Source organism: Radiobacillus sp. PE A8.2, assembly GCF_045635475.1.
Lineage (GTDB): Bacteria > Bacillota > Bacilli > Bacillales > Amphibacillaceae > JBJGXI01.
On the sequence record NZ_JBJGXI010000029.1, the window covers coordinates 1 to 57,671 of the forward strand.

Here is a 57,671-nt window from a genome sequence, read left to right on the forward strand (position 1 = left end):
TTTTGATATGTAGTGCACACGTATCAAATGTTTCTATTGCATTCGTTTTATATAACTCTGCAGTTACATCAGTAATTTTCGCACTCGTATCTATCGTTTTCCCAAGTAAATAAAACAAATTATGTAAATAGTGAGCCGTTGCATTATTCGCGACACTATCTAAGATCATTTCACCCGAGGCACTGTATTTTTTACCTGCCCATGCTGAACGGTTAAAATAATCTTGATTTCGCGGCCACAATGTGATGCTTTTCATACGTAAAGGCTTTCCAAATATCCCGTTTAATATATCTTTTTTTAATGCTTGAATCGAATCTGTAAATGACCAATTGAATCCAATTGCTAAAAACTTTCCTGTTTGATCGCGTGTGCGCATCATTTTGTCTATATCGATCGGATTAGCTGTCATCGGTTTTTCGCAGAAGACGTTACTACCATGATTCAAACATAAACAAGCTTGATCAGCATGAAGGTGAATCGGTGTGCAGATAATAGCTAAGTCTGCTGATGTTTCCTTGTAAAAAGCATCTAAACTTTTAAATATAGGAATTTCACATTGCAGGATTTCTTTATAGTAACGCGAGCGCTCTGGATTGATATCGACTAGTCCGACTAAGTAACCGATTTCATTTTTGGGATTAAGCAATTCCTTTACATAGGTGTTACCGTATCCACTAATACCAATTAATACGATGGAAACTTTTTGCAAGGCTAACTCCTCCTCGTATATACCGTTACTATGGTAATATATGCAATATACCATAGTTCATGAAAAAATAAAGTGAATAACTAGACCATTTTATATATATTTCCGGTTAAAAAGGAAGGAATAGAAATGAGTAGAAGAATACTAGATTTAGATAATCATGGCATCAACTTATATGAAAGCAAACATGTCGATGGGGGAGTCGTTCAAGAGCACCACCATACTGTTCACCAACTGTTATATGCGCTTGAGGGAGAAGGGAAGATTAAGTTAAATGGAACCGATTATCCTTTTTTTCAGGACCATGTGGCCGTTATTACTCCATATACGACGCACTCGATTGTTTCTGATACAAAATTAACAGTATTAGTGTTGGCATTTGATGAATCGATTTTAGAAACTTCGGTACAAAAAGATTTATTACACCAATTTTTTGCCGGTACGAGATTTATACAACTAAACCCTTTTGACAGCAGCCATGTTAGACAACTACTAAGGAAAATGCTATATGAGCAAACACATGGTGATTCGATTAATTTTGTAGCAATGAAAATTTTCTTATCAGAGTTATTGCTCAAATTAGCTAGGTCGCAGAATCATTCGGAAGCATTTGATGCAAATCTGTTACGTGCGGAACGGTTACGAAAATATATTGATACCCATTATTATGAATTGATTAGTGCGGAGTCATTATCTGCTAAGTTAGGTTTGAGTACGCGCCATATGAACAATATCTATAAAGAGAGGTACCAAGTCACCCCAATTCAATATTTAACGGAAGTGCGTATCGGTCTGGCGAAAAAAATGCTGATTGAAACAAATAAAGATATCGTGTCGATTTGCTTTGAAGTTGGATTTGAATCGCTATCAACTTTTTACCGTACGTTCAAAAATTCCACCGATGTTGCACCGAATAAATATCGTAAAGCTTATAAAAGTGAGCAATAACTCGAATTAATTTTAATGCATGTTTCATTGGGGGATTATTTGAGAGTCTTACCGTATAGTGTTTTGCTTTATAAACTACATAGTTGAAAAGAACTCCGTCGTAGTTTGGCGAGTGCTTGACCCGCTCCGGAAATGCCCTTCGCTTTCCGCGGGGGGCTAGTGAGCCTCCTCGCGCCTTCGCGCGAGACCACTGAAAAAGTCTTTGTCTGTTAAAAATGAAGTTTTTTCAAAAACACTATCCCAAAATCTTGCTACTTTTCTATAGAAAAGTGGAGAAACCAGTTCGATTTACTTCTGATTTTTAGGCGGAAAGTGGGGATGGATTTTTTTGGTATTCACTCTTTTCAAAATTTATCGGACTTTTTCAGTGGCCTACCTTCGCGCTGCGGGGTCTCACTTACGCCGCTAGTCCCGCAGGAGTCGAAGGGCATTTCCTCCGCTGTTAACTGGATTGCACCTTACGTCGGGTGATTGGAGCTCCAGGCAGTCGACTCCTGCGGGAAAAGCGCGGGCTGAAGATCCACTCAGAAGCGCTCTTTGCTTCTGAGTTAGCTGAAGCCGTGCCCGCGGAAAGCGACTGCCTGGAGCGGAAATCACGAGCACTACGTTACGACGGAGTTTAGCTGTTTTGCGCAATTACAACCTTAAGAAAATGACCTGTATAAAAAATCATTTCCGATTTTAAGAAATCCGTTCTTAGATTAATAAGACGGATTTTTATTATGGCTTTAAACTATAAGAAAGGACTAGAAAGGGGAAAACAAATGGCACAACATAAATTAGGAATTATTATGAACGGTGTTACAGGTCGTATGGGTACGAATCAACATTTAATTCGTTCGATCGTCGCGATTAGAAAACAAGGAGGTGTCGCACTTCCGAGTGGTGATACAATTATGCCAGATCCTATTTTAGTAGGGCGTAATGAAAACAAATTGAAAGCGCTAGCAGTAAAGCATGATATTGATCGCTGGAGCACAGATTTGGATGAAGCGTTGGCAGATGATCAAAATGTGATCTATTTTGATTCGCAAACAACGGTTAGGCGTGCCGAATCTATTAAAAAAGCAATTAAGGCAGGAAAACATATTTATTGTGAAAAACCAACGGCGACTAGCTTAGCAGAGTCGTTGGAATTAGCAAAACTAGCAAAAAAAGCTGGTGTGAAAAATGGGGTTGTACAAGATAAGTTGTTTTTACCTGGACTGCTTAAACTAAAACGATTGATTGACTCTGGATATTTTGGAAGAATTTTATCAGTAAGAATGGAGTTTGGTTACTGGGTATTTGAGGGTGATTGGCAAGAGGCACAGCGTCCATCATGGAATTACCGTAAAGAAGACGGCGGTGGTATTATCGTTGATATGTTTGCGCATTGGCGTTATGTAATTGATAACTTATTCGGTGAAGTTCGCTCAGTTTCTTGCTTAGGTGCTACACACATTCCGGAAAGAATCGGTGAGAACGGAGAGAAGTATACGTGTACTGCAGATGATGCCGCATATGCAACGTTTCAGTTGAAGAATGATATCATCGTTCAAGCTAACTCGTCATGGGCAGTTCGGGTAAATCGCGATGATTTATTAACGATCCAAGTCGATGGCACAGAGGGAAGTGCAGTAGCTGGATTGCGTGATTGTAAAGCGCAGCACCGGGTTAATACACCAAAGCCCACGTGGAATCCTGATATCGAGAATCCATTTGATTTTGAAGCACAGTGGGAAGATGTACCAGGAAATCAACTGTTTGATAATGGCTTTAAAGTACAGTGGGAGTTATTTTTGAAACATGTGTACCAAGACGATCCGTTTCCTTGGGACTTATTAGAAGGGGCAAAAGGCACACAGTTATCAGAACTTGGACTTCAGTCATGGGAAGAGCGCCGTTGGCTGGATATTCCGGAATTAAAAAGGTAAAGGAGGACAGAAATCATGGTGAATAAGCTTACACTACCTGGTGAAAATCGTACACTTTACACGTATCAGCCTCGACAAATAGCCGCACAGTTTAAACTACCATCGGGGAAACCGTTTAAAAAAAGAATAGCCTATTCAGCAGTGCACGTTGTTTGTGACCCGCTTGCCAATACAGACCCTTTGTCAAATGGGCAAATTGATTGGGACGCAACAATGCAATACCGTCATTATTTATGGTCACTTGGACTATCTGTTGCCGAGGCAATGGATACATCTCAACGTGGCATGGGCTTAAATTGGGACCGAGCCAAAGAACTTATTAGCCGTTCAATAAAAGAAGCAAAATCAGTAGACGGTAACATTGCCAGCGGTGTAGGCACCGATCAACTAGCCCCCGGACCCACCGTTACTTTGGAAGACGTCGAAGCTGCTTATGAAGAGCAATGTGCTTTTGTTGAAGGAGAAGGCGGTAAGATGATTGTTATGGCAAGCCGAGCGTTAGCGGCATGTGCCAAAGGACCGGAAGACTACGAGCGTGTGTATCGAAAAATATTAGGCAATGTTTCACAACCAGTTATCTTACATTGGCTCGGTGACATGTTTGATCCAGCACTAAATGGTTATTGGGGACATGAGGATATTGACGATGCAATGGAAGTTTGTCTTGCCATTATTCGCGAGCATGAAGCGAATGTCGACGGTATTAAAATTTCATTGCTTGATGAAACGAAAGAAATCAAGATGCGTCGTGAATTACCTGATAGCGTGAAAATGTATACCGGAGATGATTTTAATTATCCATTACTTATTAAAGGGGATGAACAAGGATACAGTCATGCCTTATTAGGTATATTTGATGCGATTGCTCCGGCGGCAGCGGCTGCCTTACATGCTATGGATGAAGGTGATTTGACTACATATGACGCGCTATTGGAAAAAACAGTGCCATTATCTCGACACATTTTCCAAAAACCAACGTTCTCTTATAAGACTGGTGTCGTGTTTATGGCTTATTTGAATGGACATCAAGACCATTTTCGGATGATTGGTGGTTCGGAAAGTGCCAGATCGATTACACATTTAGCAGAGTTGTTTGTGATGGCTGATGAAGCGGGGCTTCTAAGAGATCCGGATCTTGCAACAGAAAGAATGAAGCTTGTTCTAATGCAAGCAGGTATCAGATAGGAGGGAAACGCATGGAAGAGCAACCAGCGTTGGAAAGACTCAGTTTAAATCAAATAACGACGGAACAATGGAATTTACGAGAAGCGGTTGTCGGTTGCGTGCGAGCAGAAATTCCTTGGATATCTCTATGGCGACACAAGATTCAAGAAATAGGTCTTGCCGAAAGTAAACGAATCATAAGAGATTCAGGTCTTAAAGTATCAAGCGTTTGCCGTGGCGGTATGTTTCCTGCTGCAACTGTAAAAGAAAGACAAGAGCGTTTAGATGATAACAAACGGGCGGTGGAGGAAGCGGCAGAACTTGGCACAGATACATTAGTGCTCGTATGTGGACCTGCACCAGACCGGGATATTACGACTGCAAGAAAATGGGTGGAAGAAGGAATAGAAAAGCTCGTACCATTTGCCAAATCTCATGGAGTAAAGCTAGGAATTGAACCGTTACACCCGATGTACGCTGCCGATCGATCCGTTATCACGACATTAGGGCAAGCAAATAAGATGGCGGAGAAATATGATCCATCCGAGGTAGGCGTCGTTATTGACGTATTTCATGTATGGTGGGACCCAGAATTATATCAGCAAATTCAACGTGCTCAGGGTAGAATCGTAGGTTTCCACGTATCGGATTGGATTGTTCCTGTTCCTGATATGTTTAAAGGACGAGGGATGATGGGTGATGGCGTCATTGAAATTCGAAGCATCAGGCAAGCGGTAGAAGCAGCGGGCTATACCGGACCAATCGAAGTGGAGATTATTAACCAATCCATCTGGGACCGCCCAGGAGATGATGTGCTACAAGAGATAAAAACTAGTTATGCTAATCATGTGTAATTACTGATTTTTAAGAATTAGACAAATCCCAAGGAGATTTTGGAGGTAAAAAGAATGATAAAGAATAATGTTAGTTCCTTAGAAAAACAAACAGTATTAAATTATATTGATTCTCTGATGGATAATTTATCACAGATCAAGGATAATTCAGGTGAATTTTTATTGAATTTTGATGGCTTAGTGGTAGATGATAAAAGTTGGCATGTCTGGAATTGGCCTCAAGGTGTTGGATTATATGGAATTTATAAGCTTTGGAAAATGACAGGAAATGAAAAAGCGTTAAAAAAGGTCAATGATTGGTTTGAAGCAAGGTTTGAAGAAGGAGTGCCGCCAAAAAACGTAAACACGATGGCACCTTTTCTTACTTTAGCTTATATGTATGAAGATACCAAAGATCAAACATATGTCCCGTACTTAGAAAAATGGGCAGAGTGGGTCATGCATGATATGCCGCGTACGAAAGAAAATGGCCTACAGCATATGACATATGGTCCGGAAAATAAAAACCAGCTATGGGATGACACGTTAATGATGACGGTTTTACCATTAGCAAAAATCGGCCAACTGTTAAATAAACCAGATTATATCGAGGAAGCCAAAAGGCAGTTTTTAATTCATGTGAAATACTTGTGTGATAAAAAGACGGGATTATGGTTCCACGGTTGGACATTTGAAGAAAACCATAATTATGCAGAAGCTTTATGGGCTCGAGGGAATTGTTGGATCACAATCGCAATTCCAGAAATTATTGAGATGTTGGATTTGCAAGAAGGAGATTTCTTTAGAGAATTCTTAATCGAAACGCTTAATAGACAAGTAGAATCACTAGCAAAATACCAGCATGAAAGTGGTTTGTGGCATACATTAATTGATGATTCTAGTTCATATTTAGAAGCATCTGCAACAGCTGGGTTTGCGTATGGCATGCTGAAATCTGTTCACAAGCGATACATTAGTAAGGATTATGAAGAGGTAGCTCATAAAGCAATTCATGGACTAGTAAAAGAGATTAATGAACAAGGAGCAGTCGAGAAAGTTTCCGTTGGGACTGGAATGGGAGACACACTGCAATTCTATAAAGATATTAAAACAACAACGATGCCATATGGACAGTCATTAACCATTCTTTGTCTAACAGAGTATCTACGCACGTATATTTAAATCTTTATTGCAGCGTCTCTATAGATAGGAGGTATTCATTTGACTAAAAATTATTACGGAGCAGCGCTATACCCTGAACTGTGGGATAGCGAGACAGTGGAGACTGACGTAAAGCATATGAAAGATTTGGGGATGAACCTAGCTCGAATTGGTGAGTTTGCTTGGTCGACGTTGGAACCTGAAATGGACAATTTTGATATGTCGATGCTAACAAATGCGATTGAACTTTTCCAGCGACATAGTATCGATGTTATTGTATGTACGCCTACACCAACACCGCCAATTTGGATGACGCATAACCATTCGGAACGGTTACATCATAGTGCTGACCTTATACCACAAAGCCATGGATCGCGGCAACACATTTGTACGAACAATCCATTTTTCCGGGAGCGAGCGGCTAAGATTGCCGAGCAAATTGCTTTGGCAGTAAAGGATTATTCAAATGTTATTGCGATACAATTGGATAATGAATTTAAGTGTCATGTTGGGCCGTGTTATTGTGCAGGGTGTAAACAATTGTGGCACAGATGGCTTGAGGAAAAGTATCAAACGATTGATCAGTTAAATAAAGCATGGGGCACAACGATTTGGAGTCAAACCTATTTAAATTTTGATCAAGTTCCGCAACCAGTACAAACGCCATTTTTGCACAATAGCTCGTTAGTAACCACTTATCAGACATTTTCAATGGAGAAGATTGCTTGTTTTGCTGGTGAGCAAGCCGATATCTTGAGAAAGTACACAGATATTCCGGTCACTCACAATACAGGGATGTTTTTTGATGTAGACAATGAGATTTTAGCAAATCACTTGGATTTTATTAGCTTTGATACGTATACGCCTGCGAGCAATTATGCGGGCTTTATGATGAACAATGATCGCTGGCGCTACATAAAGAACAGTACGTGCCGCTATATGCTTCTGGAAACGAGCACTTCCTATACAGGACATTTAGCGGACTACCCGAAAATACATCATACAGGATATGTACCAGCTGAGGCGTTTGCTACCTATGCTAACGGTGCTAGTGCATTTAGCTATTGGTTATTTCGTGGTCAACGGACTGGGTGTGAGCAGCCACATGGATCAGTGGTTAGCTCGTGGGGGGAACCGACGATAGGTTATTCGAGTGTGGTCGAGACTGGTAATCTTCTAAAACAAATTAATCCAATATTGCAAAGGTCGGAGCCGATTGAACCGAAAGTAGCTATTACTTATTCCGACCGTGCACGTTCTTTTTATGTGACGGAACCTGGAGAGGGTAATGACTACAAGACACTCGTCAATAACTTTTATCAACATTTATTGGACGTAGGTGTTGAACGAAAGTTGATTCCTGAAGGTCATGAACTTGATGGTTGTAATGTATTGTTCAGTCCATTTCTCCGTTATATTTCGGATGAATACCTTCTAAATGCAAAGGAATTCGTTGAGAAGGGTGGTGTCTGGGTCGTCGGTCCTATGGCAGGCGATCGCACAGCAGAGCACACTTGGCACACTACTGGCGGTCTTGGGGAAATAGGAGAATTAGCTGGTGTTAGCCAGATTATGCAATTTCCTGCAACCGACAGTGGTCACATTGGAGCAGCTTATGGTCATCAAGCAGAACTCGGCCTGTTAACAAACGTGTTTTCTCCAAATCAGGGAACGACTGTCAAAGGGCTTGTTACCGAAGGACAAGCGAAAGATCACGCATTTATTACTGAAAAACAACTAGGAAAAGGAAGAATCATTTTGTTAGGCTCTATGCCAGCTGGTGAGGAAGGAAATAAGATGCTACGCGCATTAATAAAAGATGCGACCACAGATGCAGATTTATCTTATAAATTGAATATTGGCCGTGGTATTGTCGTGATTCCTAGAAGGACTAAGGATGGACGAGTTCAGTTATGGATGGTCAACTTTACTAATGAAAATACTAGCTGGCAGGCTGATAAAAAGTATGTTGATCTTCTAACAGAAAAGCAGATTGAAATAGGAGAAAACTATCTCACGCCCTTTTCTTATGCTGTATTGGAAGAGGTAGAACTTAAGAGGAAGATTCCAATAGACCAACCAGCGCTAGTAGATGTCTTACTGTAATCTATTAAAAATTTTGTGATTTAGCGTTAATAAATTTTAGGAACTTTAGATGAATTAAAAGGAGGAACTTAAATGGAAAACAAAATCGTCATCAACACGGACATCAAAAAAGGAACGATTAATAAAAACATTTATGGTCATTTCGCAGAGCACTTAGGTCGGTGTATTTACGAAGGACTTTGGGTTGGAGAAGATTCATCGATTCCTAATACGAACGGCATTCGAAATGATGTGCTCGAAGCGCTTAGGCAAATAAACATTCCAGTCTTGCGTTGGCCAGGTGGATGCTTTGCTGATGAATACCACTGGAAAGATGGTATTGGTCCTCGTGAAGATCGTAAACGTATGATTAACACACACTGGGGAGGCGTTGTTGAGAACAACCACTTTGGTACCCATGAATTTATGATGTTGTGCGACATGCTGGGAGCAGATCCTTATATTTGCGGTAATGTTGGAAGTGGAACTGTTCAAGAAATGTCAGAATGGGTAGAGTACATGACATTCGATGGAGAGTCTCCAATGGCAAATTGGAGACAAGAGAACGGAAGAGAAAAACCGTGGCAACTAAAATATTTTGGTGTCGGTAATGAGAACTGGGGGTGTGGCGGTAGTATGCGAGCGGAATACTATGCAGATTTATATCGCCGTTACCAGACGTACGCGCGTAACTATGGAGATAACAAGCTTTATAAGATTGCCGGTGGGGCAAACTCCTTTGACTATAACTGGACGGAAGTATTAATGCGTGAAGCGGGACGAATGATGGATGGATTAAGCGTCCACTATTACACAATACCTGGTGAAAATTGGTCAGAAAAAGGATCCGCTACAAATTTTTCAGAAGATGAGTGGACAAAAACTATGCAGAAAACCTTACGCACCGAAGAACTAATTCAAAAGCATAGTACGATAATGGACAAATATGATCCAGACAAACGTGTCGGCTTAATTGTTGATGAATGGGGAACATGGTTTGACGTAGAGCCAGGCACAAACCCTGGATTTTTATATCAACAAAACACAATTCGTGATGCACTAGTTGCAGGTGTATCATTAAATATCTTTAATAACCATAGTGATCGGGTACAAATGGCAAATATTGCTCAAACCGTAAATGTACTACAAGCGATGGTACTTACTGAAGGCGAAAAAATGCTTGTAACACCAACATACCACGTATTCGATATGTATAAAGTGCACCAAGATGCTGCTTTACTCTCCATAGAAACAACGTTTCAAAAAGATGATATAAGTAACCTAAAAAATGTTAATGTGTCAGCATCTAAAAATGACAAAGATCAAACGAATGTGACTTTGTGTAATATGAAACACGATTCTGCAACAAATGTGTCTGTTGAATTACGCGGATTAACAAATGGTTCACCTAGCATTAAAGGAACGATTTTGACTAGTGAAAATAAAGGTGATCACAATACGTTTGATCATCCGGATACAGTAAAACCGGTGAATTTTGAAGATGTTAAAGTCGAAAATAATAGATTAACTGTCACACTTCCACCAATGTCTGTAGTGCTTTTAACTGTAGAGTAAAGGAGAGTGCTCATGAGCTGTAAAGGCTGTTCCACTTCAGTAATTGTTTCAACACAAGAAATCGAAAAGCTGGTAGAGGAGCAATTATTGTTAGAAGATGATCTCGTTACAGATGATCTTTTTAAAGAGCGTCTTGAGCATTGTAAACAGTGTCCATCATTGATGTACGATACAACGTGTGGGCACTGTGGATGCTTTGTTCAATTTAGAGCGAAACTGGCTTATAAAAGCTGTCCATATCCTGGTGGCGCAAAATGGTAGTCTCTTAATCAGTAAGTCAAAGTAGTACTTTTAAAAGACAAGGTGGTCTGATTCATGAGTAAACATACAATGATGAAACTTAAAGGTGAAGTAGCAGTTAGTTTGCCAGAACCCCTACCATCATCCGTAAAACATGCTTGGAAGATGTTTGCGAGGGATGCTGAAAAAGTATTGGACAATAGAGCAATTTTGTCCGGTACAGCAGAAGCAGATATTGTTCTAAGGTGGACAACAGTTAGTGATCAGTGCCCAACGTGGGATGAGGCATTTGCATATCGTTATAAAAAAGGCAGTGAGGGAACCAAGTTACATATTGTTGCCAACGATGAGTTAGGGTTGGTGTATGGATTACTGCATTTGAGTGAGCAATATTTAGGCGTTGATCCATTTTGGTTTTGGGCTGATGTGCCTGTAGAGAAGCAGGAGTCAGTCTGGTTGGAGGCTAAGGATTTTAATTCCAATCAACCAAAAAGCAAGTTTCGCGGTTGGTTTGTAAATGACGAAGTTTGCCTGCTGGGCTGGACGGAGCAATACCCGCCACCTAAAGAAGTTTGGTACCCTGTATTTGAAGCATTGTTAAGGTGTGGCGGGAACATGGTGATTCCTGGAACAGATTTGCCTAAAGATGGTATCCATATTCCGCTTGCTCATGAGATGGGATTGTGGGTAACACATCATCATGCCGAGCCACTTGGGGCTGAGATGTTTCTTCGTGCTTATCCTGGTCGACAAGCTAGTTATTTAAAACATCCTGAACTGTTTGAAAAGCTATGGATGGATGCCATTCAAAAGCAGAAAGATCAAAAAGTTTTGTGGGTCTTATCCTTCAGAGGACAAGGAGATGAACCATTTTGGGCGCATGATCCTCAATTTGACACCCCCGAAAAACGCGGTGAAATGATTAGTCACGTGATAAAGAAACAGTACGACATGATCCGTTCGGAAGTAAATAACGCGGTTTTTTGTACCGCTTTATATGGGGAAATAGCTGAATTATTTAAAGCAGGCCATATTATTGTGCCAGAGGATGTTATAAAGATATGGGCTGATAATGGCTATGGAAAAATGGTCTCAAGAAGACAAGGACTGGAAAATTACCGAATTTCTTCATTACCAGATGCAGCAGATGACGGGAAAAATGGGATTTACTATCATGTTACTTTTCATGACTTGCAAGCTTCTAATCATTTGACGATGCTCTCTGTACATCCGCAACTCATCCAAAAGGAATTACAAAAGATTGCAGATGTTGATGCGATGGATTATCTATTAATTAACTCCGGGAATATTCGACCACACTTATATTTTTTAGACATGCTTCGCGTATTTTGGCAAACGGGCACTGTTGACCATAGGACGGTACTAGAGGAATTTGTGAAGCGATTATATGGTACAAGTTCTGAAGATATTATTTCTTTATACTTAAATTATTTTGACCATGCAATAACATACGGACCTCATGAAGATGATAAAGCCGGAGATGAATTTTATCATCACCCAGCCAGACGCATCATCGGACATTGGCTTCAAGGGAAAGGCAATGCCACTGCCAAAAAAATGATATGGGCAACTGGTGACGTACCATTCAGTAAGCAAATTGTTTATTTTTGGAATCAATGTTCATCAGCAATTCGAGGCTGGGAAGGATGGATGGAAAAATATGATCAAGTAGCAACCAAATTATCTGATGCACAGGCATCTCGTCTTCAAGATCAATTACGGTTTCACGCAGAATTACATCTAAGCGGTTGTAAAGGAATGAAGAATTTGTGCGAAGCGTATTTTGAATTCCAACAAGATAAATTTCCACAAGCTTTTGTTAAGGCGTCTCAAAGTATCTGGGATTATCAAAAGGGTCTAGACGCAATGAAAGGGTCAGAGCATGGAAGATGGGAACACTTTTATCGAGCAGATTGGCTAACGAATGTTAAAAATACAATGTACAACTTGGACACTTTACGGCGGTTTATTCGCATGCAAGGAGATAACCCGGAATTTTTCTTGTGGTACAAGGAATATATTATGCCAGAGACGGAGAAATATATTTATTTAGAAAATACACACCGTAATCCATTATCAGACGATGAATTAGCAAGGATGCTGCAGGAAAAATTTAGAAAGTGCTAGTTTGCTTTTCACGAGGAGGGAAAGTGGTGACTGATAAGTACCTGTTTGATTTTGGGAGTGCAGAGGTGTTCCCAGGCTCTAAAAAAGTAACAGATAAAAGTATATATAACGCCAAATCTGGTTTTGGTTTTAAGAACTCAGAACGCATGTATATGTTAGACAGAGGCGTTCCGAAACCGTTATTAAGGGATTTTTGTATTCCATTGGATAATACATTTTTAGTAGATGTGCCTAATGGAGTATATACCATCACAGTGTTGCTGGGTGATGCATTAACAGAAACACATACAACAATAAAATACAATGATAACAAAGTATTGATACAAGGAGTCAAAACTCCTGCATTTCAGTTTGTGAAAGAGAGTTTTACAGTTAATGTAAATGATGGGCAGATTAGATTGACCTTTACAGGTGGCGCTCCCCGAATCAATGCACTGGAGGTTGTTCCGGCGATGGATGCTGTTACTATTTTTCTAGCAGGCGATTCTACTGTTACCGATCAATCAATAGAGGGATATCCATTATCAGGTTGGGGACAAAGTCTTCCGCAATATATTAAGGCGGATGCAGTTGTTAGTAATCATGCTGTTTCCGGAAGAAGTACCAAAAGTTTTATAGATGAAGGTCGGCTCGATGCAATCTTAGATCAAATGAAGAAGGGGGATCTATTGTTCATTCAATTTGGACACAATGATCAAAAGCCTGACAAAGCACGTTTCACGGAGCCTTTCTCATCTTATAAAGAGAACTTAAAAAAATATATAGACGGAGCAAAAGAAAGGCAAGCTATCCCGATACTTATTACACCAGTCCACCGCAGAAATTTTGACGAGAATGGGGAGATTATTGATACCCACGGTGATTATATTTTAGCTATGAAGGAACTTGCAAGCGAAGAAAATGTAATATTCGTTGATCTCGCGGCAAAAAGCAAAGCACTTTTTGAAAAGCTTGGCCCAAAAGATTCAAAAGCGATTTTTATGTGGGGAGTACCAGGAGAGTTTTTAAATTTCTCCAAGGGTATTCAAGATAATACGCATTTTCAAGAGTATGGTGCGAATCTCATTGCTGAATTAGTTGTAGAAGGATTAAGGGAGTTGGGGCTTCATTCTTTGAATTTGTATTTGAAATCTTAGTTTGATGTGGAAATTTCGATGCTTATACAACGCTAAGAAATTGAAAATATTGTAGGCATTGATACAGATAGATACAAGTTTTATGTTTAATACCAATGATGTTATTTAGTGCTAATGGAGGTAACCAGATGTTAATTTCACTATATGATCAAAATAAACAATTAAAATCAGTTGATGAAGATAATCCAACGATAAAACCATATTTGTTAGAAGGAAACGATCCATTTCCAGTAATCATTGTCTGCCCAGGTGGCGGATATACGAGACGTGCCGATCATGAAGGTGAGCCAGTGGCAAAGTGGTTGAATGAGATTGGGATTTCAGCAGTTGTCTTAAATTACCGAGTTGCTCCTTACCAATATCCTGCTTCGTTAAAGGATGCACAACGGGCGATCCGTATGGTTAGAAATTATGCTGATGAGTGGAATATCGATCCTGAGCGTGTAGGGATATTAGGATTTTCTGCAGGAGGACATTTGGCTGCAACCGCATCTGTTCATTCTCCTGTAGAAAACATGGATGATCACGTTGATCAGCATAGCTGTAAACCTGATTTAACTGTGCTGTGTTATCCGGTCGTTACAATGGGTCACTATACGCATGAAGGAAGTAAGCACAATTTGTTAGGACAACAGCCTGAATCATCATTAATTGAACAACTTTCCATTGAAAAACAGGTAACTCCAACTACCCCTCCAACCTTTATCTGGCATACAGCAGATGACGCTGGGGTACCAGTCGAAAATAGCTTACAGTTGGCTATTGCATTAAGTGAAAATAGGGTTCCGCATGCACTACACATCTTTGAGAGTGGCGTACACGGATTAGGCCTTGCGGAAGATAGTCTAGAAGTAAAGCGGTGGACAGCACTTTGTGAAACGTGGTTAAGGAGAAGGGGATTTTAATTAGGGTTAAAAATCGGAATTGTATCTAATATTTAGGGATCCTCTAGTAAAAAATAAAGGAAGTGGGAACTATTTGAAAAATTCTCACTTCCTTTATTCATGTTAGAAAAAAATTTGTGCACAGTTTAGTCGTGCTTGATGATGTATATTTAGTATTAATTAGCCTTGTAGTAATGCAATCAGGTTTTTTAGTTCTATGTATTACATGAGAAAAACTCACTTTATAAAAGAAGTAAAAGAATAACATAATGATGTCAAAAAAATTGCATAAAGAAAGATAGTTCGTATGAAATAATGAAAACGCTAACATACATTATCAGTTATTTCAGATAATATTAAATAATATTGCAAAAAGGGGGTTCGATCTATAGAATGTTCCCGAATTACTTTATTAAACTCTTGAATGGAAAGGAGGATTGATAACGATAAATGATAAGAATAATCTGAGTTTACTTCGTGTTAATTATTAGAGGTTGTTCAAAAAGTCCCAATTAATCACAACGATTACTCAAGTAGCCTATCGACGTCGAATATTGGATTCAACCGAAAAATCGTGTCCACACGTAGGTTCTGTCTACGCTCCGGTCCTCTTTTTCTAGCTTCATCCAATCTTCTCGGTGCTAAAAAACGGAACTTTTTGAACACGCACTATTGGGAGTAAATATTTATTCCTAAACTAAAATCTGCTAAATAAAATTCTTCCAAGAATCTACATTAACAATGTCAAATTTGGTTGTGCATGGAGAGGAATGATTAATAGATATGATAAAAGGAATTAACAATTTCACAAAAACGATTGGGTTTATAGCTATCTTTATAACGGTAATGGGTACATTTGTATTTCTAGCAACATATGAATCTAATGCAGAAGATATCACAAAATCTATTACCATTGATGGTAATGATGTCGATGAATTTAACAGATTTAAAGGTTTTGGAGCGGTATCTGCTAATAACACATCTCGGTTATTGGTGGATTACAAAGAAGAGCACCCGGAAAAATATTGGGAAATTATGAATCAGTTATTTAATAAGAATACAGGGGCAGGTCTAACTCATGTAAAAGTAGAATTAGGAGGAGATGTTAACTCATCTTCAGGAACAGAACCTGCAACAATGCGTTATGCAGATGAAGCTGCTAATGTGCTTAGAGGTGCAGGGTTCGAGTTTGCTGCGGATGCCAAATCTATCAATCCTGATATTACTACTGAAATACTTCGTTGGGGTGAGCCACGCTTTTCATGGAATGGGGTTGCAAACGGTGATTATGAGAACCGTTACCAATGGTATAAACAAACCATTGACGCAGTTTATGATGAATATGGTTTTAAATTAGATTATGTTGGAATCTCTCAAAATGAAAGAGCAATAAATGGTAATCATAAAGTAGAAGTTGATTGGCTTAAATATTTCACAACAGAAATTAAAAATGAGCCAAATTATGCGACTGACTACGAACATATAAAACTTGTAGCAGCCGATGGCTATCGCGATACACAATCTATCAGTCGCGTTTTACTAGATAACCCTGATTTAATTGATGAAATTGATGTAATTAGTGCTCATTATGATTTAAATGGTTCACCAGAGCTTACACAATTACAAAACAAGTTGAAGGATGAAGGAAAACAAACAAAAGAAGTTTGGGTATCAGAGGGTGTTGCACCAATGATCAATGCCAGGTACCGTGAAAATATGCAACCTTATTATAATGGTCTTGGGGGAACAGTTGGGGTTGTTGATGTAATTTCTAGAATTATCTCTGTCTATTCTTGGACCGGAGAGACCCAAAATCCTCTGCATGCAGTATCATTTGATTTCCAACCATCTGTAGCAGCCTTTTATCAAGGTGCACAATATAATCCGAAACACTTAATTAGCGCTTTTGATCCATGGTCTGGCTTTTATGAGAAAGATGCTGGTATACAAGGTGTTCGTCATGTGATGAACTTTGTAGGATATGATGACCACACTACACCTGAAAATGAACGATGGTTGTACGTAAAAGGTGCGACATTTAGTGATGGTTCTGAAGGAGATGGTGGTGTTCAGGCTGACACGAGTACACATAATTATATGACTCTAAAAGATCCTGAAACAAGTGACTATACAACAGTTTTCACAAATAATACTAACGATACACGTAAATATACGATTAACACAGAAAATTTAGATGGAAAAGAAAATGCAAAGGTTTATGTCTGGGAAACACGAGGAGCAGACGAAGGACAGGCTTATGACGCAAATTGGTTTAAGAATGTCAACGTGATTACACCGGAAAATGGAGAGTATGAAGTTCAAGTAGAACCTTATTCAATCGTAACTATTTCCACATTAGACAAACAATCTGAGGTGGAAGGATTTGAGTATGAGTCTGATCCAATAGACTTATCAGAAGATACGATTATGTCATTACCTTATACAGATGATTTTGAATACGATGAATACTCAGTAGATGACAATGGTAGAGACTATGTTGCTCGTCGTGGTGGTACTCCACGTTATACAACAGATCAGATCGGTGCTTTTGAAGTAGTTACTGAAGCAACGAAACAAGTAGAAAATGGGAGTTCAGAACGCACTAAGCTTAACATTCCCGATCAAGCAGCACATGGGAATATGTTACAACAAAAAATGACTCCAGATATCATTGGAGCAGAATGGTCAGTATGGGGCGGAAGTGATGGATCTGCAACTAATGTTAATCCAAACACTATTCTTGGTGATTTCCGTTGGGTCAATTATAAAGTCTCTTATGACTTTTTATTAGATACCCATACATCGGAAGTATCTGGCAGAAGTAATTACGCTTTAATTGGAGTACGTCAAGTGAAAGCTGGATCATCTGATTCTGCTGCACCTTACAATGCACGTGTTTATGTGGATGGAAGCTATGAAATTCTGAAATTTGACAGTGTTGTAGCTCAAGGAACAGTAAATGATTTTGAAAACACAGCTTGGCACAATTTAGCCTTTGAAGCCAAAGAAAATGTATTTACACTTTATCTTGATGGAGAAGTGATCGATACGTACACTGATGATGCATCAGCTGTAATGGCTGGAAGAGTGGCACTAGGCTCTGGTTATTATGAAACACTCATTGACAACCTAAGTATAGAGCCAATCGAAGGATACAGCTATCAATCTGTTAAATATGATAATGCACAAGGAAAGGTCTATGATACAGAAGATGAAGCCCTAAATAACGCTGACATTTGGAATCCGATCGGATATGTTGGAGATTGGGATTTCATCCAAGCAGGATATGGACATTATAACCGTACGCAAATGACAACGAGCTCAGATTATCCTGTTTGGAACGGAATAACCGTCGAGCATACTGACACTACAACAGAACAAGGTACTTTGAACAAAGTATTTTATTCCGGCAGTTGGGGATCGAACAGCGGTAATGCATGGGGAAATGATGGGGATTCCTTTGAAATCACGTTTAAAGGAAATGAAATCAGACTATTTGGAGAGGCGAACTCAGGTAATGGAACAGCAGATGTTTATTTAGATGGTGAACTAGTTGGAGAAGCAAATTATTTAAATAATAGTTCTGTTGTAAAAATGGTATTTTCAGCCGATAATCTTGAAGAAAAAGAGCATACGCTGAAAGTAGTATGAAAAGAGAGTTGGACTAGCTTTGTAAGAGCAGAAATAGAAACAGAAGATGAAATAGATCTTACTGCAGTTACAGAATTAGCGCCTGGTGACATGGTGAAAATTGCTGATGATTCCGGTGTAGGAACTGAAGAGAATATAGTTTATGGGTATAGGGAAAATGGTAATACTTGGGGTTCAAATAGCAATAATGCTTGGGCACATTTTGATGACAACCCATATATCTTAGTGAATTTTACAGGTACAGGTATAGATTACCTTGTTGGGGCTGGAAATGAAACAAAATATCAATTTGAACTTGATGGTGAAGTTGTAGGTAACATTGGGTCAGAAAATGGAAGCGTCAGATATTCGGTCAGAGATCTTGAGGAAAAACCTCATACGTTAAAGGTTTCGTTGGGAGACAATACAGTACAAGAAGATTATATGGATTACCGTGGTGTTAATATTTACAGTACTCCTAATCAAAGTAACAATAGTATTATCTTTGATTTTAAAGGAACAGGCTTCAATTTATTTGGTGCAACACCAGATGCGCTACTTGACGTCTATATTGATGATCAATTAATTGATGATGACTATAGAGTTTATTCTAAAGGAGACAGACAAACAACATACAGTATTAGAGGATTAGAGGATACCGATCATACTGCTAAAGTTGTTGTTAAGGGTGGTACTTTCACTTTCGATGGTATGGATATAATTATTGGTACAAACCCAGATGATGACGAAACGCCAGGAGACGGAGACGAAACGCCAGGAGACGGAGATGAAACGCCGGGGGATGGAGACGAAACCCCAGGAGACGGAGATGAGACACCAGGAGACGGAGATGAGACACCAGGAGATGGGGATGAAACGCCGGGAGATGGAGATGAGACACCAGGAGATGGAGATGAAATGCCGGGAGATGGAGATGAGACACCAGGAGATGGAGATGAAACGCCAGGAGACGGAGATGAAGCTCCGGGAGACGATCATGACCTTAAATTAGGAATAGGACAAGAAGCTAAATTAGTCGAAGCAGGTAAAACCTATTCAATCGATGGGACAAATGCTAAGGTAACAATGCCTTCCGATTTACCAGCTGGAACAAAGCTGATAGTAAATGAAAAAGATGTAAATCAAACGAATCATGATGGCCTAACTCCATCTGGAGATCTACTAACGTTTACGTTTGACCTTGTAGATGGATCAACTGTACCTAGCGAGGGATATACATTAACATTGAGCTATGATGAAGGTGTAGATGCTGAGAAAGTTGCTATCTACTACTACAATGAAGCGGAAGATAAGTGGGAGTATCGTGGCGGTGATGTAGATGAAGCTAATCATATAATCACATTGAAAGTACCACACTTCTCATCTTACGGTGTCTTTGTAGAAGCAGATACAACTTCTGAAGATCCAGCAGAAGATGAAGAGGAGGACGAACTTCCAGATACTTTCTCGAATCTGTATAACTATTTGTTAATTGGTTTCCTATTATTAATTGCTGGTGCGGGAATGGTTATTTGGAATAGAAAAAGAAATTCACGCGCTTAAATAGAGCAATACCTATTAATTAAAACTATTAAGGAATATAGTCCTAGTGCATTTCACTGGGACTATATTTTTTATCTACTGCACCAATTAACAAAAGTTCTAAGAAGCGTTATTATTAGTATATAAACGAATAGGCTTGTCTCTGAATTATACAAAAGAGCCAAGTGTTAACGAAAGGATGAAACTGCTTGTCATCAGATGTCCTTCAACAATTAATCCAAGAAACGGAAGAAGAAAGAGCAATTTTACAGCAAAGTAATAAAGTGAGAAAAGACTTATATACGAATAAAACGGATTTTGTTATTCAAAGTGAGAAATTGTTGGATCCGGAGCAATTGATTATGGTTAGGAAACACACGAGATTTGTAGATTTTCCAAAGCATAAGCATGATTATATTGAAATCAATTATGTGTACAGCGGTAAATTAGAACAAACAGTTGGCGATCAACAGATTGTTTTGCAACAAGGTGAGCTATTGCTTTTAAATCAATTTATCGAACATGAAATAAAAGCATGTGAGCGCGAAGACATCATCATTAATTTTATTATTCGACCACGTTTTTTTGAATACATTTTTACTTATCTGTCTGCGGATAATGTGGAAAACAATATTAATGACTTTTTAATCAACAGTTTGTTTGAGCATACACAAAATGGGCAATTTTTATATTTTGCCGTATCAGAAGTTGATTCTATTCAAGAGCTTATCCATAAAATCATTCTTGAAATTATGGAGCCATCACTTCTGTCACAGTCAACGATCAAGTTTTATATGGGACTGTTACTAGTCGAGCTAATCAAGCATGCAGATAAAATGATCAAGCAAAATGAAGGGTCACTCGAGCAACAAGTGATTGTGAAGGCATTAAAGTATATTGACGAGAATTACCAGAATGCATCCTTAACTGAGTTAGCTGTTCAGCTTAATCAACCACACTATCGTATAAGCAAAAATATAAAAAAAATTACCAATAGAACATTTAAGGATCTATTACAAGATAAACGATTAAGTGAAGCGAAGGAGCTACTTAAAAATAAAGAACTGCCGATCAGTTCTATTATTGAGCAGGTAGGCTATGATAATATTAGTTACTTTTATCGAATTTTCAAAAGCAAATACAACTTAACTCCGAAGCAATATCGGGAACGGTTCAACAATACATTTCATTAATGTACAGTGATTGTTATAATCTGCTGTACATTTTTTGTGGTCGCACATATTAAAGAGATTGCAAATAAGGACAATAAAAAAATGAATCGCGTTATATATTATTGTTTATAAATCCTTTATTATAAATGTATTAAACGCTTTCATTAAAAGGGTGATAATATGTACAAATGTAGCATAGCTGTCGATATTGGCGCGTCAAGCGGTAGACTGATTGCAGGGTATGTAAAGGATAACCAGTTGAAGCTAGATGAGATTTATCGTTTTGATAATAAGATGATTAAAAAAGGTGATCACTTCTGCTGGGATATTGAGGGGTTATTTTCTGAAATCAAACAAGGGATGAAACAATGTGTTGCACATGATTTAGACCCACAGAGTATCGGAATAGACACATGGGCAGTTGATTTTGTGTTGCTCGATGAAAATGACGAGTTGTTAACGGATGCGGTTGCTTACCGAGATCCTAGAACTGACGGTATGATGGAAGAAGTATTTAGGATTATTAGCAAAGAAAGATTGTATTTAGAAACAGGTATACAGTTTCAGAAGTTTAATACAATCTATCAACTATATTATTTAAAAAAGAACTATCCTGACATATTAGAAAAAGCAACGTCTTTTCTTATGATTCCTGATTATTTAAACTTTCTATTAACCGGCGTTAAAGCGAATGAATATACAAATGCTACATCAACGCAGTTGGTAAATGCATTTACGAAAAAGTGGGACGATGATTTATTAGATCAATTAGGGATAAACAAAGAGATGTTCCAGGAAATAAAACCACCAAAAACAAAGCTCGGAAATTTACGTAAGGAACTAGTTGAAGAAATTGGCCTTGATATAGACGTATTGTTACCTGCTACACATGATACGGCTTCCGCGGTTATCGCTGTTCCAGAAGTAAATGATACGATTTATATAAGCTCTGGCACGTGGTCGTTAATCGGTGTCGAGAATCGTTTTCCGATATGTGTTACGAAAGCATTGGACTATAATTTTACGAATGAAGGTGGAATCGATTATCGTTTTCGTTTCTTAAAAAACATTATGGGGCTGTGGATGATCCAAGAAGTGAAACGTCTTTACGATGATCAATACAGCTTTGCGGAGCTAGTGGAATTGGCAAATGCCGCAACAAAATTCCAATCCACGGTTAATGTGGATGATGATCGTTTCCTTAATCCTCAAAACATGATTGAGGAAATTCAGAACTATTGTCTTGAAACACGTCAACCTGCACCTCGTACACCAGGTGAAGTGGCAAAATGTGTGTTTGACAGTTTAGCAATTAGCTATCAAAAGGCAATTAGTCAAATTGAAGAAATCTATGAAAAAGAATTCCCGACAGTAAATGTAATTGGCGGTGGGTGCCAGAACGAGATGTTAAACCAATTAATTGCAAATACAACGCATAAAGAGGTGCTTGCTGGTCCAATCGAAGCAACGGCGATCGGTAATATCGTTTCTCAGTTGATTAGCTTAGGACGGGTTGAAGGAATTAATGAAGCGAGAAACCTTATTAAGGAATCTTTTGAAATGAAAAAGTATAAAGCAATAACAGTCTAACAATATTAGGAGGAATCTGAATGTCTATTAAAGAAAACTATGAAAAAGCTAAAAAAGACTATGAAAAATGGGGTGTTGACGTTGAGGCAGCACTGGAAAAGTTAAAGCAAGTACCGATTTCTATCCACTGTTGGCAAGGTGATGACGTAAGCGGTTTTGAAACGAATCAGCAGGAGTTATCTGGTGGAATCGATGTTACGGGTAACTATCCTGGTAAAGCAACAACACCTGAAGAGTTAAGAAGTGATTTAGAAAAAGCACTTTCCCTTATCCCAGGCAAACACCGCGTTAATTTACACGCAATCTATGGTGAAACACATGGAGAAGTAGTTGAAAGAGATGAGCTAGAGCCAAAACATTTTGAGAATTGGGTAGCTTGGGCGAAAGAAAATCAGTTAGGACTTGATTTTAATCCAACACTTTTCTCTCATCCGAAAGCAGATGATGGCTTAACTTTAGCTCATCCTGACAAAGAAGTTAGAGACTTTTGGATAAGACATTGTATTGCTAGCAGAAAGATTGCAGCGTATTTTGGTAAAGAATTAGGTACTCCTGCCTTAACAAATATTTGGATTCCCGATGGCTACAAAGACATTCCAAGTGACCGCCTGACACCAAGAAAGCGATTAAAGGATTCTTTGGATGAAATTTTTAAAGAAGACATTGATGAAAAATACAATGTTGATGCTGTTGAAAGTAAGCTATTCGGAATTGGTTCAGAAGCTTACGTAGTTGGATCACATGAATTTTATATGGGTTATGCTTGGAAAAACAATAAGCTATGCTTACTTGATACAGGGCATTATCACCCAACTGAAGTTGTCTCAAATAAAATTTCGGCAATGCTGTTATATAGTGATAAATTGGCGTTACACGTATCACGTCCTGTGAGATGGGACAGTGACCATGTTGTTATTCTCGATGACGAATTACGTGAGATCGGCTTGGAGATCGTTCGTAATGATGCTTTGGACAGAGTGATGATTGGACTGGATTTCTTTGATGCAAGTATTAACCGCGTTGCAGCCTGGACAATCGGAACACGCAACATGATCAAATCATTACTTTATGCTTTGCTTACTCCAAATGAACACTTAAAGCAATTGCAAGAGGACGGTAATTTTACCGATCGTCTAGCATTAATGGAAGAATTTAAAACATATCCATTTGGTGCGATTTGGGATTACTATTGCGATCAAATGGGTGTGCCGGTAAAAGAAGCATGGTTAGATGAAGTGAAAAGTTATGAGGAAGCTGTATTATCAAAAAGACAAACAAAAAAAGAAGCCTAAGAGGCTTCTTTTTTTGTTTAAACCAACCTATTCTGTCACGAATCGTACACAAACAAAAATAAACAGTATAATTATTGTTTGTTTGTATTGTTTTATTTTTGTTTTTGATTTAAAATAAGAGTATGAAATAAAACATTAACTGTGAGAGGAAGATTTGTTATGAAAACGATCCAAGAAATCGAAACTGATCTTTTTCTATTAGATGCTCCGTTCGTGAAGGAAATGATGGAAATAACATATAACATGTGGAAATTTAACTGGGATGAAAGAAATGGAGGAAATATTAGTTATTTGCTTCATGAAGAGGAAATAAGACGTTATTTACGCAACGACCATGTATTAAGGACAATTCCACTTGATTTTCCTGTTAAAGAGCTTGCCGGTAAATACTTTATTGTAACAGGATCAGGTAAATATTTTAAAAATGTAAAAGCGAGTCCAGCAGAATGCTTAGGAATTATTAAAGTATCAGAAAGTGGACAGAGTGTTGATTTGTTATGGGGGCTTTCTGGAGATGGAAAACCGACGAGTGAACTATCTGCTCATTTTAGAAGCCATATCACTCGATTAGCGGAAGACCCGAATCATCGTGTTATTATGCACACCCATGCTACCAATATTATTGCTATGACATTTACACACGATTTAAATGAGAAAAGCTTTTCAAAAACATTGTGGAAAATGTGTACCGAATGTATCGTTGTTTTTCCAGAAGGAGTCGGTATCCTACCATGGATGGTACCAGGAACTGATTTAATTGGCGAAGCAACGGCGGACAAAATGAGAGACACACGTCTTGTAATCTGGCCACACCACGGTATCCTTGGTGCTGGCGCATCGATTGATGACGCTTTTGGGCTTATTGAAACGGCCGAAAAAGCTGCACAGGTTTATATGCTCGTTAGTGCTCACCAAAGCGGAGTGAAACAATCAATTACGGATGATGAGCTTGTAGAGCTTGCACAGGCATTCGGAGTGAAGCCTAATTCAAAGTTTATTTAATAGTATGTTAAAGGAGTGGATCATCTGTATCTACTCCTTTTGTGTTTTATAAAAGGCTCTTTTATTTACACGTCATAGATGAAGTGAAATGCGTCGTAACGTAATGCTCGTGATTTCCGCTCCGGGCAGTCGCTTTCCGCGGGCACGGCTTCAGCTAACTCAGAAGCAAATGTTTTCGGTGGGACGAGTAATCGCAGTCCCAAAGTGCGCTTCTGAGTGGATCTTCAGCTCGCGCTATTCCCGCTGGAGTCGACTGCCCGGAGCTCCAATCACCCGACGCAAAGAGCGATCCCGTTAACAGCGGAGGAAATCCACTTTGACTCCTGCGGGAATAGTGGCCTAAGTGAGACCCCGCAGGAGCGAAGCGACGAGGAGGCTCACTAGCCCCCGCGGAAAGCGAAGTGGATTTCCGGAGCGGGTTAAGCACTCTCCAAGTTACGACGCATTCTAGCTATTTTATGAAATAAGAACAACTTCTTAGAAGACAACCTAATAAAGTAAACACAAAAACTCATTAAACAAAAATATATAAAAACAATTCAAAAATAAACGGAAATATGTTATGCTTTATTTATTAAGTTTTGGGGAGGAAATTAATAATGGTACAAAACAAATGGGATAACAATCAGGGGAATATTGAAAGCGGTTTAGACCAGCTTGTATATCGTTCGAATTTATTAGGATCGGATCGTTCTGTTGCAAACTGGGGTGGCGGTAATACGTCAACAAAATCAATGGAAAAAGATTTTCGTGGTAATGATGTTGAAGTAATGTGGGTGAAAGGTAGTGGATCTGACCTTGCTACAATGGGAGCAAAAAACTTCACAGGCTTGAAAATGGAGGACATTCGTCCGTTACTGGAGAAGGATGATATGTCTGATGAAGATATGGTAAATTACTTAGCACATTGCATGATTGATGCTAAGCATCCACGCTCTTCAATTGAAACATTATTACATGCATTTTTACCCTTTAAGCATGTTGATCATACACATCCAGATGCAATCATTAGCATTGCATGTGCAGATAACGGTAAAGAGGTTGCAAAGGAAATTTATGGAGACCGTTTTGTATGGGTTCCTTACATTCGACCTGGCTTCAAGCTTTCTAAAATGATCGCAGAAGGTGTGCAAAATAATCCAAATGCTGAATTAGTTATTATGGAAAAACACGGACTAGTTACGTGGGGAGAAACTTCTGAAGAAAGCTATCATAAAACGATTGCAATCATTCAGGAAGCAGAAGATTATATCACAGCAAAAGCAGAAGCAAAAACACACTTTGGTGGTGCGCAATCTGAAGCATTTACTGAAGAACAGCGTAAAGAGATTTTTGCAAAAGTATTACCAATTGTCCGTGGACAAGTTAGTAAAAATAATAAAATGCTCGTGACTTATGATGACAGTGATGAAATTTTAAACTTTGTAAATAGCACAGATGCAAAAGAGTTATCGCAAATCGGTGCGGCATGCCCGGACCATTTGGTGCACACGAAGCGCGTGCCACTATTTATTGATTGGGATCCAAGTAAAAAAGATATCGATGCTTTACTTGAAAGAGTTAAATTAGGCATTGCTGCATTTGAGGAAGAGTATGTTGCTTACTTTGAGCGCAACAAAGCAGAAGGTGACCAGTTAGTTGAAACTGCTCCACGTGTTGTCTTAATACCAGGTCTTGGCATGATCAATACAGGTAAAAACTGGACAGCGGCAAACGTAAGTGAATCTTTATACCACCGTGCAATCTCGGTTATGAAAGGCTCAACAACATTAGGCAACTTTGTATCGCTTGATGAAAGCGAATCGTATCATGTGGAATATTGGCCATTGGAGCTTTATAAATTGAGCCTTGCTCCAGCAGAAGCAGATTTCTCTCGTCAAATTGCATTTGTAACAGGTGGCGCAGGTGGCATTGGTAGCGCTACGTGTATCCGTCTTGTCCAAAGTGGTGCACATGTTGTTGTTGCTGACATTAATTTAGAAGGTGCACAAGAACTTGCATCAGAGATTAATGAACGATTTGGTGAAAATCGTGCAATTGCGGTGAGAATGGATGTAACAAAAGAAGCAGAGGTAAATGCTGCAATCCAACAATCGATCTTAACATATGGTGGCTTGGACATTATTGTGAACAATGCTGGTTTAGCAAGTTCAGCCCCTTTTGAAGAAACGACAATTGACCAGTGGAATTTAAATATTAACGTATTAGTAACGGGTTATTTCCTTGTTGCTAGAGAAGCATTTAAGCTGATGAAAGATCAAGCTATTGGTGGAAACATGGTGTTTGTCGGTTCGAAAAACTCGATTTACGCTGGTAAAAATGCAGCTGCATACAGTACGGCTAAGGCTGCAGAGGTACACCTTGCTCGTACAATCGCGGCTGATGGTGGAGAGTACGGTATTCGTGTCAATTCTGTCTTACCAGACGCAGTAATAAGAGGTTCAAAGATATGGGATTCGGCTTGGAAAGAAGAACGAGCTTCATCTTACGGAATTGGAACAGATGATTTGGAAGCACACTACCGTAAACGTACGATTCTAAATGTTAATATTCTGCCACAGGATATTGCCGAGATGATTGCATTCTTAGCTTCTGCAAAATCAGCGAAGACTACTGGATGTATGGTAACAGTTGATGGCGGAGTAGCGGCTGCCTTTACAAGATAATGATGGAGCCGGATAGGAAGTTAGTATTTCCTATCCGGCATTTATATATTTTTTCCGTTATAATAGAGTGAAAAAAGTAAGGGTTTGAGAAAGTAGGGATAACATGCTTGTAGCGGAAAGACAGCAAAAGATCGTTGCTCTCGTTAATGAACGCAAAAGTATCCGTGTAACGGAACTGAGTCAAACATTTTCGGTTACAGAAGAAACGATTCGAAGAGATTTAGAAAAACTTGAAAAAGAACAAAAACTAGCACGTAGTCATGGTGGCGCAGTAAGCGTGCAGCAAAATAATGATATCGAGTTACCATATACCCAGCGAGAAATCATGAATGTTTCTGAGAAGAAAGAGATCGCCTTGGCTGCAGTGAAACACGTTGTTAAAGGTGACAAAATTATTCTAGATGCAAGCACAACTGCCTGGTACATGGCAAAAGCCTTACCAAATGAAGCTATTACAGTAGTAACAAATTCAATTAAGGTTGCGATGGAGCTCAGTACAAAGAAAGAGATCACTGTCATCTCAACAGGTGGCACGCTGTTACCAGAATCATTATCCTATGTAGGTCCGCTCGCGGAGTCTGCCTTAGATACGTATCACGTTTATAAAGCATTTATATCTTGTAAAGGATTGCACCTTGAACGGGGTATTAGTGAATCAGATGAGCAGCAAGCACGAATTAAGAAAAAAATGATGGATATTGCTGACGCTGTTTATATCATGATTGACCACAGTAAGTTTGGTGTTCAAGCTTTTTCACGATTAAGCGGGCTGGATGCGATTGATCATATTATTACCGATAGTAAAATCGACTCTAACACGGTTCAACAAATTACCGATCGATCACTTAACTTAATGAAAGTATAAACGCTCCAATTCTCCACACGGTTATACTTCTATTAAAGTATCACATTTAGTCAATTTCATAATACTGATTTTTAGCTATCTTCATCCATATATAGTCGGATTAAATCGTCTCCGAACTATATATGGATGAAGATGGCTGTATAAGGTAATTATGAAATTGACTCACATTATAAAGTCTATTTAAAATTGGGGAGGGTGTCCCATGAAAGTTTCCTTGTTCATTACATGTCTTGGTGATGTGTTTTATGTAAATGCAGGAAAAGCAACCGTAGAGCTACTAGAACGATTTGGTTGTGAGGTAGATTTTCCAGAAACACAAACGTGTTGTGGACAACCAGCATACAACAGTGGATATCGTGAAAATACGAAGGCTGCTGCCAAAAACATGATCAATACTTTTGCACATTCGGAATACGTTGTTTGCCCATCGGGGTCGTGTGCTTATATGTTTCATGAATATCAATCAATGTTTCAGGATGATCCCTCGTGGCGTGAAAAAGCACGACTATTAAAAGAGAAAACCTACGAGCTAACGCAATTTATTATAGATGTATTAAAAATAGAAGATACTGGTTCCGAATTTTATGGAAAAGCAACCTATCATACATCATGCCACATGACACGCTTGCTTGGTGTAAGAGAAGCGCCTCTTAAACTGTTAAGTAAGGTAAAAGGACTAGAAATGATAGATTTACCAGAACGAGAGTCGTGCTGTGGCTTCGGCGGTACGTTTTCTGTGAAAATGCCTTCCATCTCTGAACAAATGGTTGATGAAAAGGTTCACCATATCGAAGGAACAGAAGCAGAATACCTGATTGGTGCAGATGGAGGATGCTTAATGAATATCGGTGGACGAATTAATCGTCAGAAGAAACCGATTAAAGTGATGCATATAGCGGAAATATTAAACAGTCGGGGTGAAAGCTAATGCCAATGCATATTGGAGAAAAGAATTTTCAGAACCGAGTGAATAAAGGACTAGAAGACGGATTTATGCGGGGCGCTGTTCGATCTGCGCAAACAAGGCTACAATCGAACCGTGGAAAAGCTGCTGATGAGCTAGGTGATTGGGAAGAGTGGCGCAGCCTTGGTCAAGAAATTCGTGAGCATACGATGGAAAACTTAGATTATTATTTGCAACAGTTAACAGACAAGGTATCTGAGCTTGGTGGTCACGTGTTTTTTGCCGAAACTGCTGAAGACGCAAACAACTACGTTAGCGAAGTTATTAAAAAGAAAAATGCAAAAAAAATTGCTAAGTCGAAATCGATGGTCACAGAAGAAATCGCATTGAATGATATTTTAGAGCAGCATGGTTGTGAAGTAATAGAAACTGATCTTGGTGAATACATTCTGCAAATTGATGATCATGACCCACCATCACACATCGTTGCACCAGCACTGCACAAAAATAAAGAACAGATTCGTGATGTGTTTAAAGAAAAGTTAGGTTATACCAAAACAGAGAAGCCTGAAGAATTAACTTTATTCGCACGTGAGCAACTTCGAAAAGAGTTCCTTGCTGCTGATGTAGGGATTACAGGATGTAATTTTGCTGTAGCCGAGTCGGGTTCATTTGCCCTCGTCACCAACGAAGGAAACGCAAGAATGGTCACAACCTTACCAAAAACGCAAATTACGGTTATGGGAATGGAACGAATTGTGCCGACTTGGGAAGAGCTGGATGTGTTGGTTAGCTTACTTACAAGAGCTGCGGTCGGACAGAAACTCACAAGTTATGTGACAGCACTAACAGGACCGAAAAAAAACGAAGAAGCGGATGGACCTGAAGAATTTCACTTAGTAATCGTTGATAACGGGCGTTCAAAGATATTAGGAACCGAATTTCAAGAGGCATTACATTGTATCCGTTGTGCAGCCTGTATTAATGTTTGTCCTGTCTATCGCCATGTTGGGGGACATGCTTATGGATCGATTTACCCAGGTCCAATCGGCGCTGTGTTAACACCGTTGCTAGGTGGATACGATGATTATAAGGAATTACCATATGCATCATCGTTATGCGGCGCGTGTACCGAAGTATGTCCAGTCAAGATACCATTACATGAGCATTTGATTCAGCATCGACAGAAAATCGTTGAGATAGAGAAAAAATCAGATTTAGCTGAAAGACTTGCTATGCGCGGGTTTAGTCAAGTAGCTGGGTCAGCCACACTTTTTAAAATTGCTACGAAAATGGCACCGTTTTTAGCGACCCCATTTGTAAAAAATGGGACAATATCGAATGGACCAGGACCGTTAAAAGCTTGGACGAATATGAGAGATTTACCATCCCCAGAAAAAGAGAGATTTAGAGATTGGTTTAAAAATCGAGATGGGGGTGGAAGTAAGCATGGGTAACGGCGAAATTAAAAATAGAGATGCCTTTCTACAGAACATTGCCAGTCAACTAGGTAGAGAGCGGAAAACTACTGGAGTAACCAGACCAACATGGAAGCATCAAGTACAGTGGAGTGTGCTTGCGAATCATACACAAGATCAACTTGTCGATGTGTTAGAAGAGCAATGCAAATCGATTCACACTTCATTCATTCGCACAAACGCTTCTGAACTAAGTGATTCCCTGTTAGCTGTTATTAAAGAATATGGTGGAAAATCTGTAATGATATCAGATGATTCACGATTTCAATCAGCTTCACTGCATGAATCGTTTGTGTCATGGGAAAACCAGGACATAGCTGTTCATAGGTGGGATCATCAAAAAAGTGAAGATAGTATCCGGATTGCTGAACAAGCAGATGTAGGAATCACCTATAGTGATATAACGTTATCAGAATCCGGAACCGTTGTACTTTTTAGTGATCAAGGGAAAGGGCGTTCCGTAAGCTTACTTCCTGCCACTTATATTGCGATTATTGCTAAGAGTACGATTGTACCACGGATGTCACAGGCAACAAGAGAGATTCACCAACGTGTTAAAGACGGAGAAAGTATTTCATCTTGTGTCAATTTTATTACTGGTCCGAGTAACAGTGCAGATATTGAAATGAACTTAGTCGTAGGTGTGCACGGACCGATTAAAGCTACCTATATCTTGGTTGAGGATCAATAAACTGTTATCTAAAACAGTTGGTCAAAACAAATCATCCTTAGCAGACACCGAAAAGGCTGCTAAGGATGATTGTCTTTTTATGGCAATGGCACCATCATAAAGATGTACTAAACTATAGGTCATTATGATCAAGTTGACTCTATTGTTTGCTTAATTCTTCAGCTCTATCAAATTCCTCAGAAATTTCTTCTGTAGGCTCTTTATCCAAAACACTAACGAGTAAAATACCAAGCCAGCCTAATACAAAGCCTGGAACGATTTCGTATAAATCAAAGATCCCAAAGATGCCACCTTCAAGCTGTTTCCATATAATAACGGTGAGTGCACCGAGAATAATCCCAACTAATGCACCATTTCTGGTCATTCGTTTCCAGAATAGGCTTAGAATGATGACTGGTCCAAATGCTGCACCGAAGCCACCCCATGCATAACTAACTAAATCCAGAATAGATGTAGCATTTTCATTATCTGGGTTGGATGGAAGTGCAAGTAAAACAGCAATTACAGCAATGAGAAGCACACCAAATCGACCGATCCAGACTAGTTCTTTATCGCTAGCGTCTTTTCTGAGAATAGCCTTATAAAAATCTTCAGCCAGTGCACTAGAAGACACGAGTAACTGGGAATCAATTGTACTCATAATAGCTGAAAGTATCGCTGCTAGTAAAAAGCCAGAAACCCATGGGTTAAACAAAACATCGGTAAAAAGCATGAATACCTTCTCACTGTTATCAACATCCCCAACAATTAGAGGATCATTAGCAAAGTATGCGATTCCGGCAAATCCGACGAAGATGGCACCAAATAAACCAACTACCATCCATGTCATCCCTATCAATCGTGCTACAGGGACATCTTTAACTGATCGGATTGCCATAAAACGAGTAATAATGTGTGGTTGACCGAAATAACCAAGCCCCCAAGCTAAAAGGGAAACAATAGCTATAAAACCCATTCCTTCGTACACATTTACATATGCAGAATCCATTTCGGCAACTGTTGAGACGGTTTCACTCCAGCCACCAAGTTTTTGAATTGCAACAATTGGAACGATAACCAATGCTAGAAACATCAGTATACCTTGAATAAAGTCAGTCCAACTTACAGCTAAAAACCCACCTAGAAAAGTGTATGAGATGATTACAAGTGCACCAATGATTAGTGCAGCATTATATGTCATGCCAAATGATTCTTGAAACAGAAGCGCACCACCGACAAGGCCTGAAGAGGTATAAAAAGTGAAAAAGATGAGAATTACAAGTGCAGAAATCGAGCGTAATGCCTTTGATTTATCACGGAAGCGATTTTCTAAGAAGTCTGGGACAGTGATGGAATCTTGTGCCACCTCAGTATAAGATCGTAAACGTCTTGCAACAAACTGCCAGTTTAAATATGCACCTATGGTTAATCCAATACATATCCAAATTGAATTCATTCCGGTCGCATAGGCGGCGCCAGGCATCCCTAACAATAACCAGCTACTCATGTCAGACGCACCTGCACTAAGTGCCGCCACTCCAGGCCCTAAACTTCTTCCACCGAGCACATAGTCTGATAGATTATTTGTTAAGCGGTAGGCAATAATACCAAGGGTAAGCATTCCTACTAAATAAGCAATAAAGGTAACTAATGTAGCTGTCTCCATAACTAATCCTGCCTCCTTTCCTTAATTAAGCTAATCACTGATAATACGACGGTTAACGGCATCGGAATTAATAACCAGAATAATGTTGCTGCTGTCATATTCCTACCTCCTTTATTTATTTAAAACGATAAATTAAATCGTTTTATTCGGTAATTTAGTTCACCAATTTGTCACAAGTTGTGTAAAAAAAGGGGAGCTAATAAACTCCCCATTTTCATATATTTAGTTAAAGCATTTCAGATGTTGTCTTTCCTTGTAAGAAGTGCAGTAGGTAATCAGGTCCGCCTGCTTTAGAATCAGTTCCTGACATATTAAACCCACCAAATGGGTGATAACCGACGATTGCACCTGTACAATTTCTGTTTAAGTACAAGTTTCCGACATGAAAATCTTCTTGCGCTTGCTCCCAGTGCTCTCGATTATTCGTAATCACTGCACCAGTTAACCCGTATTCGGTATTATTAGCAATATCAATTGCATGATTAAAATCGGTTGCTTTACAAAACGCGACTACCGGACCAAAAATTTCCTCCTGCATCAGACGAGCATCTTCGCTGACATCTGCGACGATCGTCGGTGCGAAAAACCAACCTTTAGATCTATCACCATGTCCGCCTGTCATTATGCGGCCTTCATTTGCACCAATATCAACATAACTCACAATTTTATCGTAGGCTGCTTGATCAATTACAGGTCCCATATAGTTATCAACATCCACGGGATTACCAACAGTTAACTCATTGGTGATCTCGACGGCACGGTTTAATACTTGGTCGTATACATCCTGATGTACAACGGCTCGGGAACCAGCGGAGCACTTTTGACCGGAGAATCCGAAAGCAGATACGACAATTGCTTGTGCTGCTAACTCAAGGTCGGAATCCTTATCAACGACAACGGTATCTTTGCCACCCATTTCAGCAACAACACGCTTCAACCAAACTTGACCAGGATTCACCTTTGCTGCACGTTCGAAAATTCTTAGTCCAACTTCTTTTGAACCAGTAAAACTTATGAAACGAGTGCGAGGATGATCGACTAAATAGTCACCAACTTCTGCGCCACTACCTGGAACATAGTTAATGACGCCTGCTGGAAGTCCTGCTTCTTCTAGAACCTCCATAAATTTATAAGCGATAACAGGGGTTGTGCTGGCTGGTTTTAATAAAACGGTGTTCCCTGTAACCATCGGCCCCACCGTTGTCCCACACATAATTGCAAATAAGAAGTTCCAAGGAGAAATAACGACGCCAACCCCTAAGGGAATATAAGAGAAGCGGTTATTTTCAATTGGACGGCTGTTAATTGGCATACCGTCTTTTAAACGAAGCATCTGACGTCCATAATATTCCATAAAATCAATCGCTTCTGCTGTATCTGCATCAGCCTCTTTCCAAGGTTTCCCACCCTCTTTAACGAGTAGAGCAGAAAATTCATGCTTTCGCTTGCGTGTTATTGCAGCGGCTCGGAACAAAATATCTGCACGCATTTCCGGTTGAGACTTTCTCCACGTTTTAAAGGTTTGATCAGCGACTTGCATTGCTTTTTCAGCAAGCTCTTTATTTGCTTTTGAAACTATGCCAATAATTTCTTCACGGTTTGCTGGGTTTACAGAAATGATTTTTTCCCCTGTTGTAATCCGTTGTCCACCTATGATTAAGGGATATTCTTGACCTAAATAGCCTTCTACCTTTTTGAGGGCTTGTTGAAATGCTTTTTTATTTTCTTCTACGGTAAAATCTGTAAACGGTTCATGACGATAGGGCTGTACCATAGTTTGTGCCTCCTTTGATATTTATAGATTAATAGAAATCGGCTGATAGCCTAGCTTTTCTATTCATAGTAGTTGTCCCTGCTTAATATGCCTTATTTAAACAAGTTTTTGAGAACGAACCAGACATTTGCGGGTCTTTCAGCTAGCCGCCGCATAAAATAACCAAACCAGTCCACACCAAAGGGAACATATACACGAACCTTGTAACCTTGTTCTACGAGCTGTTTTTGTAAATCATCACAAATGCCGAACAACATTTGAAATTCAAATTGATCACCAGCAATATTATTAGTTTCAACAAAATCTTTCGTTGCTTGAATGATCTTGTCATCTTGTGTTGCAATTGCAGTGTAATTGCCATTTAGCAAGTGTGTTTTAATGATTGATAAAAAGTTAGCATCAACGTCTTGTTTGTCTGGGAATGCTACCTCATGTGACTCCTTATACGCTCCTTTGACGAGACGAAGGTTAGCCTGGTAATCATTTAAACGTTCCATATCTTCTTTTGTGCGATAAAGATACGCTTGTATAACCACTCCAAAATTGTCATAGTGCGCGCGTAATTCCTTATAAATATCTAAAGTAACCTGGCAATGAGAATAATCTTCCATATCAATGCGAACAAAAATTTCGTAATCTTTTGCTCGTCTTAGGATGGCATGCATGTGTGCGATACAAACATCCTTACTAATGTCTAAACCTAAAGATGTCAGCTTTAAAGATACATGGGATTGTACACCTGACTCTTCAATTGCATCTAGAGTTTGTAGTACCATTTGAGCAGATTGATTTGCATCATGTTCATTAAGAACAAATTCTCCTAAGTGATCAAGGGTAACTACTCTACCATCCATATTTAATCTGGAAACTGTCTCAATTGCTTGGTGTAGCGTTTCACCAGCGACAAACTTACTTGCACCAAAGCGGTGTCCAAACTTCTTAGCAAGTTTATTTGCAAATTTGCTCTTCGCAAATGACAGAAAAAAACTACGCATTATTGCTTCCATAGACATCATCCTTCCAATCGTTCGACATTGCATTTGATGAAAGCGCAATCATTATTGTTTTGAAAAAGTTGTACTATGACTATAAGCTTAGCGTGTATTGTCTTTGAATACATCGTGGGAATTGTCCAACATTTTCATAGACTTTTTGTGTTCTAACCACAAGTGATGATTTTTTCAATACGAATTCACATTACTTTTTATATTTTTGTAGCAATAAATCAATATATAATACCGTTCGTTGATTAATATCATCGAATTCAATTTGTGTAAGTTCTGTAATTCTCTTCATTCGGTAATTTAACGTGTTCGGGTGAATAAAGAGCGCTTCTGCTGTCTCTTTACCTTTACAGTTACTTGTGATGTATTTCTCTAGTGTGATAAGAAGTTCTGTACGATTTTCAATATCGTATTGGTTTAAAATGGAGATTGTATTATTTTCATAGCCTTCCTTGATGTATGTTTCTTGAAAAACGGGTAATAGACGAAAAATACCTAACCTAGGGTAGAAGTATGATATAGCTTCAGAATCAATTGATTTACGGATGTTAATGACTTCCATTGCCTCTAAGTAACGCCTAGGCATACCTAAAAATTGACAAGATTCATTACTGACCCCGACTTGGATGAGCTCTTCACTCGCCTGGTAATTCAGTATAAGTTGAATCAGGCGGTTCGCAATCAAATTTATATCTTCGGTTGTTTTATCTCCTTTTCCGATTAGGATCGTCAATTGATTTTCTTTTTTAATATAGCTCGAATGTATATTCTCAAATAAACAATAATAGTTCAAAAACCTTACGATCTTTTTCAAAGTGAATGTGTGTGATGTGTAGACGACTGCAATCGTATATTCAACTGGAAGTGTGAAATCTGCCATTTTAGCATCAAAGTAAACCATTTGTTCACTATGATAATATCCTTCTAGTAATCGTCTGAAAATGAGGTCATCCTTTGATTGGGAGGGAGGATTGTTTTGCCGCATATAACTTACAATTTTATTTCCTATTAGTTTTATCAAATCGAAATCCTCAGATGTTAACCTGCGTGACGCTTCCTGAACCCACAAGTAAGCTACTGATACATCAACATCTCTGATACAAAAAGCTATTCGTTCTGTGAAATCTATTTTTTTAATAGCAGGTATACGAATCGGTTGCCGTGATGTCTCAATCGCATCGATAACTTTTTCTTCTATTAAACAACTAATAATATAGGCAGGTGCTTTCTTGCTAAGAATCGTGTTTTTACGAACATCATCCAAAATTTGATAATTACCACTATAGGTAATAAGTTCAAATGAAGTTGTTTCAAGTAAGACAGGATTTTGCAGTTGGTCGGAAAGGTATTCTACTAAATCGGACAATGTCTTATTATTAGTCGTGTGCTTCGTTTTTTCCTTCAATAAAGTTCACCCCTTTTTAAGAAATGTCCTCTTATAAGAGAGAGGTTAAGTAGATTAGCAGTTTATGAATACGCTAGTTATCTTCTGAAATTTCTATTAATCTCAAATAATTGTATATTTTTAGTTTTCTTTGTCAAAGATGATAGCACTAGGATCATCTCTAGATTATTACCATCCTATGCATCAAGTAAAGAAAATAGTAGTGCAATTATAGTTTGTCTGCTTGTAGCATAATACTCACGATTCAGAATCTATTAATGTATTTTATTTCAACTAAACAATACACGTCATAAATCGAACTAGCTTAAACTTTGCAGAGCAATATTATTAGGAATTAAGCATTTTACGAAATGAAGTAACTTAATGAATGTTTTTACATTGAACATTTAGGAGGATAAATATGTTTAACCAACATGCTATTCATTTTGTGATGGCCATCTTTGTTTCTCTAGGAGTGGCACAGACAACTTCGGCGGAAATTGAACAGCCTAAGCTTACGATGGTTAGTTATAAAATGGTGGCGCTTGAGAAAAAGGAAGTACCGGAATACTATGATTTGTTTCCACTGGAAGGAATTATTCTTACTTCATTAGAATCAGAAGTAAAACAGGATTTAATTGATGAAGAGACAGTGGAGCTTATAAAAGAATTTGAGGTAGAAGGTAAACAGACGAAGGAAAACTATCGGATTGATCGCCTGTCTATGGTTCCTAAACAAACGTTATTAGATATTATCAATACGAATGGTGAAAACCTATTAACTGCGCACGTTGATGATTTTTATGAAGCAGCTGCCAAATTTAAGATTGATCCGCTATTTTTAGTTGCAGTAGCCGTTCATGAGACTGGTTATGGTACATCCTATAATATAAAGCAACGGAATAACGTCGGTGGTGTTCGCTGTATTTCTGATAAAGCTGTGAAAGAGGAGTTCAATATTGTAGCTTGTCAAAACAGTAAAAGTCGTGGTGCCTTTTCCGTGTATGCATCGATTGAGGACTCGATTATGCATAAAGCATATTTTTTAAGGAATATATATGTGGACAAGGGATTAGTAACAATTGCACAAGTAGGTAGAAAGTATGCTCCAAGTAGTGATCCAAGCAACACAGACGGTATAAATAGTTATTGGGCAACAAATGTGAGCAGACTGATCAAGACCAATATGACAACTTAAGATTAGTGAAAATTGTAGTGAAACTAATATTTAAGGCATTGAGGGTGTGAAGATTAAATCATAACGGTAACAATATTAAAGAAGTAGCCAAAATTTGATGGTTACTTCTTTTTGGTATAGTAAATCAAGCTATATCTCTGTCGCCAGCATTTTAACTTAATATTGTAGAGGGATATCATTTTGAGCTATGAGGTTTACATATATATTTTGTTGTGTAAAAATAGGGAAAGAACTTTAAGAAATGAGGTAACATGTATGAAAAAATTTGCTATTGTCATTACATTACTATTAACAACTTTATTCGTTGCTGCATGTAATAGTGATAATGAAAACGAACAAACAACTGCTGATGGTGAAAATGGTGAAGCTAATCAAGAACAAACGACTACACCTGAAACAACACCAGAACCAGAAGAATATCAAGTAGAAGAAGATGAGGTCGTAGCGATTGTAAACGGCGAAGAAATTCTCGGAGCACAATTCAATGAGGTTAGTACTCAAATTGTACAGTCTATGGCGCAAAATGGACAAGACACAAGCGACACAGAGACTGTAAAGCAATACACAGTTGACTCTGTTGTCGGACAAACACTTATTATGCAGGAAGCAGAGAAGCAAGACATTACCGTTTCAGACGAAGATATTGAAAATAGTCTGGAAGTAATAAGATCTCAATATGAGAATGAAGAGGCATTTACGGAAGCGTTGGAATCTAATAAATATACACTCGAATCATTAAAAGAAGATATTGAAGATGACCTTTATGTGCAAAATTATTTAGATCAAGTTCTTCCAAATTCGGAGGTAACGGATGAAGATGCACAAACTTATTATGATGAGGTTGCTAGTCAAAATGATGAACTTCCAGCATTTGAAGAAGTAAAAGAGACAATAAAACAAATGTTGAGTGAACAAAAACAAAACGAAGAGACGAATAAACTAATTGAAGAATTAAGAGGAAATAGTGACATTGAGGTACTTATTTAATCGTAAGGTAGCAAAGGGTCGTTTTGAAGCCAGTTATGGCATTAAAACGACCCTTTTTTTTTTGCTAGGAAATTATAAAATATACTAAATGTTGATAACATTAAGCATTAGCCACGGCCAGCTCCAAGCACCAGCGACTAGCGAGACTTCCCCTCACCTCATGACACGATAAGTCAACATCGATTCAGGTTTTATGGAAGGTCGACTAAAAGCGGACTTGTCGTCCAACGTCGACATACCCCTTATGCAGGGGCATGTTTCCTTACTCCATCGAAAATATAGAACAATTTTCTTCGTGCGAGGTAAAGCTTCGAAGCTTACTCTGGTCCTACGGTTCAGTCCAAATGTCTTCGGTGGACGAGTAATCGCACTAAGGAAAGCTACAATGAATATACACCGCAGAAACAAGTGATTTTATTGTTTCGAGTCCCAGTCCGTACGTCGCTAACCGGCGCTCTGCGCTTTTGTTACTAGATAAGCAGGGCACTTGTTTAGCAACATATGATGGCGAGTGAAATCTAGTTGGTTGCTGGGTACTGGAGCTAGGCATCTCCGAAGTGGCAAGTATAGCTTTTAGTTTTGATTCCCAGGATGCCCAGAGCTTTTCTAACTGCTTGTCTATCAAACAACTATGACCTTAATTAAAAGCATGTTAAAATAGAAGCGTACGTATAAAAATGGAGGTGCAGAGATGGGCAAACGATTATTACTATTCATATTAACCAATATACTTGTAATGACGACGATTGTGATCGTCTGGTCACTTATCACGACTTATACTGGTATCAGCGGTTCATTTGAAGCTGAAGGAACGGTATTAGGAATCGATTACGTCTCATTAATGGTATTCAGCATACTCGTAGGTTTTGCAGGATCGTTCATCTCACTATGGATATCACGTTGGATGGCTAAGAAAATGATGAAGGTGAAAGTTTTGGATCCAGATGGAGCTTTATCTGGTTATGAACGTGCTGTTGTTGAAAAGGTTCACCGCTTTTCACGTGCAGCTGGATTAACACATATGCCTCAGGTTGGTATTTATCAATCAAGAGAAGTGAATGCATTCGCAACTGGTCCATCCAAAAAACGTTCACTCGTTGCGGTTTCAACTGGATTATTGGAGTCCATGGATGATGCAGCTGTTGAAGGCGTTATTGCACATGAAGTTGCACACGTAGCAAACGGTGATATGGTTACCATGACATTGCTGCAAGGTATTGTGAACACGTTCGTTGTATTTTTCTCAAGAATCGTAGCGATTGTCGTTTCACGTTTCGTACGTTCTGAATTGCAAATGATCGTTCAATTCGCAGCTATTATTGTCTTCCAAATCCTATTCTCAATTCTTGGTAGCATTGTTGTTAGTGCATATTCGAGACATCGAGAATACCATGCTGATCGTGGCGGTGCTGATTTAGCCGGTCGTGATAAAATGGCACATGCGTTGCGCTCACTTAAATCATATGTTGATCGTGCGAAACTCAATGATCATACGGATGACTCAGCAATTCAAACGATGAAAATAAATGGAAAACGTGGGATGATGTCACTTTTTTCATCTCACCCTGACTTAGATGATCGAATTGCACGCCTAGAACAAAGATAATATTGAGTAATTAGAAGCAACTGCATTTTTATAGAGCAGTTGCTTTTTATTGCAAATTTTTAGTAACTTAGTCAATTTCATAATACTGATTTTTAGCTATCCGCATCCGTATATAGTCGGATGCAGATAGCTGTATAAGGTATTTATGAAATTGACTTAACTATTTATAGTCGAAACTAAAGACAGGTACCCTTCCTTTTTCTGTCCTGCATCATATACATAAAATAAAGGCGGAAAAAAGGAGGGGATTCGATGTTTCAGCAACAACGACCATTTTATCCAAACAGAACAAGATCACATCAGCCGTTGCCAAGGCGAGCAATGCCATTCCAGGCTCCAGTAGCTCCACCAAGAAGAACTCCTATTCGACTACCAAGACCACCCATTGCTGGACGTCCAGCTGGTGGACAATTAAACAACGTACTGGCCAATTTTCGTAAGTCAGATGGAAAATGGGATACGAAAAAAATATCATCATCTGCAACACAAATGATGAGCTATTATGATCAATTTAAAAAGTTTAGTCCGATGATTATGAGCTTTTTAGGCAAATAGGCAAGCGAGAAGATGTCCGTATATGTATACGGCATCTTCTCGCTTAGTTTTTAACGGAAAGGGTTACTGTATATGAAAGAATCCACGATGCAGAATGGCAGTTCATTATTAGCAACCATGATCTGCCATAATTTTTCTTAACTTCGGTTTGGCGAGTCGTGCCCAATTTTTAACGGCATCAGTGCTCACCTGATGTCTCCTCGCAATTTCTTTTATAGATACGTCATCTAGAACGAAAAGTGTAAACCAAATCATTTGCTTCTTGCTAAGTGCTTTTTCAATTTTATTTAGAAGATAAGGGTCAATATTGGGTTGGATCATTGTTGATACCATACTTAACTCTGCTGAAGCTGATGCAATATAAGCATTTTCCTTCTCAGTTTGACGATTCTTTTTTCGAATTAAACTAATTAGTGTTTTGTGAATGAGAAAATAGGCGTAAGTGGAGAACTTGCCCTTGTTTGGATCATAGTTATTTGTTGCCTTCCATAAAGCGATGATTCCTTCTTGATAAAATTCTTGCTCAGGGTCACGAATTCCTAATTTGTTCATTAAGTAATAAATCATATTTTCATGTTCAGATAAAATATCTTGAAATGGACGTGTTTCCAAAATTGCCTCTTTTAGGTAAAGACGCCTTTACTTGTTATTCCGCGGTAAGTTAATTATAGGAAAGCGCATTGAGTAAAGCAGGTAAGCAAACATGAAGTTTGGATAGGCGCTATGGCAGAATTTTGGTGTAAAAATGCATATTCAGTATGGAAAATGCAATTTTGGAACAAACCCGCAAACGTTTGATGCGGATATAAAAAGGCACTTGCATAAAGTACCTCGATTATGAAAAAATCCTGAAATGAGTGGACACAATTTCGTTCACTATTTTTGGCTGAATATAGGGCGTGGTCTACTAGACGCATCAGTGAATGATTCGTTTGATTTGGGTCATCTGGCTTTATTAATGCACCTGTAACCCCGGATCTTGCTGTTACAGTAATCTCTTGGCTATTAATGATAATGCTACTTTTAGCTATTTTTTTGCGAATCAGGTTAGCGAGGTTATACGCTGCATCAATGGAACAATGGGGCATACATATGATAAAAAACTAGCCAGTATGGTACTAATAAGCCTGCAACAATCGTTGAAATTTGCATCTGAAACCTAAAAACATTTTACTTCAACTCGATCATTAGTCTTAGCATGCTTATCGTAAGACATAGGTACAGAAACAGAGAGTGAACATAAAACCAAGGACCAAATTCAAGATTATTGATGAACAAGGGAATATTTTGTGAAGCTGCACCGAGCTATAGTAAAGATTGTTAAAATTGGAATCAGAAATAGAAGATAAAAGAACAATCTTCTCAGATTATGACCAACATAGTTTCAAACACGTTAATAAATTGAAAACAGGAATAAAAGGTATTGCTAAATATCAACTCGTAGCCAGAACTTATACTGTGCCAAAGAGGAACTAGAAAGCTCAAAAAAGTATGCAAACGATAAACAAGCGGATAGGAAAGATAATACAACAAATTACTTTGCACCTGGCTCATTTTTGATCTTTACCCATGCATAAATCAATAAAAAAACACTCAATAATCCGCCGACTACTAAGGCGATTTTAAACCATATAAATGCTTGTTACATTGTCACGCTCCAATTATTATTGTTAGTATAGTCAATTTCATAATACTGATTGCTGTGTACGGTAATTATGAAATTGACTCAGTTGTCTGTTTTATTATATGGAAGCTTAATAGTTTTTGACTATATGGAATTTATTATTAAATTAAAGCGCGTTATATTGTACCTATATGGTATGCTATATTAATTACCTTTTATGGTCTATCTAGTTTGGATCGACTCAGTTCTAAAGGCTGTATTATGAATTATTAAATTTATCCAGATGGGAATATTACAATGAGAATACCAACACCTAAAATGTTTTCCTGGTTTGCAGTTATTGTTTGGATGGCGATAATTTTTTACCTATCTGCCCAAGTGGCCGACACTTCAAATCAGTTGAGTTCAGGAATTACAGAAGTAATTGTTAGATTGATCGAGAAAGTATCTACTAAATTAGATTTATCTAATTTTAACTTTTTTGTAAGAAAGACGGCCCATTTTACTGCTTATATGGTTCTGGGCATATTAGTTATCCATGCGATGCGAAACAGTACTGGAATAACTTATCGCAGTATTGTTATTTCTTTATCGATTTGCATTTTATATGCAATATCAGATGAATTACATCAAATGTTTGTTCCTGGCCGCGGGCCCGCAGTATGGGATGTTTGTATTGATAGTGCAGGTGCTATTGTAGGGATTGGCTTATATTTTATTTTGTGGAGGATCACTAAGAAATCTTATTTTAGATAGCTTCATCGCGATTAAAAATCCAAAATAAGATGGTCCACAGGCACAACCGATTTACTGTTTCTAAATTTACCAGGGGCTATGCCTAAGTAAGAACGAAAAACTTTGCTAAAATAGTTTCCATTGGCATAGCCAACTTTAATTGCCACTTCTTCAATGGTAAGCTCTTGATTTTTTAATAATTCAATCGCTTTGTTCAATCTTATTTTCGTTACATATTGTAAAGGTGTAGCATTAGTTGTCTGATGGAAAAGACGAGTGAAATGAAATTTCGATTTACCTGATGCTGTTACAATATCATCCAGTGAAATGGGTTCTGTGTAGTATGTTTGCATAAAATCGACCGCTTTTGAAACGGGCTCCGGCCACTCACTTTTAGCAGGATTGGTGTTATATATGGAGCGGAACACTTCCATTAGAAAAGTATACGCATAGGTAGAAGCTTCAAAAGCATCATGCAGCTCGTTATTCATCACTTTTTTAAACAGGTCAAAAAACAAGTTGATCGGTGAATCATGCAGTCCAAGCTTAATAACTGGACCTACTTTATTAGTTATTTCCTCAAAACTTCTCAATGCTTCTTCTCCGTATAACGTTAAGTAAATAAATTCCCATTCGTGACTGTCGCTAGGTAAATAATAGCGGTGGTCGCTTGGAATTTTAACAAAGAAGGCATCCCCAGGTTTGAGGTAATACGTTTGATTCTCAACTCTAATTTCTCCTTTGCCATCAAGCGTATACTGAAAAACAATTCTCCCAGTTTCCTTTCTGGATAAGCCATCCCAATCATATAATTCACTCGTCTGCGTTTCCCACCCTAAGGAATGGATACCTGTAACGCGCTCTTGATGCGCACCTTTAAATCTTATTCCAAAAGACTGATGTTCTAAAGACTTTTTTAATAGCAATATTTTACCTGCCTTTCTGCTTTATTTACCATTGAGAAAGCGCTTTATACAATTTAAGATTATTATAGCAGGTATGTTGACTTACTAAGAGAAAATTTCACGAAAAATGTTGAAAGTTTTTTATTACCTAAATAATAGAAAAGGTGGAAGTTAAAGAATGTCAAAAATTACTTTTTTAGGTGCAGGAAGTACAGTGTTCGCAAAAAATGTTCTTGGTGATTGTATGACAGTTCCAGCATTACAAGACTTTGAGTTTGCATTATTTGATATTGATCATCAGCGACTAACAGATTCTGAACAAATGCTGCAAAATTTGAAAGAAAGCCTTGGGTCAACAGTGAGAATCACGGCATATACCGATCGTAAAGAAGCGTTAGCTGGCGCGAAATACGTTATTAATGCAATACAGGTTGGTGGCTATGATCCAAGTACTATTATCGATTTTGAGATTCCTAAAAAATACGGTTTACGACAAACAATTGCAGATACGATCGGTATTGGGGGGATTTTCAGAAGCTTGCGAACGATTCCTGTAATGATGGATTTTGCCAAAGACATGCAGGAAGTGTGTCCAGATGCTTGGTTTTTGAATTATTCAAACCCAATGGCTGTACTTACAGGAACGATGATTCGACACGGCGGGATTAAAACGGTTGGCTTATGCCACAGTGTACAAGGGTGTGCGGATGATTTGCTAAAATCATTGGAAATGCCAACAGACCATGTGCAATGGAAAATAGCTGGTATTAATCACTTAGCATGGCTACTCGAAATTAATCGTAATGGCGAGGACCTATACCCAGAAATTAAAAGAAGAGCAAGAGAAAAGCAAAAAATGAAACATGACGATATGGTCCGTTTTGAATTAATGGAGCGATTTGGTTATTATGTGACTGAATCCTCAGAACATAATGCAGAATATCATCCATATTTCATTAAAAGTAACTATCCTGAGCTAATTGATCGATTTAACATTCCGTTAGACGAATATCCACGTCGCTGTGTTAATCAGATTGAAGGCTGGAAGAAAATGCGTGAGGACTTAGTTAATGACAAAAATCTGACCCACCAGCGCACTCATGAATATGGTTCGTATATTATTGAGGCAATGGAGACAGATCAACCATTTAAAATTGGAGGAAACGTGTTAAACACAGGAAGGTTAATAAGCAATCTACCTGAAAAAGCGTGTGTGGAAGTTCCGTGTTTAGTAGATGCAAGCGGCGTGACACCGACATATGTAGGTGATTTACCTGAACAATTAGCAGCGCTGAACAGAACAAACATAAATACACAGTTACTTACGATTGAAGCTGCAATGACCAGAAAAAAAGAACATATATATCACGCGGCAATGTTAGATCCGCATACAGCAGCAGAATTATCGATAGATGACATTGTTAGCTTGTGTGATGATTTAATCGAAGCACATGGGGATTGGCTGCCGTTATTTGTGTGATAAATTTCATAGTGTTTCAATAGATTAGTAAAAAAGGAAATCAGTTGCAACTGATTTCCTTTTTAGTTATTTATACATATGCATAAACCGTTCCATATAGTAAATAAATACTTGATTCGTGTAGCTAGAAAAATACCAATCGCCGTTGTGTCCTGTAAAAGGCATTAATAGCAATGCAGATTTAGCATCATTTTGTTGATAGATTTGTTGAAAAGCTTTTGAAATAGAAGGATCAACGACCCCATCGATTGTACCCTGAAAAATCAATGCTGGTGGACTGTTCTCGCCAACAAGAAGTGATGGATCGCTTAATTTTTCCGTTTCTTCGATACCTACATTAGCTGCTAGTCCATTTGCAGCGTAGACTGGTATAATACCTTTGATTTGAAGTGCAGGATTTAAAATATTCTCGTATTCTCCGCTCGCGATGCCTAGTCCAACTGCATTCGCTAATTGTCCTCCGGCTGATGCTCCAGAAACAAATACAGACTCTATATCCGCAGCAAATGTATCTTGATTATCAACTAAATAATTAGTGAAAATACCAACATGTCGAACCATGTCATCGATAGTAAAATCACCTACGATATTTTCAGGGACAGGGGCATACTCAAAAAATTTGTCCTCATTGCTTAACCCGTACTGCAAGTCAAAAACTACATAGCCCTGACTAGCGAAATACTTGTTTACTTGGGCGTTATTGGATGCACCTTTGTCTCCGATTGTCCAACCACCGCCATGAATACGAATTAATACGGAATGCTTCTCGTCCGATGCTGTATCTTCCTTAGGCGGCATGTAAGCATCAAAGTGAAGTTTTATCCCTTCATCGACACCCTCTGTACCTTCGTAATACAAGATATTTTCCTTAACGATATAATCGTCAGTCGCCTTTCCAAAAAAGTATGCAGGCAAGGAAAAAGGTGTTTCTGCAAAATAACTTATATCCTCGGTGGTTGTGTTTCGCCACTCATCACCGAAGGCAGCCGCGAAATTTTCGCCTGCTTTTGGAATGTAAGCAATTGTCGTGAACATAGGTAAGCTGAAAATTACTGCAATTCCAATGCCTACAAGCGTTACAAGAAATTTTACTAGTAAGTTATTATTATTCATCTTTATAATAAGTGCCATAACGGCAAGTGTACTTATACTGAAAAACAAACCGTATCCAGGGAAAAACATTTCGAAAAAACCACCGCTTTGTCCTTGTAGAATTAGAAAGGATACATAGGCCCCAAGCAGAAGCAAAAGACTTGTTAAAATGGTGAAAACTATTTTAGATTTTCTTGGTTTATTATAACTACTAGAAAAGATAAATGGTGTACTTCCATGATTATTACGTTTTGATAATGTCATAATGCTGCCCAATATTAACAAATAAAAAACTAGAATAATAGTAACAACACTACGTGATGACGTATTAGATAAATTGGAAGCCGCTATTGTGTTAAAGATAGGAATAAGCGTCATGACTATAATCGTACTTAAGAGATATGTATAATCTAATCGTGCTTTCTCATTACGGATTAGTGCTACAACGATGTTCCCTAATAGCGTAAGGATTAACAATGCACCATAAACATTCCATATAGCAGAAACGATATCTGAAAAAAGATAAACCAATCCTCCAATAATCATCAGCAAATTTATAAGTATCAATGAGTTATATAAAGGTATTGCAAAAGCTTGACTTGATGATGGTTGAAGGAACGTTTGTGGCTTATATGATTTAAATGAACGATCCATATCGATACTCCTTTTTCTCCCATTATACAAGTGATAATGAGTATACGCCAATTCTTGTTATCTCATGAGCATTAACTTACTGGCTTTCATTCATGGCTTTGTGTAGATGTGAAGTGGAATGCGACGTGATGCACGTGATTTCCGCTCACGCGTCTAGCTATACCAACCGCTGAGGAGCAAACCGGATTGAGCGGCCATATTAGCGCTTATTTCGTTTGATTTTTTAATTTCTTGGATTTGACGGCCACCACAGCACTTGTTTACCGATATCAACTCGTTGAAACAACAAATGCATTCAAATAAGTGCGCTGGTGGCCGTACTCATCGACCGCAATTACATGCCTCCCCTACAACGCCTGTTTAGCACTACGTCGGATTCTAGCTAATATTCCACAATCATACTCCGCCTTATAAACATTAAAAAGCTGGAGAACGATATTTCAGCTCTCCAGCTTTTTATACTAATCGTGCATCGGTGCAACGACCTCTGTCAAATACGTAGCGATATCATGCATTTCCTGTTCTGATAAAGAGTCCTCAAATGCAGGCATGGTTGTTCCACCTAGTTTTACTTGCTGGATGACAGCCTCAATGTCTTCTGCCGCTGGACTAGTTTGCAAATTGGGACCATTATGTCCACCGGCGCCATCAGTACCATGGCATGCTAGACAATTATTTTCATATAGAGCTAGCCCTGCTGCATGGTCCCCAGCAGATACCGTTTCCTCACTATCTGTTTCCGTATCTTCTTCAGAATCACCTTCTTGCTGGTCAGCAGATGGCGGTGTTTCTCCACTATTAATCGTACCTTCTAATGAGAATGTCCACACTGAATCACCATGCTTGGTTCCAGCTAAGGAGTTACCAGCGGCATATACGGTAATATATTGTTTGCCATCAATTTCATAGGTGATCGGCGGTGCATTGACACCAGCATCGGTCATAAATTCCCACACTTGTTCACCTGTTGTTGCATTATAAGCAATAAATCTACCATCGTTATGACCGACGAATAATAGATTGCCTTTTGTCGTCATTGCACCACTATAAGCCATTGCATCCCATTTCTGTTGCCAAACAATCTTGTTCGTTTTAACATCCATTGCCGTAACTGTCCCTCTTGTAGGGGCTTCGGTAACAGGAGCAAAAATGCTGCCTATCCAAGCATGACCATCCTCAACAGCGTCTGCATCGAACTCTTCATCACTACGTGTATAGCTCATATACTGATCGGTAGCTAACACATAGAACAATTCAGTGTTTGGATTATAAGCAGATGGTGGCCAGTTTGCACCACCAGCAGGTCCTGGTTTCAACGTCACCGGTTCTTCCCAGAAAGGAGTAAATATGCCGCCGTATTTTCCTTCAAATTCATCCGACAGATCTCGCTCGATATCTTCTTCGGTGATTGTTTGCGGTGCAAACGCGTCACCAATTGGAATTGGTTGAGTGGCTGCTGTTTTTTGACGTTCATCTTGTGGCACAGGTGTTTCTTCGATACCGATGAGCGGTTCGCCGTTCGTGCGATCTAAGAAATAAATCCAACCAGTTTTCGATGCTTGCCCAAGCCCTTTTCGCATTTCACCTTCTATTTCTACATCAAATAAAATGATGGGATTTGGCGCATCTAAATCCCATATATCATGATGAACTTGTTGAAAGTGCCATTTATATTCTCCAGTTTTTGCATCAATGGCTACAACTGAGTTTGCATAAAGGTTATCTCCTTCACGTTTACTTCCATCAAGGTCAGGTGACGTGTTCCCAGTTGAAAAATATAGCAGTCCTAACTCAGGATCTACAGCAGGTGTTTGCCAAACGGGAGCTCCTCCTGTTAACCACGATTTGTTATCTTGTGGCCATGTTTCATGCCCTTTTTCCTCTGGACCTGGAATCGTGTAGAATCGCCACAATTCACGGCCCATCTCTGCGTCAAAGGCGGTAATCCGACCTCTGATTCCGTATTCTCCACCAGATACACCAGTGTACACCTTTCCATCAAAGTATAAGGGAGCGTTTGTAATGGTATACCCTTTTTCCCATTCATCGACTTGTGTTTCCCAAACTACTTCGCCAGTCTTTTGATCTAAGGCAACAAGTCTAGCGTCTAATAACCCGACAAACACTTTGCCTTCTCCAAGTGCTACTCCGCGACTCGTCCATCCGCAACAAACCGTTGTTAGTTTATCTGTTATATACGGTCGATATTCCCATATTTTTTCACCTGTTACCGCATCTAGCGCGAGTACGTCGTTTTCTCCAGTAATTACATACATAATACCATCAAAGACAATTGGTGATGCTTCTCCGGAAAATTTGAAATCCAAACCAGATTCTAATTTGGATACCCATTCACCTTTCAAGTTAGCTACGTTAGATGTATTTACTTGATCAAGCGGGGAATACCGTTGATTGGATAAATTCCCCCCATTAGTTAGCCAATTATTAGTTGGCAGCGCTTGCAATTGTTCTGATGTAAATGCAGGCGCAACTTCTCCATTAAACGTTTTATGTTGTTTTACAACTGGATGTTGCTCCTCCATTACTACAGGTTCAGAATCTTCCTCGGAATCTTCTTCCGGCTTTTCAGCAGGTTCCTCTTCAGGCTCTTTCTCCGTCTCATTATTGTTACTGCCTGCATTTTTAGTTATAAGTGATTGATCATCTGTTTCTGGTGCGGACTGATTATCTAATACGAGTATTTGGACGAAAGTACCAAATAAAAGAAAAACAGCTAAACCAATAACAACATACCAGGCTGTTCTGTCATTATTCAAAAAAGCACCTCCCCTTTACTATAAAAATATTCGAGATTGGATACTTTTATGCTAGCTTTGTAGTCTGACTAGAACCTTGATTTAATAGAATCTAACCGTTACGAACTCTGGAAAATGTTGAATAGTTAGTCAATTTCATCATGCTGATTTTAGCATCCATATACACTCGGATTAAACCGTCTCTGAACTATATATGGATGCGGATAGCTGTATAAGGTGATTATGAAATTGACTCAGTTTGTATGGAATAGGCGTGAAAAGTAAAAACTAGGCATATGAATGAAGTAAAATACGTGCGCGTTAGTGATTAGTAATGCAACAATAATGGTCAGAAGGGGATGAAATCATGAATCATTATGGATATCCGAAGCCTCAAGGATTATATCATCCGGAAAATGAACATGAAGCATGTGGCATTGGTATGATTGCGAACATTGATGGAACGAAATCACATGCAATTGTCCAGCATGCAGTAACGATATTGTGCAATTTGGAGCACAGAGGTGGACAATCTGCCGATATCAGTACAGGTGATGGTGCTGGAATTCTTACACAAATCCCGCATGCATTTTTTCAAGACAAATGTGAAGATTTAGATTTTCAACTTCCGCCAGCAGGTAAGTATGGTGTTGGTATGGTGTTTTTGCCGCAAGACCCAGAAATCAGGAGAAAAAGTCAACATAAATTAGAAAAAATTATTAAACAAGAAGGTCAACAAATCCTCGGATGGCGGACAGTACCAGTAAATGATTCGTTTGTCGGTGATTACGCGAAAAAGGTGAAGCCATTTATTAGACAAGTGTTCGTCGCTCCATCAGATGATATAACAACTCGCGAGAAGTTTGAGAGAAAACTGTATGTAATTCGTAAGCAGGCCGAAAAGAAGCTACATGAACTAGAGGATGAAGCTTACGATAACTTTTTTATTTGTAGCTTGTCAGCGTCCACGATTGTTTACAAGGGAATGTTAATCCCGGAACAATTGGACTCGTTTTATATCGATTTGAACAATCGTGATTATAAATCGGCGCTTGCGATTGTGCACTCTCGTTTTAGTACGAATACATTTCCCAGTTGGGAACGCGCACAACCGAATCGGTACATCGCCCATAATGGAGAATTTAATACGATTCGGGGAAATGTCAATTGGATGCGTGCACGTGAGGCACTTTGTACATCAGAATCTTTCTCAGGAGAGGATTTAGAAAAAGTGCTACCGGTGATTGACACGGATGGAAGTGACTCCACGATGTTTGACAATTGCTTTGAATTTCTTCACTTATCGGGTCGTTCTCTTGCTCATACGGCAATGATGATGATTCCTGAACCGTGGGTGAATGATCAAAGAATGAGCGAACAAAAGCGAGCATTTTACGAGTACCATAGTACATTGATGGAACCTTGGGACGGACCCGCTGCCATCATGTATACCGATGGTAGACAAATAGGTGCATGTTTAGATCGAAATGGCCTGCGACCTGCACGGTACTATGTGACCAAGGACGGTATGATCGTACTCGGTTCTGAAGTGGGAGCCTTAGATATTTTGCCAGAGGATGTCGTGTATAAAGACAGACTGCAACCTGGAAAAATGCTATTGGTTGATTTGGAAAAAGGGAAGATTATTCCTGATGAAGATATAAAAGAGAAAATTGTATCTGACAACCCATATCAACAATGGTTATCGGACTATAAAATTAACATGGAGGACCTCAAAGAGCATAAGGGAGACCAACAATCGCTGAACACAGATCAGCTTTTAGAACAGCAAATCGCATACGGATACACGACAGAAGAGTTGAACAAAATCTTAAAACCAATGGTAACCGATAAAAAGGATCCAGTTGGTTCGATGGGATATGACTCGCCGCTTGCTGTTTTATCCAAACGTCCGGAGTTGCTTTACAACTATTTCAAACAGCTGTTTGCGCAAGTAACCAACCCACCGATTGATGCCATTCGCGAGGAAATTGTGACAGCGGTTGAAACGACGATCGGCAAAGAAGGTAACTTGGTTAAGCCGGAGCCTGAGAGTTGTAGACATATTCGGTTGCATACACCAATACTGAACAATAAACAGTTAGAAACACTCCGACATAACAAATTGGATGATTTTCAACCAATCACGCTCTCGATTTTGTTTGATGTTAAGAAAGAGCCTAATTTGAATGATGTTTTAGATGGTCTGTTTAAGCGTGCAAAACAAGCGATTAGTGAAGGTGCAACATTACTTATCTTATCAGATCGAGGCTTAAATTCGAAACAGGCAGCAATCCCTGCATTACTTGCTGTATCAGGTTTGCACCATTACTTAATTCGAGCAGGCGTTCGCACCAAAGTGAGTATTTTAATTGAAACTGGAGAAGCACGACAAGTTCATCACTTTGCCACCTTGCTTGGCTATGGTGCGGAAGGCATTAATCCATACTTGGCATTCCGGTCATTGGAAGGATTAATTGATATGGGAGACCTTCGGGACATCTCATTAGATGAAGCTGTGGAAACATACATTCAATCTGCTACGGACGGTGTCATCAAAGTGTTATCAAAAATGGGAATATCAACAATCCAAAGCTATCGTGGTGCGCAAATTTTTGAAGCAGTTGGGATCCATCCTGATGTGATTGCAAAATATTTTACGCGAACTGCGTCCCGATTAGGTGGAATTAAAATAGACACGATAGCTGAGGAAGTAATGTTACGCCATAAACGTGCGTACGAACGAGCACGAGGTCGTGTGAAAGGATTGGAAACGGGTGATGATTTTCAGTGGCGACAAAATGCGGAAGATCATCAATACAATCCACATACAATCCATATGCTGCAGCATGCGTGTCGTTCGAATAATTATGAGTTATTCAAAAAGTATTCAACTATGATTACGGATACAGATAAGAATTTGCAGTCGCTAAGAGGATTGCTCGCTTTTAAGCAGAGGTCAGCAGTTCCAATTGAAGAAGTAGAATCAATCGACAGTATTTGCAAGAGATTTAAAACCGGTGCCATGTCCTATGGCTCGATAAGTGAAGAAGCACATGAATCGTTGGCGATTGCAATGAACCGGATTGGTGGTAAAAGTAATTCTGGTGAAGGTGGCGAGCACCCTGACCGATTTACGAAAGATGAGAACGGTGACTGGCGTCGAAGTGCGATCAAGCAAGTAGCTTCAGGCCGTTTTGGAGTATCTAGTCACTATCTTGTTAATGCGGATGAAATTCAAATAAAAATTGCCCAAGGAGCTAAGCCGGGAGAAGGCGGGCATTTACCGGGTAAAAAAGTCTATCCGTGGATTGCAGAAGTACGAGGATCAACGCCAGGTGTCGGTTTAATATCTCCGCCACCACACCATGATATTTACTCTATTGAGGATTTGGCGGAATTAATCTTTAACTTAAAAAATGCTAATCCACGTGCACGAATTAGTGTCAAACTCGTCTCGGCTGTTGGTGTTGGTACGATTGCTGCTGGTGTAGCGAAAGGGCGTGCCGATCTTGTCTTGATTAGTGGCTATGACGGAGGTACGGGTGCTGCTCCAAGAACGAGCTTAAAGCATACAGGTATGCCTTGGGAAATCGGTCTCGCGGAAACTCATCAAACGTTATTGTTAAATCGCTTGCGTGACCGGATCGTTGTAGAAACTGACGGTAAAATGATGACCGGACGGGATGTCGTTATTGCTGCATTACTTGGCGCGGAGGAATATGGTTTTTCAACAGCACCGTTAGTCGTACTAGGATGTACGATGATGCGCGTTTGTCACTTGAATACATGTCCGGTTGGGGTCGCCACCCAAGACCCAGAGCTACGAAAAAAGTTTACTGGAGCACCAGATCATGTTGTCAATTTTATGCTTTTTATTGCCAGAGAAGTAAGAGAGTTGATGGCCAAGCTAGGATTTAGGACGATTAACGAAATGATCGGCAGAACCGATGTATTGGAACGAGATGTAGCCATTGATCATTGGAAAGCAAAAGGCGTAGACTTATCTGCACTGTTACATCAACCGAATGTGCCAGACCAGGTTGGGCGTTATCAAACTGTTGAACAAGTGCATGGTCTCGATAAAACGTTAGATCAGCAAGAATTAATCCCGTTATGCAGGGATGCAATTGATAAAGGTGAGCCGGTGAAAACTTCCTTAGGTATTCGTAACATAAATAGGGCAGCAAGTACGATGCTCGGAAGTGAAATAACAAAGCGTTATGGCATGAATGGTTTGGCTGACGATACGATTTTCTTAAGACTTAGAGGGTCGGCAGGACAAAGCTTGGGTGCTTTTATTCCAAGAGGAATTACGCTATACCTTGTTGGAGATGCCAATGATTATGTTGGAAAAGGGTTGTCTGGTGGGAAAATCATTGCTCGACCATCTCGTAAATCGACATTTGAACCAGAAAAAAATACGATTATAGGTAACGTTGCATTTTACGGAGCAACTGCTGGTGAAGCATATATTTATGGCATCGCTGGCGAACGATTTTGTGTTCGAAATAGTGGAGCCAAAGTTGTTGTTGAAGGGGTAGGAGACCATGGTTGTGAATATATGACTGGGGGACGTGTGGTTGTATTAGGTGGTACAGGTAAAAACTTTGCGGCAGGCATGTCTGGAGGTGTTGCATATGTACTCGATGAATCTAAAGAAGATCGATTCCAAGATCAATGTAATCAAGAACTGGTCCAACTCGGAAAAATAGAAGATGATATTGAAGCAGATGAAGTCCTGCAAATGATTCATAAGTATGTAGAACATACGCAAAGTAAAAACGGACAACGAATCTTAGAAAATTGGCAATCGCTGCGCCATAAGTTTGTACGGATCATTCCGAAAGATTATTTGGAGATGAGACAAAGAATTATCAAATTAGAGGCAAGTGGATTAAGTAAGGATGAGGCAGCGATGAAGGCCTTTCAACAAGGAAATGAAATCGTTGATGCTATCAAATAAGTTTTTTCGTACAGTTATCATTACTTAACAAAGGATTGGAGGACACGTGTATGGGAAAGCCGACAGGATTTAAGGATTACCAGCGTCACACAACACCAGAGCGCGATCCTGAAAAGCGGACGAAAGATTGGCAGGATTATAAATTACCGATGTCTGAGGATCAGGCAAAAGTACAAGGTGCTCGTTGTATGGACTGCGGTATTCCGACATGCCAAACAGGAACAGATATGGATGGTTTAACTTCCGGGTGCCCGGTATATCATTTAATCCCCGAATGGAATGATTTAGTATATCAAGGTCAGTGGAAACAAGCATTAGAACGAGAACACAAAATGAACAATTTTCCCGAGTTCACAGGGATGGCATGCCCCGCCCCATGTGAAGGTGCGTGTGTGCTTGGAATTAATGAACCACCTGTAGCGATTCGCTCGATTGAGCGTTCCATCATTGAAAAAGGGTTCGACGAAGGTTGGGTAAAACCCGAACCCCCAAAGGTGCGAACAGAGAAAAAAGTTGCTATTGTTGGATCAGGTCCAGCTGGATTGGCGGCAGCCGCGCAATTAAATAAGGCTGGTCATCATGTCACAGTATATGAGCGTGCTGATCGAGTTGGAGGATTGCTAACCTACGGAATACCAGAGATGAAGCTTCCATATAAAGTTGTTCAACGACGGGTTGATTTGTTAAAAAAAGAAGGGATAACATTTGTAACAAATATGGAAATTGGTAAGGATTATCCGGAAGCAGAGCTTCGTGAAGACTTTGACGCTGTTATCCTTTGTGGAGGTGCATCAAAGCATCGTGATTTACAGGTAGAAGGCAGGGAGTTAAAAGGGGTTCACTTTGCGATGGAGTTTCTACAAGCGAACACGAAAAGCTTACTTGATTCTGAATTAGCAGATGGCAACTATATTTCTGCAGAAGGAAAAGATGTGATTGTCATCGGTGGCGGTGATACAGGCACAGATTGTCTCGCGACCAGTATTCGTCATGGTTGCAAAAGTCTTACTCAATTTGACTATAATGAAAAGAAATCAGCGGAGAGACAGGCGGACAATCCGTGGCCACAGTGGCCTGTCATCCACCGTGTTGAGTATGGACACAAAGAAGCAAAAGCTGTTCTTGGTAAGGATCCTCGAGCTTATATGGTGCAAACGAAAAAGTTCGTTGGTGATGAAAATGGACGAATCAAGGAAGTTCATACCATTGAGGTTGAGCAATACCTCGATGATAATGGCAATAAGATGAAACAAGAGATACCAGGCACAGAGAAAATATGGCCTGCACAGTTAGTACTACTAGCGATCGGTTTTACAGGCCCTGAGCAGCATTTAATCAAGGAAATGCAATTACGTACTGATCCTAGATCAAATATAAAAGCCGACTATGGTCAATATAAAACTAACTTAGATGGTGTGTTTGCAGCAGGAGATATTCGCCGCGGACAAAGCTTAATTGTCTGGGCGATTAACGAAGGTAGAGAAGCGGCAAGAGAATGTGACAGGTATCTGATGGGCAGCACCCAACTTCCATAAGTGGGGTGGCTGTCAATTATCTATATTTACAGAAGAAAACTGCACCTCAATCTGATTAAAATGGGATGCAGTTATATGGAAAGTGGAATCTGTTTCGAGAAATAGAGTAGAAAATTACATGCTTTCCAAAAGTTAAGATTGGT

Annotated in this window: 41 protein-coding genes (1 of these 41 running past the window's edge); 30 read left to right on the forward strand and 11 right to left on the reverse strand. The window is 39.1% G+C overall.

All coding sequences use genetic code 11. The features are described 5' to 3' along the window. A partial coding sequence (locus ACI6MV_RS15285; RefSeq protein WP_407271187.1) for a Gfo/Idh/MocA family protein occupies nt 1-709 on the reverse strand: 709 nt, incomplete at its 3' end. A 126-nt stretch (nt 710-835) separates the two neighbouring features. On the opposite strand from ACI6MV_RS15285, the gene ACI6MV_RS15290 reads away from it, so the two are divergent. From ACI6MV_RS15290 to ACI6MV_RS15395, 22 genes are all read left to right on the forward strand, one after another. Further along, nucleotides 836-1,654 carry a helix-turn-helix domain-containing protein gene (locus tag ACI6MV_RS15290; RefSeq protein ID WP_407271188.1) on the forward strand — a complete coding sequence of 273 codons (819 nt, stop codon included), beginning with the start codon at nt 836-838 and terminating at the stop codon, nt 1,652-1,654. Nucleotides 1,655-2,418: 764 nt separating this feature from the next. Beyond that, the gene (locus ACI6MV_RS15295) at nt 2,419-3,570 is read left to right on the forward strand and encodes a Gfo/Idh/MocA family protein (RefSeq protein ID WP_407271189.1); all 1,152 of its coding nucleotides are present in this window, start codon (nt 2,419-2,421) and stop codon (nt 3,568-3,570) included. Nucleotides 3,571-3,585: 15 nt separating this feature from the next. After that, the gene (locus ACI6MV_RS15300) at nt 3,586-4,755 is read left to right on the forward strand and encodes a dihydrodipicolinate synthase family protein (protein ID WP_407271190.1); all 1,170 of its coding nucleotides are present in this window, start codon (nt 3,586-3,588) and stop codon (nt 4,753-4,755) included. An 11-nt stretch (nt 4,756-4,766) separates the two neighbouring features. Further along, on the forward strand, nt 4,767-5,588 hold the full coding sequence (locus tag ACI6MV_RS15305; protein ID WP_407271191.1) for a sugar phosphate isomerase/epimerase family protein: 822 nt from the start codon (nt 4,767-4,769) through the stop codon (nt 5,586-5,588). 54 nt (nt 5,589-5,642) lie between these two features. Next, nucleotides 5,643-6,749, forward strand: coding sequence for a beta-galactosidase BglB (gene bglB, locus ACI6MV_RS15310; protein WP_407271192.1), 1,107 nt, complete (start codon nt 5,643-5,645; stop codon nt 6,747-6,749). Nucleotides 6,750-6,788: 39 nt separating this feature from the next. Next, nucleotides 6,789-8,834 carry a beta-galactosidase gene (locus ACI6MV_RS15315; RefSeq protein WP_407271193.1) on the forward strand — a complete coding sequence of 682 codons (2,046 nt, stop codon included), beginning with the start codon at nt 6,789-6,791 and terminating at the stop codon, nt 8,832-8,834. Between the two features lie 72 nt (nt 8,835-8,906). After that, nucleotides 8,907-10,388 carry an alpha-N-arabinofuranosidase gene (locus ACI6MV_RS15320; protein ID WP_407271194.1) on the forward strand — a complete coding sequence of 494 codons (1,482 nt, stop codon included), beginning with the start codon at nt 8,907-8,909 and terminating at the stop codon, nt 10,386-10,388. A 12-nt stretch (nt 10,389-10,400) separates the two neighbouring features. Next, on the forward strand, nt 10,401-10,649 hold the full coding sequence (locus tag ACI6MV_RS15325) for a DUF6171 family protein (RefSeq protein ID WP_407271195.1): 249 nt from the start codon (nt 10,401-10,403) through the stop codon (nt 10,647-10,649). A 54-nt stretch (nt 10,650-10,703) separates the two neighbouring features. Next, on the forward strand, nt 10,704-12,776 hold the full coding sequence (locus ACI6MV_RS15330; RefSeq protein ID WP_407271196.1) for a glycosyl hydrolase 115 family protein: 2,073 nt from the start codon (nt 10,704-10,706) through the stop codon (nt 12,774-12,776). A 26-nt stretch (nt 12,777-12,802) separates the two neighbouring features. Continuing rightward, on the forward strand, nt 12,803-13,912 hold the full coding sequence (locus tag ACI6MV_RS15335) for a rhamnogalacturonan acetylesterase (RefSeq protein WP_407271197.1): 1,110 nt from the start codon (nt 12,803-12,805) through the stop codon (nt 13,910-13,912). A gap of 128 nt (nt 13,913-14,040) precedes the next feature. Beyond that, nucleotides 14,041-14,817: an alpha/beta hydrolase gene (locus tag ACI6MV_RS15340; RefSeq protein WP_407271198.1), complete on the forward strand. Its 777-nt coding sequence runs from the start codon at nt 14,041-14,043 to the stop codon at nt 14,815-14,817. 762 nt (nt 14,818-15,579) lie between these two features. Then, nucleotides 15,580-18,447 (forward strand): glycoside hydrolase family 30 protein, encoded by a 2,868-nt coding sequence (locus ACI6MV_RS15345; RefSeq protein ID WP_407271199.1) that lies wholly within the window; start codon nt 15,580-15,582, stop codon nt 18,445-18,447. A gap of 90 nt (nt 18,448-18,537) precedes the next feature. Further along, on the forward strand, nt 18,538-19,989 hold the full coding sequence (locus ACI6MV_RS24945; protein ID WP_483880219.1) for an LPXTG cell wall anchor domain-containing protein: 1,452 nt from the start codon (nt 18,538-18,540) through the stop codon (nt 19,987-19,989). A gap of 188 nt (nt 19,990-20,177) precedes the next feature. After that, nucleotides 20,178-21,161 (forward strand): AraC family transcriptional regulator, encoded by a 984-nt coding sequence (locus tag ACI6MV_RS15355; protein WP_407271200.1) that lies wholly within the window; start codon nt 20,178-20,180, stop codon nt 21,159-21,161. Between the two features lie 159 nt (nt 21,162-21,320). Continuing rightward, nucleotides 21,321-22,730: a rhamnulokinase gene (gene rhaB / locus ACI6MV_RS15360; protein WP_407271201.1), complete on the forward strand. Its 1,410-nt coding sequence runs from the start codon at nt 21,321-21,323 to the stop codon at nt 22,728-22,730. A 20-nt stretch (nt 22,731-22,750) separates the two neighbouring features. Beyond that, entirely contained in the window at nt 22,751-24,022 is a 1,272-nt protein-coding gene (gene rhaA, locus ACI6MV_RS15365) for an L-rhamnose isomerase (protein WP_407271202.1), read from the forward strand. 159 nt (nt 24,023-24,181) lie between these two features. Further along, entirely contained in the window at nt 24,182-25,024 is an 843-nt protein-coding gene (rhaD, locus tag ACI6MV_RS15370) for a rhamnulose-1-phosphate aldolase (RefSeq protein WP_407271203.1), read from the forward strand. 599 nt (nt 25,025-25,623) lie between these two features. Next, nucleotides 25,624-27,690: a bifunctional aldolase/short-chain dehydrogenase gene (locus tag ACI6MV_RS15375; RefSeq protein ID WP_407271204.1), complete on the forward strand. Its 2,067-nt coding sequence runs from the start codon at nt 25,624-25,626 to the stop codon at nt 27,688-27,690. 103 nt (nt 27,691-27,793) lie between these two features. After that, complete coding sequence (locus ACI6MV_RS15380; protein WP_407271205.1) at nt 27,794-28,555, forward strand: DeoR/GlpR family DNA-binding transcription regulator; 762 nt, start codon at nt 27,794-27,796, stop codon at nt 28,553-28,555. A 202-nt stretch (nt 28,556-28,757) separates the two neighbouring features. Further along, the gene (locus ACI6MV_RS15385; RefSeq protein ID WP_407271206.1) at nt 28,758-29,483 is read left to right on the forward strand and encodes a (Fe-S)-binding protein; all 726 of its coding nucleotides are present in this window, start codon (nt 28,758-28,760) and stop codon (nt 29,481-29,483) included. Continuing rightward, nucleotides 29,483-30,916: a LutB/LldF family L-lactate oxidation iron-sulfur protein gene (locus ACI6MV_RS15390; protein WP_407271207.1), complete on the forward strand. Its 1,434-nt coding sequence runs from the start codon at nt 29,483-29,485 to the stop codon at nt 30,914-30,916. Before ACI6MV_RS15385 ends, ACI6MV_RS15390 begins: the two co-directional genes overlap by 1 nt. Continuing rightward, a complete protein-coding gene (locus tag ACI6MV_RS15395) occupies nt 30,909-31,628 on the forward strand; it encodes a LutC/YkgG family protein (RefSeq protein ID WP_407271208.1) in 720 nt (239 codons plus the stop codon). Before ACI6MV_RS15390 ends, ACI6MV_RS15395 begins: the two co-directional genes overlap by 8 nt. A 139-nt stretch (nt 31,629-31,767) precedes the next feature. Here ACI6MV_RS15395 and putP read toward each other — a convergent pair whose 3' ends face one another. From putP to ACI6MV_RS15415, 4 genes are all read right to left on the reverse strand, one after another. Further along, on the reverse strand, nt 31,768-33,273 hold the full coding sequence (gene putP / locus ACI6MV_RS15400; RefSeq protein WP_407271209.1) for a sodium/proline symporter PutP: 1,506 nt from the start codon (nt 33,271-33,273) through the stop codon (nt 31,768-31,770). Nucleotides 33,274-33,499: 226 nt separating this feature from the next. Beyond that, complete coding sequence (gene pruA, locus ACI6MV_RS15405; RefSeq protein ID WP_407271210.1) at nt 33,500-35,047, reverse strand: L-glutamate gamma-semialdehyde dehydrogenase; 1,548 nt, start codon at nt 35,045-35,047, stop codon at nt 33,500-33,502. Nucleotides 35,048-35,139: 92 nt separating this feature from the next. Continuing rightward, nucleotides 35,140-36,054, reverse strand: coding sequence for a proline dehydrogenase family protein (locus ACI6MV_RS15410; RefSeq protein WP_407271211.1), 915 nt, complete (start codon nt 36,052-36,054; stop codon nt 35,140-35,142). Nucleotides 36,055-36,244: 190 nt separating this feature from the next. Next, a complete protein-coding gene (locus ACI6MV_RS15415; protein WP_407271212.1) occupies nt 36,245-37,456 on the reverse strand; it encodes a PucR family transcriptional regulator in 1,212 nt (403 codons plus the stop codon). A 400-nt stretch (nt 37,457-37,856) separates the two neighbouring features. On the opposite strand from ACI6MV_RS15415, the gene ACI6MV_RS15420 reads away from it, so the two are divergent. From ACI6MV_RS15420 to ACI6MV_RS15435, 4 genes are all read left to right on the forward strand, one after another. After that, nucleotides 37,857-38,633 (forward strand): glucosaminidase domain-containing protein, encoded by a 777-nt coding sequence (locus ACI6MV_RS15420; RefSeq protein ID WP_407271213.1) that lies wholly within the window; start codon nt 37,857-37,859, stop codon nt 38,631-38,633. Between the two features lie 255 nt (nt 38,634-38,888). Further along, on the forward strand, nt 38,889-39,620 hold the full coding sequence (locus ACI6MV_RS15425) for a SurA N-terminal domain-containing protein (protein ID WP_407271214.1): 732 nt from the start codon (nt 38,889-38,891) through the stop codon (nt 39,618-39,620). A gap of 691 nt (nt 39,621-40,311) precedes the next feature. Then, nucleotides 40,312-41,226, forward strand: coding sequence for a protease HtpX (htpX, locus tag ACI6MV_RS15430; protein WP_407271215.1), 915 nt, complete (start codon nt 40,312-40,314; stop codon nt 41,224-41,226). Nucleotides 41,227-41,478: 252 nt separating this feature from the next. Then, nucleotides 41,479-41,781 (forward strand): YppG family protein, encoded by a 303-nt coding sequence (locus ACI6MV_RS15435; protein ID WP_407271216.1) that lies wholly within the window; start codon nt 41,479-41,481, stop codon nt 41,779-41,781. 108 nt (nt 41,782-41,889) lie between these two features. Here the strand turns inward: ACI6MV_RS15435 and ACI6MV_RS15440 are convergent, their stop codons facing one another. After that, complete coding sequence (locus tag ACI6MV_RS15440) at nt 41,890-42,393, reverse strand: sigma-70 family RNA polymerase sigma factor (RefSeq protein ID WP_407271217.1); 504 nt, start codon at nt 42,391-42,393, stop codon at nt 41,890-41,892. A 53-nt stretch (nt 42,394-42,446) separates the two neighbouring features. Further along, on the reverse strand, nt 42,447-42,869 hold the full coding sequence (locus ACI6MV_RS15445) for a GGDEF domain-containing protein (RefSeq protein WP_407271218.1): 423 nt from the start codon (nt 42,867-42,869) through the stop codon (nt 42,447-42,449). 833 nt (nt 42,870-43,702) lie between these two features. Here ACI6MV_RS15445 and ACI6MV_RS15450 point away from each other — a divergent pair. Continuing rightward, on the forward strand, nt 43,703-44,161 hold the full coding sequence (locus ACI6MV_RS15450) for a VanZ family protein (RefSeq protein ID WP_407271219.1): 459 nt from the start codon (nt 43,703-43,705) through the stop codon (nt 44,159-44,161). Between the two features lie 11 nt (nt 44,162-44,172). On the opposite strand, the gene ACI6MV_RS15455 is transcribed toward ACI6MV_RS15450, so the two are convergent. Continuing rightward, nucleotides 44,173-45,066 (reverse strand): AraC family transcriptional regulator, encoded by an 894-nt coding sequence (locus ACI6MV_RS15455; protein WP_407271220.1) that lies wholly within the window; start codon nt 45,064-45,066, stop codon nt 44,173-44,175. A 157-nt stretch (nt 45,067-45,223) separates the two neighbouring features. Between ACI6MV_RS15455 and melA the strand changes: the two genes are divergently transcribed. Further along, entirely contained in the window at nt 45,224-46,525 is a 1,302-nt protein-coding gene (gene melA / locus ACI6MV_RS15460) for an alpha-glucosidase/alpha-galactosidase (RefSeq protein WP_407271221.1), read from the forward strand. A gap of 66 nt (nt 46,526-46,591) precedes the next feature. Here the strand turns inward: melA and ACI6MV_RS15465 are convergent, their stop codons facing one another. Then, complete coding sequence (locus ACI6MV_RS15465) at nt 46,592-48,271, reverse strand: alpha/beta hydrolase (protein ID WP_407271222.1); 1,680 nt, start codon at nt 48,269-48,271, stop codon at nt 46,592-46,594. A 461-nt stretch (nt 48,272-48,732) separates the two neighbouring features. After that, entirely contained in the window at nt 48,733-51,048 is a 2,316-nt protein-coding gene (locus tag ACI6MV_RS15470; RefSeq protein WP_407271223.1) for an outer membrane protein assembly factor BamB family protein, read from the reverse strand. A 346-nt stretch (nt 51,049-51,394) separates the two neighbouring features. Here ACI6MV_RS15470 and gltB point away from each other — a divergent pair, with 346 nt between their 5' ends. Next, entirely contained in the window at nt 51,395-55,993 is a 4,599-nt protein-coding gene (gltB, locus tag ACI6MV_RS15475; RefSeq protein ID WP_407271224.1) for a glutamate synthase large subunit, read from the forward strand. Between the two features lie 50 nt (nt 55,994-56,043). Then, entirely contained in the window at nt 56,044-57,528 is a 1,485-nt protein-coding gene (locus ACI6MV_RS15480; protein ID WP_407271225.1) for a glutamate synthase subunit beta, read from the forward strand. Between the two features lie 132 nt (nt 57,529-57,660). Here the strand turns inward: ACI6MV_RS15480 and ACI6MV_RS15485 are convergent, their stop codons facing one another. Beyond that, nucleotides 57,661-57,671 carry the 3' end of a Gfo/Idh/MocA family protein gene (locus tag ACI6MV_RS15485; protein ID WP_407271226.1) on the reverse strand. Its footprint extends 982 nt past the window's final position, so 11 of the gene's 993 nt are visible here — the last part of the coding sequence; its start codon lies beyond the right edge, outside the window; its stop codon occupies nt 57,661-57,663.

Bases quoted from the DNA above. Each gene is read 5' to 3' on its own strand.
- ACI6MV_RS15450 (WP_407271219.1), top strand. From the start codon at position 43,703: ATGAGAATACCAACACCTAAAATGTTTTCCTGGTTTGCAGTTATTGTT.
- rhaB (WP_407271201.1), top strand. From the start codon at position 21,321: ATGTACAAATGTAGCATAGCTGTCGATATTGGCGCGTCAAGCGGTAGA.
- ACI6MV_RS15305 (WP_407271191.1), top strand. From the start codon at position 4,767: ATGGAAGAGCAACCAGCGTTGGAAAGACTCAGTTTAAATCAAATAACG.
- rhaA (WP_407271202.1), top strand. From the start codon at position 22,751: ATGTCTATTAAAGAAAACTATGAAAAAGCTAAAAAAGACTATGAAAAA.
- ACI6MV_RS15320 (WP_407271194.1), top strand. From the start codon at position 8,907: ATGGAAAACAAAATCGTCATCAACACGGACATCAAAAAAGGAACGATT.
- ACI6MV_RS15425 (WP_407271214.1), top strand. From the start codon at position 38,889: ATGAAAAAATTTGCTATTGTCATTACATTACTATTAACAACTTTATTC.
- htpX (WP_407271215.1), top strand. From the start codon at position 40,312: ATGGGCAAACGATTATTACTATTCATATTAACCAATATACTTGTAATG.
- rhaD (WP_407271203.1), top strand. From the start codon at position 24,182: ATGAAAACGATCCAAGAAATCGAAACTGATCTTTTTCTATTAGATGCT.
- ACI6MV_RS15330 (WP_407271196.1), top strand. From the start codon at position 10,704: ATGAGTAAACATACAATGATGAAACTTAAAGGTGAAGTAGCAGTTAGT.
- ACI6MV_RS15445 (WP_407271218.1), bottom strand. From the start codon at position 42,869: ATGCCCCATTGTTCCATTGATGCAGCGTATAACCTCGCTAACCTGATT.
- melA (WP_407271221.1), top strand. From the start codon at position 45,224: ATGTCAAAAATTACTTTTTTAGGTGCAGGAAGTACAGTGTTCGCAAAA.
- ACI6MV_RS15435 (WP_407271216.1), top strand. From the start codon at position 41,479: ATGTTTCAGCAACAACGACCATTTTATCCAAACAGAACAAGATCACAT.
- ACI6MV_RS15410 (WP_407271211.1), bottom strand. From the start codon at position 36,054: ATGGAAGCAATAATGCGTAGTTTTTTTCTGTCATTTGCGAAGAGCAAA.
- ACI6MV_RS24945 (WP_483880219.1), top strand. From the start codon at position 18,538: ATGGTGAAAATTGCTGATGATTCCGGTGTAGGAACTGAAGAGAATATA.
- putP (WP_407271209.1), bottom strand. From the start codon at position 33,273: ATGGAGACAGCTACATTAGTTACCTTTATTGCTTATTTAGTAGGAATG.
- ACI6MV_RS15375 (WP_407271204.1), top strand. From the start codon at position 25,624: ATGGTACAAAACAAATGGGATAACAATCAGGGGAATATTGAAAGCGGT.
- ACI6MV_RS15290 (WP_407271188.1), top strand. From the start codon at position 836: ATGAGTAGAAGAATACTAGATTTAGATAATCATGGCATCAACTTATAT.
- ACI6MV_RS15480 (WP_407271225.1), top strand. From the start codon at position 56,044: ATGGGAAAGCCGACAGGATTTAAGGATTACCAGCGTCACACAACACCA.
- ACI6MV_RS15325 (WP_407271195.1), top strand. From the start codon at position 10,401: ATGAGCTGTAAAGGCTGTTCCACTTCAGTAATTGTTTCAACACAAGAA.
- ACI6MV_RS15295 (WP_407271189.1), top strand. From the start codon at position 2,419: ATGGCACAACATAAATTAGGAATTATTATGAACGGTGTTACAGGTCGT.
- bglB (WP_407271192.1), top strand. From the start codon at position 5,643: ATGATAAAGAATAATGTTAGTTCCTTAGAAAAACAAACAGTATTAAAT.
- ACI6MV_RS15395 (WP_407271208.1), top strand. From the start codon at position 30,909: ATGGGTAACGGCGAAATTAAAAATAGAGATGCCTTTCTACAGAACATT.
- ACI6MV_RS15300 (WP_407271190.1), top strand. From the start codon at position 3,586: ATGGTGAATAAGCTTACACTACCTGGTGAAAATCGTACACTTTACACG.
- pruA (WP_407271210.1), bottom strand. From the start codon at position 35,047: ATGGTACAGCCCTATCGTCATGAACCGTTTACAGATTTTACCGTAGAA.
- ACI6MV_RS15465 (WP_407271222.1), bottom strand. From the start codon at position 48,271: ATGGATCGTTCATTTAAATCATATAAGCCACAAACGTTCCTTCAACCA.
- ACI6MV_RS15385 (WP_407271206.1), top strand. From the start codon at position 28,758: ATGAAAGTTTCCTTGTTCATTACATGTCTTGGTGATGTGTTTTATGTA.
- ACI6MV_RS15390 (WP_407271207.1), top strand. From the start codon at position 29,483: ATGCCAATGCATATTGGAGAAAAGAATTTTCAGAACCGAGTGAATAAA.
- ACI6MV_RS15420 (WP_407271213.1), top strand. From the start codon at position 37,857: ATGTTTAACCAACATGCTATTCATTTTGTGATGGCCATCTTTGTTTCT.
- gltB (WP_407271224.1), top strand. From the start codon at position 51,395: ATGAATCATTATGGATATCCGAAGCCTCAAGGATTATATCATCCGGAA.
- ACI6MV_RS15380 (WP_407271205.1), top strand. From the start codon at position 27,794: ATGCTTGTAGCGGAAAGACAGCAAAAGATCGTTGCTCTCGTTAATGAA.
- ACI6MV_RS15345 (WP_407271199.1), top strand. From the start codon at position 15,580: ATGATAAAAGGAATTAACAATTTCACAAAAACGATTGGGTTTATAGCT.
- ACI6MV_RS15340 (WP_407271198.1), top strand. From the start codon at position 14,041: ATGTTAATTTCACTATATGATCAAAATAAACAATTAAAATCAGTTGAT.